This is a genomic window from Corynebacterium glyciniphilum AJ 3170 (assembly GCF_000626675.1).
GTDB classification, from domain to species: domain Bacteria; phylum Actinomycetota; class Actinomycetes; order Mycobacteriales; family Mycobacteriaceae; genus Corynebacterium; species Corynebacterium glyciniphilum.
On record NZ_CP006842.1, the window covers coordinates 285,084 to 341,604 of the forward strand.

Here is a 56,521-nt window from a genome sequence, read left to right on the forward strand (position 1 = left end):
GGACGGTGACCTGTGGGACGGTACCGTCAGCGATGAGGCGAAGAGCGCCGTTGTCGATGAATTGCTCACGATGCTCACCGGTGCTCAGGTCTGGGCCGCGCTGAATCAGGACCAAGCCGCCCCGGACCGGCTCAGAGCGCAGCTGACCTCGTTCGGTAACCGGGTCTTTACGTCCTGACCCCTGTTTTTCTCCACGCGTACAAAACAGTCACGGCACGGCAACGGTCGTGAAACACCCGGCCGGTTGCATAGGGACCATGACAACCACCGTCCCAGCACCTGCCGTCACCGCTCCGTCCAGCCCGCACCTTGACACCCTCTACCTCAGTGAACCGGACATGGTCGCCGCCGGGGTGAAGGACATGCCCGCCTGCGTCGACACCATGGAGGAGATGTTCTCTCTCCTCGGCGTCGGCGACTACCGGATGGGCGGAGCCAACAACAACTCCCACGGCTCCATGGTCCTGTTCCCTGACGAGTCCCCGCACAACCGAATGCCGAAGAATGGTCCCGATCGCCGTTTCATGGCCATGCCCGCCTACCTCGGCGGGGAGTTCCACACCGCCGGAGTGAAGTGGTACGGCTCCAACATCGAGAATCGTGCGTCCGGCCTGCCACGCTCGATCCACACCTTCATCCTCAATGACGCCGATTCCGGCGCACCGCTGGCCATCATGAACGGCAATCTGCTGTCGTCCTACCGCACCGGTGCGGTCTCCGGCGTGGGTGCCCGCCACCTCGCCAAACCCGGTGCGACGACGGCAGCCGTCGTGGGACCGGGGGTGATGGGTAAGACCGCGCTCGAGGCCTTTGCTGCCGGCGTGCCCACCCTGAACACGGTGAAGGTCAAGGGCCGCAGCCCGGCGGGAATCGACAGTTTCCTCGCGTGGATCGACGAGACGCTGCCGCAGTTCACCACAGTCGAGGTCGTCGACACCGCCGAGGAGGCCGTGCGTGACACCGAGGTCATCGCCTACACCACCACGGCACCGATCGGCTCGGGCAACTACCCGGTCCTCGACCCGTCCTGGTTGTCGCCCGGTGCGTTCGTCTCCATCCCGTCCTGCGTCAACATCTCCGACTGGTGGCTCGCGTCTGGCGCGGGACGCCTTGTCCTCGACAACCGCAGCCTCTACGAGTGCTGGCATGAGGAGTTCGGCGACGACGCCTTCGAGACCGTCGGCATCATCGGCAACAAGTTCCTCGCGTTGGAGAAGAACGGCGAGATCTCAGAGGGCACGGTCGTCGACATCGCCGACGTGATCAACGGTGCGACTGTCGGACGACGTTCGGACGATGACATCGTGGTCTATTCCGTCGGTGGCATGCCGGTCGAGGACGTCGCGTGGGCGACCACGCTGTACCGGCGTGCTCTGGAGAACGGCATCGGCACGTCCCTGCCGGTCTGGGACTCCCCGGAGCTCGCATGAGTGACCACTGCGATCACTACGATCACTACGATTACGTCGTCGTCGGCTGCGGCTCCATCGGTTCGATGGCGTTGTGGCAGCTCACCGAGCGTGCTCCCGGTGCCCGCATCCTCGGCATCGAGCGCTTCGGACGTATCCACACGAAGGGCTCATACTCCGGCGAGTCGCGCCTGTTCCGCGTCGCGCTGAAGGAGGGCGGCATCTACATCCCGATGGTGCAGGAGGCACGCCGGATGTGGCTGGAACTCAACGAACGCACCGGACGCGACGTGTTCCTGCCGATCGGTGCGGTCAGCGTCGCCCCTGCGGATTTCCCCACCATGGTGCAGACCATGGAGGTCATCCGGGAGCACGGCCTCGACCATGAGGTGCTCGACGCCGCTGAACTGGCTGAACGTTTCCCGGCGTTCACCGCATCCTCCACGACCAACCCGGACGCTGCGCCGGACATCGCCATCGTCGACCCCGCCGGCGGCGGGATCCGTCCTGAGCTCGCCGTCGCCCTGTCCCAGCAGCTCGCCCTCGACACCGGTGCTGAACTGCGCGACAACACCCGCGTGTTGTCGATCGAACCGGGGGAGGGGCCCGAGGGCAGCACCATGATCCGGTGCGTGGGACCGGACGGGGCAACGACGGTCACAGCAGACAAGGTGATCGTCGCCAACGGGTCCTGGGCATCCGACCTGTACCCCGAGCTCTCCGACCACATCAACGTGCAGGCGATTCCACTGACCTGGTATCTGCCCCTGCAGATCACCGACTTCCTGCCCGAGAGCCTCCCGATCTTCATGCGCGACATCGTCACCTCCACCGGCGAGGTCTGGCACTGCTACGGTGCGCCGAGTCTCGACGGCTACAGCGTGAAGATCTCCCACGGTGACTTTGCCGGTGGCGCGGCCACACCTGATGGCATCGAGGCACTGCGCACCGGCGTCCTGCCAGAGCTTCTCACGAGCATTTTCGCCGAACGCAGCTCGGCGTTCTTCGAGGGCATGCTGGACGACCCGGCCCGCCTGACCCTTCACCACGACGGTTTCACCACCGACCACGCTCCGATCCTCGGCCCCGCCCCGGGAAGCGACGGCGCAGTGACCGTCGCCACCGGCATGAGCGGCAACGGCATGAAGTTCGCCCCGGTATACGGGCGGATCGCCGCTGACCTGGCCGTCGACGGTTTCTCGCCGTTGCGTCCCCGCACCTTCGACTACCCCACCACACCGCGAGCGGCGAAAGACCCCAGCCACGGGGTCACCGCGCTCACCTCCTGACCAGCCCACGTCCTGAAAGGTCACCACCATGTCCCACCCGACCAGCACCCTGGCACCCGACGGCACCGACGCGCCGGGCATCGGGACGAAACTCTCGGGCGGCTCCCTGACCACGACGTCCATCGTCTTCATGGTCATCGCCGCTGCAGCCCCGTTGACCGTCATCGGCGGTGCCCTGCCGATCGGCATGGCAGCCGGCAACGGCCCCGGATTCCCGACGATGTACGCCGTCGGCGCGGTGATCCTCGTCCTGTTCTCCGTCGGGCTGACCACGATGTCGAGGTACATCGACGAGCCCGGTGCCTTCTATTCCTACGTGGAGACCGCGTTCGGACGGCGTCTCGGCATGGGTACCGCCTACCTCGCGTTGCTGACCTACACTGCCATCCAGTTCGCGGTGTACGGATTCCTTGGCCAGCAGCTCACCCTGCTCCTCGCGCCGATCGTCGATATCCCGTGGTGGGTGTTCAGCATCGCCGTCGCCGCGGTCGTCGGCTACCTGGGTTACCGCAGCATCGAACTGAGTTCCAGGGCACTCGGCATCCTGCTCATCGCCGAAATCGCCATCGTCGTGCTTATCGACGTGGTCGTCGTGGGTCGCGGCGGTGCCGAAGGCCAGGGTCTTAATGTGGATCCGTTCCTGCCGGAGAACATCTTCTCCGGGGCGATGGGAGTCGGGCTGATGATGGCTATGGCCGGGTTCATCGGCTTCGAGTCCACCACCGTATTCCGCTCCGAAGCCCGCAACCCGGACCGCACCATCCCGCGGGCGACCTACATCTCCGTCGCGGTGATCGGTATCTTCTACACCGTCTCCGGCTGGGCCGTCGTCCAGGCATGGGGTACGGACAACGTGCTGGCCGAAGCTACGGCGAACCCGGACGAGATGATCGCCACCACTGCTGTGAACTACCTCGGAAGCTGGGCCGGACCGGTCGTGCATGTCCTGCTGCTGACCAGCCTGTTCGCCTGTGTCCTGTCTTTTCACAACGTGCTCACCCGCTATCAGCACGCCATCTCCCACAAGCGTGGCCTGCCGCGGCGGCTGCGTGCGGTGCACCTGACCTATCGCTCACCACACATGTCGTCGATCGTGCAGACCGGTACGGTCTTCGTGCTCACCGTCGTCTGCGCTCTGGTGGGCCTCGACCCCGTCACCGAGATCTTCACCTGGTTCTCCGGGCTGGCGACGTTCACCATCATCATCCTGATGCTGCTGGTCTCCGTCGCGGTGCTGTCTTACTTCCGTTCGACGCCGGCGCTGCCGGTGGGGGTGTGGAAGCGGACTGTTGCGCCGGTGCTGGCGTTCCTCGGCTTGGCGACGGCGCTGTATTTCATCGCCACGAACCTGACGATGCTCGTCGGTGGCAATGAAGTGGTGGCCCTGCTGCTGGCCTTGTCTGCCCCGGTGGCGTTCGTGACCGGGGTGGTGTGTTCGACCTTCGTCCCGGAGTTCGACGATGACGTCATCATCCGGGCAATGGAGGATCGAGAGAAGAGGATGGGGCGGACGACTCGCTGACCCGGTCTGAGGGACCCGCCACGATACCGTCTCCTCCGACGCCATCTGAGCCACGAGGGCGATCATGTCCCTCCGGACTGACCCCCGTCGGCCGGACTTTTACCGCACCGTCACTGAAGCGAAACACGGGCCCACCAGACTGGCTCCCATGACCTCCTCCACGACCCAGACGCTCCCGGGGCTCCCTGCATCGCAGGGGCACCTCGCCGGGTGGACGCGTGGACAGATCGCGCATGGTGACCGCCGGGGCTGACCACCCCCGAGCACCCCACGCACGAGAAGAGGAACACCAGTCATGACCACCACCGCACCGACCGCACCGACCTTCCAGCCCGATGTCTCCCGCGTCATTGACGCACCCGCCCGCCCGTCCCACGATCACCGCACGCCCCGGAACCCGAACGCCGGGCGTCCCGCCCCGACCTCCGCCGACCTCCCGCTGCCGCGCAAGCTCACCTTCGATCCGGACGACTGGCAGATCATCGCCCGTTTCTGGCATCCGGTCGCCTACAGCTCCGAGGTCACCGAAGGCCCTCTCGGCGTCACCCTGCTGGACAAACCCCTGGTCGTCTACCGGGTGGACGGTGAGGTCACTGTCGCCGACAACCTCTGCACCCACCGCGGCATGATGCTCAGCCTCGGCGAGGACCAGCACGACGGAAAGGGCATCAAGTGCCCCTACCACGGCCTGCGCTTCGGCAAGGGTGGCCGCTGCACCGAGATCCCCGCCCACCCCTCCAGCTGCATCCCGAACCGGATGCACCTGCCGTCCTATGGTGCGGTCGAACGCTACGGCCTGGTGTGGGCGAACCTTGCGGCGAACCCCGGTGACGTCCCCGGCGTCGACACCGACTCCGACATTCCACCCGTCCCGCACTGGGACGAGGACGGCTACCAGCAGATCAACTGCCCCGGCATCGACGTCGCAGCCTTCGCAGGACGCCAGGTCGAAGGTTTCCTCGACGTCGCCCACTTCGCCTTCGTCCACGACCGGTCCTTCGCCCTCGCCGACCAGCCGGAGGTGCCGGACTACACCCCGCAGGGCACCGCCGACGGTTTCGAGACCGAGTACTGGTCGACCATGCCGAACATCCCACACGACGCCTCCGACGAGGTGAAGGCCGCGGTACCGGACGGATTCCAGTGGTTGCGGCACTTCCGGCTGCACGTCCCGTTCACCGCCACCCTTGACGTCCACTTCCCGGGTGGGAAGCACCTGGCGATGATGAACACCGCCTGCCCGGTCTCCGCCACGCAGACCCGCCTGTTCGACGCCCGCGTACGCAACTTCGACACCGACCAGCCCGTGCAGGACGTCTACGACTTCAACCTGCAGGTCTTCGAGGAGGACCGCGCGATGGTGGAGGCACAGAAGCCGGAGAATCTTCCGCTCGACCCGTCGTTGGAGGTCCACATCCCGGCCGACCGCTCGTCCATCGCCTACCGTCGAGCGCTGCGCGGGCTGGGCTTGTCGCAGTTCTTCACGGCGTAAGGGGACGGACAGATGACCCTTGCGACCGTCCACTCCATGACACGGGCAGGACGCGACGTCGTCCTCATCGAGCTGCACCCCACGCACGACGGTGCCTTCCCACCGGCGACGGCCGGAGCACACATTGACCTGCACCTCGGACCCGTGATCCGCCAGTATTCGTTGCTCGGTGACCCCCGTGACACAGCTCGCTGGCTCATCGCCGTCAAACGTGAGGAGGACGGACGCGGTGGCTCGGAGGTGATCCACACCCAGCTCCGCGTCGGGCACACCGTCGAGGTCACCGGCCCCCGCAACCACTTCGAACTGCAGCACCCCACTGGCGGAGCAGGGCGCACCATCCTGCTCGCAGGAGGGATCGGCGCCACCCCGCTGACCGCGATGGCGGAGCAGTGCACCGCCACCGGTCGGGAATTCACCCTGCACTGCTACGCCTCCGACGCCGACGGGCTGCCGTTACGCGACCATCTGGTCTCCCGTCCGTGGTCGCCGAACATCGTCGAGCACCTCAGCAACGATGGAGAATCGTTGCGGAGCACTGACACCCTGCCGCAGTCCTACGCCGACGGTGATGACCTCTACATCTGCGGGCCTGCCGGATTCATCAGCCGCGCCCTCGAGCTCGCCGAGAGCGGGCGGTGGCCTGCCGATGCCGTCCACGTCGAACGCTTCGCACCCACCGAACAACCTGACCTCACCGGTGACGCCTTCACCGTGACCGTCGCCTCGACCGGGGCGTCCTACCCGGTCGCCGAGCACGACACGATCGCTGAGGTGCTCGCCGCCCACGGCGTGGCTGTGGAGCTGTCGTGTGAACAGGGGATCTGCGGTGCCTGCCTCACCGGTGTCGTCGACGGGGTGCCCGATCACCGCGATGAGGTGCAGTCGCCGGACGAGCATGCGGCCAACACGCAGGTCACGTTGTGCTGCTCGAGGTCGAGGACCGCCAACCTCACACTCGCCCTCTGATACTCCCCGTGTCGGGCGACGGTGGCCACGGTTGGGCTACGGTTGTAGGTCCCCGTCGGCTCTCTCCGCCGCACCGACAGACAGGCCGGACCCGTGAACACACCGTCGCCGACCCCCGCCGCGCCCACCGTCCCGCCGGACGGCTTCCGCATCTTCCTCAACGTCCTGGTCAACACCGCCGTCGCGAACATCACGACCAGTTTCCTGTGGTTCGTCCTGACCTTCTGGATCTACGCCGAGACACGCAACGTCATCGCCACCGGTGTCATCGGAGCGTCCTACATGCTGTTCGTCTCCGTGTTCAGCATGCTCTTCGGTACCCTCGTCGACCGCTTCCGCAAGAAGAACGTGATGGTGTGGGCCACCCTGACCGCGCTGACGGTGATCCTCCTGGACGTCGTGTTCTTCTTCATCGTCGGGGAGAGCCGGATCGCCGATCTGGGCACGCCGTGGTTCTGGATGTTCGCCGTGGTCCTGCTCGCCGGGGCCGTCGTCGAACAGCTCCGCAACATCGCCCTGTCCACGACCGTCACCCTGCTGGTCGCCGAAGAACGACGGGCCAACGCCAACGGTCTCGTCGGCACCGTCCAGGGCATGGCGATGCTGGTCACCAGTGTTTTCAGCGGTCTCTCCGTCGGTTTCCTCGGCATGGGCTGGACGTTGGTCATCGGTGTGGCAGTCATGGCGATGACCCTGCTGCACCTGGTCACGGTGCGTATCCCCGAGAAGGAGATCGTGCAGTCGGACGACGCGACGGGGTGGGTTGACATCCGTGGCGGCTGGCTCGCCGTCATTGCCGTTCCCGGACTCCTCGCGCTGGTCCTGTTCACCACGCTCAACAACCTCTTCGGCGGAGTGGAGATGGCGCTGATGGACCCCTACGGTATCGACCTGTTCGGTGTCCAGGGGTGGGGGATCTGGTTCGCCGTGGCGTCCACCGGGTTGTTCGTGGGCGGCGGTGTCATCGCGAAGTGGGGTTTGGGACGCAACCCGATCCGTACCATGCTGCTCTTCGCCGCCGGGATCGGTGTGGTCGGTGCCGTGATGACGCTGCGTGAGTGGGGCTGGCTGTTCGTCGTCGGCATCTGGCTGATGATGGCGTTCATCCCCGCCGTCGAGGCGGCGGAACAGACGGTCATCCAGAAGGTCGTGCCGTACGCGACCCAGGGGCGGGTCTTCGGGTTCGCCATGACCTTCGAGGCGGCCACGGCCCCGGTGACCGCGCTGCTGGTCGCGCCGTTGGCGGAGTGGTGGGTGATCCCGCACTTGAACACAGAGCAGGGGGCCCGCCAGTGGGAGTGGTTGCTCGGGACGGGGGAGTCGCGTGGCATCGCGCTGATCCTCGTGGTCGCCGGGATCCTCTGCGTGCTGCTGGCGGTCGCCGCGATGTGCACTCCGCAGTACCGGAGGCTGTCGCGGAGTTACGTTGGTTCCACGGATACTGCTGGCTCCACCAGCGGGAACGTGGCTTAGGACATCTGAGTCACCGCACAGAACGAATCTGATATCACGATCGTTCTGTGCGGTGACTCAGATGTCGGGGTTCGGCAGAAGAGGAGGATCCGCGCGATCAATGGCGCGCCCCACCGCCTCGTCGACATCCTCCATCATCTGAGGTACGTCCGAAAGAAGCCGCGCGTCAATCCGCACGAACTCCCATCGCAACGCCTGCAGCCGGTGAACTTGCTCGAAGTCGATGCCTCGCCTCTCCTCAGCACGGTGGTACGCGCCGTCGTAAAACAGAGCGATCTTCAACTCCTCACAGGCCAGATCGGCCACCAGGTGTTTCCATGGTCGACCCTTCGGATCGAGCTGTACGGTGACCTGCGACGTCCAGGAGAAGCCTTCAGGGAGGACGTCACGGGTGTACAGCCGCAGGAGTGTCTCCCGTGGAGACTGTGCCCCGATGTCCGACAACGCCAACAGTTTGTCGATGGTCCTCCGATCGACGTAGTTGCGCGATCCGCGCCGGATGTTCTCAGCGGTGAGCCACGTGCACTGGTAGAAGGCGTCGATGAACTGGATGGAACGAACTTCCCTGTCCGTTAGGCCGGGGACAGGCGGGACGTCCCAGCCGTGCGATCCCTTCAGAATCGAGTGGAGGCACTGGGCTGCGGCGACATCGGCGCTGACGACCCGGAGGTCCGGGAACTCCGGGTCCGGGCGCACCACCGGAGTCCCTGTACGGTAGCGCCGGAACACCGGCACCCGCGGCGTGGTGGCGGCAACCCAGGAGCGGGCGTCGCCCCGTGGCGAGCCGTCGCGCAGCAGTACCACTGGTGCATCGTCGCACCAGAACGGCAGACCGTGGAATGCGACCGCTGCCCAGAACCCGATGACGCTGCCGACACTGAGCATCCAGTGAGCACGGGCGCGGGTGACGATGTCCATGCCGAAGCCGCCGCAATCGTCCGGTAGAACGCGGAACTCCTCCGGCATGTCTTCGGTGGCCAGATCAACCACCACTCCACGAGTGAGGTCACGGAACCGTTGCCGGACCGTGGTCTGCGTGGCGCGTCCCGACGCCAGTACCTCGGCCCGACGCTCCGGGACCGGGCGTGGCAGCACTCTGATGGAATGCTCCAGGCCTCTGCCGTCCGGAATCCGCCCCGCACGGCGTGCTGTCGCCAGCCATAGACGCCGGCGCCGTTTCTCCTCACGGAACTCGCGGCGCCGCTGCTCGGTTGTTTTTCCTGTCCCGGTCCCCGTCCCCATGACACCAGTGAAGCCGAGAGGGCACACCAGCGAAAGGGTGTGGAAGAACCTGTGGAGAACTACAGCTCGCCGACGAGTTCCACGACACGCTCGGCGGTGCCCCAGGACAGTGTAACTCCCGCGCCGCCGTGGCCGTACGCGGCGATGACCGGCAGGTCGTACCCGTCGACATGCTCGATCCGCACCGTCTCGCGTGCCGGACGTAGCCCCGCGCCGTGGCCGATGATCGGCAACTCCGTGAGCTCGGGGACCAGAGCCTCCGCACGGGCCAGGATGGCCTCGGCTGTGGCCTGATCCGGGGCCTCGTCCCACGAGCCTGGTTCAGACGTCCCGCCGACGACGATCTCATCTTCTCGGGGGAAGACGTACGTCATGTGCGCCGGGTCATCGGAGTCCACGACCCAGTCGGTCAGCAGCGGGCCGTCCTCCCCGCCGTCACCGTTGGCGAAGAGCATCAGCTGTCCACGCACCGGGGCGACCGCATCATCCCCACCGAGCAGGTCGCCGCCGCGTAAACCGCCGGCGATGACGGCCGCATCCGTCGTCCCCGTGAGCTCCTCCAGCGAGGCAACCGTGCGCCACTGGAAAGCCACGCCGTTCATCCGGCACGAGTCCATCAGCCAGGCGAGATAACGCGAGGTCATGATCATCGGCAGGGTGGCACGCACACCGCCGTCGACCGGCTGGACCGCGTCGTCGCCGAGCACCTCCACCACCGGCGCGACCCAGGAGCGGTCCGGCGGATCGAGGCGCTCATGCAGGACACCGGTCCGCATCTGTACTGGTGGTACGTCGTCGGTGAAGTCATCGGTGGCGGTGTCAGCGCTGGTGTCTCCGAGGGCGGCCAACTCCACGAACCGTCGCAGCGACCGTTCGACCACCTGTTCCGTGCCTGCTGCGTGGTACGGGAACCACAGTGCTCCTGCCAGCGCGGACACTGTGTCGCCGGGGCCATGGTCAGCGATGACGGTGACCTCGTGACCGGCTTCGGCGAGTTCATAAGCGCAGGACAGGCCGATCACGCCGGCGCCGATGACGGTGATTCGCAAGTGCTTCGATGGCATGGCGACCATTGTTTCATGTGCCTCCCACTGCGTTGAGCATCTGAGTCACCGCCCAGAACGATCCGGAGCCGTGAACCGTTTTGGGCGGTGACTCAGATGCTGCCGTTCACCCTTACAGCGCCGGGGTGAACCCGCCGGCCGCGGCGGAGCGGACCATACCCTCGTCCGCCAGGCGGTTGACCTCCGCGGCGTCGGCACCCGAGGGCGAGGAGGCGGAGGAGTCATACACCACCTCACCGCCGACGTACACCCTCCGCAGGTGCCGTAGCCCGCAGGCCAGCACGTAGGTCGCCACCGGGTCCCACACCGGTCCGGTCGCCGGGTCGCGGGGATCCACGACGAGCAGGTCGGCGAACTTGCCGACCTCCAACGAGCCCACCTTGTCACCCACGCCCATGGACCGGGCGGAGCCGAGGGTGTGCAGGTGCAGGACGTCGTCCACGGCCATGATGGAGGCGTCGGAGTGGACGGCACGCTGGGTGAACAGTCCGGTGCGCATGTTCTCGAAGGGGTCGGAGGTGTCGGTGCAGGACTGGTCGTCGACCCCCATGCCCACGGTCACGTCGCGCCCCAGCAGGGTCACGATGTCGGCGATGCCGGAGCCCAGACGTCCGTTGGACATCGCCTGCCACACCACCGAGCTGCCGGACTCGACCACGCGCTCGACCATGCGCTCGGTGGGGTGGACGAAGTGGCCGAAGGCGAAGTCGCGGCCGAGCACGCCGGCGTTGTCGTACCAGTCGAACTTGGACTGCTGGATGTCGATCTGCTCGGCGGTCTCCACGAAGTGCGCCTGGTTGGTGATGCCCCACTTCTCCATGAGTGCCTTCTCCCGCTCGGCGGTCACGGCGGCGGAGGCCCACTGCACCGCGCCGTACACGGAGCCGCCCAGGTTCAACGCCGGGTCGATCTCGTCCAGGTGTGTCATCGCCACTCCGAAGGCGTCGAAGGCGTCGGTCTCGGGCAGTTGTTCGTCGTCGACGCGCACGGAGGTGACGAAGCGGATGCCGGCATCGGCGACGCCGTCGATCTGGCGGGTCACGAAGTCCGGCTCGTGCACCTTCACGGCCTTCAGGGTGGAGGTCTCGTAGTCGAAGCGGCAGATCACCCGCGACTGGGTGAAGTTGTACACCGAGGTGATGCCGGAGGCGAGGTGGTCCAGGCCACCGGCGCGGGAGAGCCAGTACATGGTCTCCGGGTCGGCGTTGGCGAGCATCGCACTGTTCTGGGTGACCCACTTGTACAGCGGGGACGAGTGTTCCACCCCGCGCATGCCGCCGGTGTAGATGTGGCTGTGCGCGGAGATGAACCCGGGGGCGAGGAAGGCTCCGTCGAGGTCGACGACACGGGAGGACGCAGCTACTGTCGCCTCGGGCGCGGTCCCCTCGCCGATGCCGTCGATGCGTCCGTCAGCGTCGACGGACAGCCAGCCGCGGAACCAGCGTGGTTGTGCGCCGCTGACCGGGATGATGACGGCGTTGGTGAACAGGGTGGATGAGCTCATCCGGGGAGAACCTCCTGGGTCCAGTCGGGGTTGTCAGGCGAGGTGCCGGTGGTACGGGTGTACCGCACGCGGCGGGACGGTCCGGCGTCGTCGGCGGTCCAGAACAGGTACTCGCGCGGGACGACGGCGTACCCGGCCCACGTCTCGGGCGGGCCGGAGTGGGTGAGGTCCGGGTGCTCGTCGGCGAAGGACGCCCAGAGGCGGCGACGCTCCTCCGTCGTCTGCGCGGCGAGGTCGGCGTCGTTGAGCCAGGCGAGCAGCTGCAGGTAGTGGGAGCGTCGGGCGAAGGCGGTGCGTTCGCCGGACCGGGTGTCGGGGACGACGTCGCCGATCACGGTGACCTGCCGCGTCCGGTCCGGCGTCAGCACCGTCAGCGACGCCTTCGGGCACGCGGCGATGTCCCGGACCTTTTGTGACCGGGCGTCGGTGTGGAAGTACACGCGGCCGTCCTCGCCGACACCGGACACCATCACGGTGCGGGTGCGCGGGTACCCGTCGGCGCCGACGGTGGCCAGCGTCATCAGGGTCGGGGCGGTCGGCGACTCCTCGAGGTGGTCGAGGAACAGGCACGACGGTGTCATCGCCTGCCTCCCGGGGTGAAGGACGCGATCTCGGGCAGTGCGGCGACGATCTCGTCGACGCGTGCGCGGAACAGCTCCTCACCGACCTCGGCGGACGCCCCGGTGGGGTCGCCGACGACACCGGACTCCGACAGGTCGGTGGACAGCCAGCCGAAGGTCACCGGCCGACCCGGGGCACCGAAGCCGATGTGGGAGCAGTCGGCGACGGTGTCGGCGACCTGCGGCCCCAATGCCGACGCGGCGGACACATCCACGAGTTCCGGGGCGATGTGCAGCATCATCGAGGTCTCCGCCCAGCCGGCGTGCACTCCGATGCCGCGTTCGGTCTCCCCGGGGAGTGCCGGTCCGGACATCAGGAAGGTGTGCAGGTCGAAGCGTCGGCGCAATTCGCGCAGGGCGACGCCCAGCAGGGCGGAGTTCCCGCCGTGGCAGTTGACGAAGAGCAGGCGCCTGGCCGGGGTCGCGGCGATGGAACGGCCCAGATCCACCACCGTCTGGAAGAAGGTTTCAGGACGCAGCCACATCGTGCCGGGCAGCAGGGCGTGCTCGTCGGACTTGGTGTACGCCAGTGACGGCAGTAACCAGACGTCCGTGCCGGACGCGGCGGCCCGCGTCACCGCCTCAGCGGAGACCGCTTCGGCGACGGTCAGGTCGGTGGACACCGGCAGGTGCGGGCCGTGGGGTTCGATCGCCCCGGTCGGCAGCACCAGCACGCTGTCCTTCGAGAGAACAGTGGGAACCTCGGCGGTCGTCAGGTCCGCGAAGCGTCGGGACGCGCTGATCACATCCACCTCCCGGGGTTGAGGATGCCGTGGGGGTCGGAGGTGTCAGCCAGGGCCCGCACACGCTCGGGTTCCAGGTCGATGTACCACTGGTGCGGGGAGTGCACACCAACCCCCAGGGCGGTGAGTTCCGGAACACCGGCGAGGATACGGTCCTTGAGCTCGGCCACGCTCTCGTTTTCGTCGATCCGTCCGTTGAGCATGCCGAACATCATGTTGTTGCCGACCTCCAGATGGAACAGGCCGCCACCGTCCGGGGTCGTAAACACCGCCTCGACCTCCTCGAGCCGGTCGACGACCGCATTGCCCTGGCACTCCATGTGGAACCAGCGACCGGGCTGCTTCTTCTGCAGCCACCAGGTCGGATGATTGTAGGAGATCGTGGACAGTCGCACCGACTGGGTGATGCCCTCGCGGACATCCTCGACCTGCCCGCCGTAGGACGCGACGATCGCCGCGACGTCCTCTACTTCGTCAGCATCGATGATGCCGCGCAGGCTCGCCCGTCCACGCACGAGCGCAGGATCCGACGGCAGAGCATCGACGATCTCTGCGCCGTCGGCGGACATCAACCGTGGCTGCAGCCGGGCGTCCAGCACCGCCCACGCGGCGTCGAAGGCGCCTCGAGCCGATCCGAAGGACGCGTACACGCACCGCCAGTCCTGCAACGGCTCGACGCGTACGGTGGCCCGCACAATGATGCCCGCGACGCCGTAGGTGTGGACGAATGGTTGGGCGTCCTCGCCCTCCAGGTGGATGATCCGGGCGTCCTCGGTGGCGGGGACGATGTCCACGGCGGTGACGAATCCCTGGTGGTTGCGCCCGTGCACGATGGTGCCGGTGCCGGCGGAGCCGCCGCCGAGGAACCCGCCCAGGGTGGACTGCACGGTGGACGGGTACATCCACAGCTGGTGGTCGCGGTCCCAGGCGTACTGCTCGAGGGTGAGCATCGTCGTGCCGGCATCGGCGGTGATCGTGCCGGAGTCCGCATCCAGTCCGTGGATGCCGGTCAACGAGGTCATGTCGAGAACCAGACCGCCGAAGCGGGGCAGCACCTGGCCGTAGTTGCCGGTGCCCTTGCCTCGGGTGGTGACCGGTACGCCGCGGCGCACGGCGGCACGCATGATCGCGGGGACCTCCTCGACGCGCCGGGGGTAGCAGACCACGTCCGGGGTGCCGAGCTCACCCTCGGCGAGTTGGGCGGAGAGTACCGGGCTCATGCCTGAGCCGTCGCGGGACGCCCGGCCGAGTGCACGGGGCAGCTGGCTGACGCCGCGTGGGCCGAGCACGGCGATGAGGTCATCGACCAGGGCGTCGACGTCGTCGGCGGTGAAGTCGGGGCATCCGTCGTGAGTGGCGGTGGCGAAGACGTGGTCAACATCGGTCTCGACACGGACCCCGAGCTCGGGCGGTGAACCTACGGCGCTCACTGCAGCGACACCCCCTCGTCGAGGAACTCGTTGGTGGCCAGTTCTTCGGTGGCCACACCGTCCTTCACGGGGGTGTTCTGTTCCGCGAAGATCGGGGTGACGATGTCGAGCACCTCGTTGACACGGGCCTCATCAAACGAGCCGAGTACGCCGTCGGAGCCGTCGGCGACGAGTTCCTCCTCCGCCATCTGCCGGTGACCGTAGTCGGCGTTGCCGTCGCCGTAGACCCAGCCGGCGTTGAAGTCCTCGACCGCCTCGACGATCAGTTCGTTCGTGGCCGCGGGGTCCTCCATGTAGGACTTCACGCCGCGCTGCAGCACGGGGATCAGCTCGGAGAGGCAGTCGGTGGTCCCGGCGTCCTCGAGGTCCGCTGTCTTGGTGGCCAGTGCGGACTTATAGGTGGGGAACCCGGCGTCGTGGATGAGCTGGTACTCCACCGGCTTCATCCAGCCCTGGACCTCGTTCTCGTAGTTGTAGGGCTCGGAAGACGAGTAGCCCTGCTGGGCATTGGCACCGTCCGCGGCGACGAACGTGGCAGGCGAGCCGTCGTAGCTTTCGTCGATCTGGGATTCGTCGAGGATGCCGGCGCCGGTGAGGTACCTGATGTAGGACATGTTCGAGAAGGTCAGGACGGTTGCGTTCTCATCCTTGAGGTCAGCGATCTCGCGGACGTCCGGGTAGGTTTCCGGATCCCACATGATCATCTGTGGGCTCTTGGCCAGGGTGGCCATCACACCGGTGGTGGGCATGCCGTCGGAGTTCTGGATGGACTGGTCGGTGTCGACGTAGCCGAGCAGGATGTCCGGGTCCTGGTACATCTGAGAGGTCACGTTCTGGTTGCCGATCGCCGGGCCGCCGGACCGGATCTCGATGTCGACCCCGGTATAGCCGTTCTCACCGTCGAAGAGTGGGCCGCTGACGGTCTTGCCGTCGGCGTCGATGCTCACGGCATCGCGTCCGTCGCCGCCGTAGTTGAGTTGTTCATAGAGGTGACCATGCTCGGCCTCGGGGAACCAGTCGGTCTGGACGACCACAGTGGACGGGCAGACCGACGAGAGGTCAGTGGTGCCGACCTCACCGTCGTAACCGGAGGCTGTGGACGAGTCGCTGTCGTCACCGCAGGCGGTGAGGGCGAAGGTAGTGACCACGGCGACGGTGCCGGCGGTCACGGTGCGGGCGTTTTTCATGGGAGCTTCTCCGGTTCTCGGATGTTCAGGAAAGTCAGGAAGGTCGGGAAGGTTATTTGCTGTACCAGCGACCGACGACGCGGTTTCCGATCCAGCCGAAGATCAGGAACACCACCACACCCAGCAGGGAGGCGAGGATGATGGCGGCGAAGAGCTCGGGGGACTGCAGGCGGGAGCGGTAGTTGTCGAGCAGCACGCCGATACCGGGGGTACCCTGCTTGAAGAAGAAATCGCCGACGATCGCACCGACGACCGACAGTCCGGCGGAGGTCCGCAGGCCGACGAAGACCGACGGCATGGCGGCCGGAAGTTCCAGCTTGCGCAGGACGGTCAGGCGGGACGGGTGGTGCAGGGCGAAGAGGTCCCGCATGCCCGGCTCCACGGACTTCAGGCCGAAAAGGGTGTTGGACACGAGCGGGAACAGGGCGATCAGTACGCAGACGAACACACGGGCGGAGAAGCCGAAGCCGAACCAGAACCCCACCAGCGGCACCAGGGCCAGCACCGGGATGCACTGGAGGAATACGGCGTAGGGGAACAGGGCGGCCTCGGCGCGTTTGGACTGCGACATCACGATTGCCCAGGTGATGCCGATGGCGGCGGCGATGACCAGACCGGTCAGGGCGACGGTGGTGGTCTGGCCGAGCCCCTGCCACATTTCGGTGGCGGCGGGCCCGAAGAGGCCTTCGGTGATCACCTCGTGGGGCGGTGGCATGAGGAAGCGTCGGGACTCGTCGAGGAGCAGGTAGCTCACTGCGTACCAGGCGGCGATGACGACGCCGAAGACGGCGACGGGCAGGACGATGCCGGTGAAGGGGGCGGAGCGCAGCCTCCTGCGGGCAGACGGTGTCGTGGTGGGAGTCGAGTCAGCCCCGGCGGACGGGGCAGCCTGTGTCGTTTCCGGGCCGGACTGTGATTCTGCCCGGGTGTTCCGGATCTTCTTTTCGGTAGCTGGTGCGGTCATGAGTGGGCCTCCATCAGTGAGTTCGAGACACGTTCGGTGAGCGTGGTGAATTCCGGGGAGAACCGGAGTTTCGGATCACGGGGGAAGGGGAACGGGACATCGACGGTGTCGACGATCGTGCCGGGGCGCCCGGACATCACGGCCACCTTCGTGGATATGAACACCGCCTCGTTGACGGAGTGGGTGATGAACAGCCCTCCGAACCGCTTCTCGGCGAACAGTTGGGTGAGCTCCACGCCGAGCCGTTCACGGGTGATCTCGTCGAGAGCGGCGAAGGGCTCGTCGAAGAGGAAGAGCTCGGGTTCAATGGTCAGTGCACGTGCCAGGGAGACACGCATGCGCATACCGCCGGAGAGCTGGTGGGGGAGATGGTCCTCGAAGCCGTCGAGACCGACGGTGGTCAGGGACTCGGCACAGCGCCGCTCACGGTCGGACTTCGACAGTCCGTCGAGCTCGCCGAGCAGCATCACGTTCTCCCTGACGGTGCGCCAGGGCAGCAGCGTAGCGTCCTGGAAGACGTACGCGATGCGGTCGGTGAACGTGGTCATCACCCCCTCGGTGGACGTCTCGAGCCCGGAGGCGAGACGCAGCAGAGTGGACTTGCCGCAGCCGGACGGTCCGACGACGCTGATGAACTCACCGGGGACGACGTTGAATGACACGCTGTGCAGCGCGGTCGTCGTGTCAGTGCCGGAGGTGAAGGTCATGCCGGTGTCGTTGAAACTGACCAGCGGTGGTGCTGTGGGGGTGGTCGGGGTGGTCGAAGCGGTCACGGTGATTCTCCTTTGTCGCGGTGTGCGGGGCTGTCAGCCTGGTCAGGTCGACGGCCGGAGGTGGGGGTAGGTGGTCACGGATGTGGTACGGGCGACGAGTCGTCCGGATGAGATGACGACGCGGTCGGACGGTGCGGCGGCGATGAGTGAGGCGGTCGAGGGTGCTGGGCCGGCTGTGCCAGCTGACCGTGGGCCCGGGCTGCGGACGCACAGCAGATCGGCCCTGGCACCGGGGGTCGGGCCCGCCGGCGGCAGGTTCATCGCGGCGCGGGCACCGGTGGTGACCAGGCAGAGTGCCTGGTCCGGGGTCTGGTGAGCGGCGGTGATGAGCAGGGAGGCGGTCTCCAGGGCATCGGCCCGTCCGGTGGGGTTGAACGGGTCGGCCACGTTGTCGCCACCCGCTGCCACCCGGACGCCTCTCTCGCGTAGTGCGGTCACGGGGGCGATGCCCCGGGAGTCGGACGCCTGGAGGTAGAGGTTGGTCGCGGGCAGGGCGATGACGGGGATGTGTGCGGCGCGGAGTTCGACGGCGGTGGTGTCGAGCTCGGCGGCGGTCATGCCGGACAGGCGGCAGCAGTGCCCGGCCGCCCGGTCCCGGCCCTCCGGCCACCCGGTGACGCGTTCGGCGTAGCGGTGGATGGTCTGGGTGCGGGACGTACGTGCGTTGGGCGAGCCTGCCGCGCCGACCTCCGTGTACTCGTCGATGTGCAGGTCACAGCCCACGGCGTGGGCTTCGGCGGCATCGATGAGCGCGTCGGTCTGGGAGAGCGGGTCGTGGGCGAGGTGCGGGGCGCCACCCACGAGGTCGGCGCCGGTGTCCAATGCCCCGGCAACTAACTGGGCGACCCTGGAGACCGGGGTGGAGGCGGGGATGAGCGCCACGATCTGCAGTGTCATCATTTCCTCCAGTTCCCGGCGCAGCTGGTCGACGGCACGGATGCCCCGGAAGGGGTCTGTACCGGTTATGGCGTCCGGATAGACGTCGACGTGGCTGCGTACCGCGGTGGTGCCGGCGGCGAGCATGCTCAGTGCCGTGCCGCGCGCCCGCGTCAGGATGTCCTCCTGCGAGAAGCGTGCCGCAGCGGCAGACCAGGCGTCCACCGCACCGGGGAGGTCCCCGACGGGCGGGTTGACCAGGTCCCAGGAACGGGATTTGTCCAGGTGTGCGTGGGGGTCGGCTGTGGCGGGAAGCACGCTGTAACCGCGGAGGTCCAGCATGTTTTCCGAGGTGCCGGGGTCGTGGGGCCGGATGGTGTTGACCACGGAGCCGTCGAAGGTGATGTCGACGGTCCTCCCGGCGAGCTGGACCCCCGAGATGCCGGTCAGGCCGGTCAAACCGGTCATGTCGACGAGATCAGTCGTGTCGGGTGCCGTCATCCGGAGGCCTCCTCTCTGGCTCGGGTCAGGGTCGTGACTGCCGCAGAGGAGAGGTCATCGCCGGCTGCAGCAGTCGAAAACGTCGGTGTGTCTGGTTTCGACATGCAGGACAGAAGCTGACAGTGTCTGTCAGCCGGCGGTGTGCAGGAGTGCTCTGTCGTGTCCTGGTCCTGTACCGCGCCGGGCTGGGGCCGGGTAGTGGGGCAGGGACATCGGTGGTGCACCGCGTGTGGATTCGTCGTGCAGTTACGTAGACTATGGGGCGGGTGTTTCACCTCTGTTTCCCTCCAGGATCACTTCGGTGACGCTCAGTGCCGCGGAGAGCCCGGACGTCGGCGCGATGTTTCGGGGTGGTGAAACCTTGGGTTAATTCCCCGGTTTCGGGTGCGGAGACCTGCACGGAACCCCGTGTGACGGGCTAACGTGGCCCACGTACGCGCCGGGCTGGGGTACTTCAGACTTCATCAGACTTCATGGAGGTACCCCGTGACCACCGATGTGATCACCGCTACCGTGGCTGCCCGACGCACCCTCACCCCGCGCGTCGAGGAGTTCACCCTGTTACTCCCCGACGACGCCCCGCTGCAGGCGTGGTCAGCCGGCTCCCACCTCGACGTCCACCTGCCGGGCTCACCCGTCACCCGCCAGTACTCCCTGTGCTCGCCGAGTTCCCGCAACAGCTACGTCATCGCCGTCGACCGCCGTGTCGAGCAGGACGGAGGGCGCGGGGGATCGGAGGCGCTGCACCGGGCCGCTGTCCTCGGAGCATCGGTGGAGGTCGGGGAGCCGAGGAACCACTTTCCACTGACCCGCGCGCTGAACTACATCTTCGTCGCTGGTGGCGTCGGGGTCACACCGATGCTCTCCCTTGCCGCTGAGGTCGAGAGGTCCGGGCGTCCATGGCAGATGCTGTGTCTGGCGCGGACGGCGGAGGACATGCCCTACCTCGCAGAACTGCAGGGGAAGTACGGCGGGAAGATCACCTTCCACGGCTCGTCCGCAGGACGCCTTGACCTCGGTGCTGCCCTGGCTGACCTTCCCGGTGGTACGGCTGTATATGTCTGTGGTCCCGGCACACTCGCCGACGACATCGCCGGCGCTGTCGAGGACCAGCCGGCCGTGGACGTCTTCGTCGAGCAGTTCACCGCCCCCGACCTGCAGGACGGGACGGCCATGTCCTTCGATGTCACCCTCGCGACCAGTGGTGAGACGTTCACCGTTGCGCCGGACATCTCCTTGCTCGACACTCTCGAAGGCAAGGGGAAGGTGCTCGCCTCATCCTGCCGCGAGGGGGTCTGCGGCACGTGCGAGGTGGGCGTGGTCTCCGGGGAGGTCGACCACCGGGATAACGTCCTGACCCCGGAAGAGCGCAGCGAAAACGAGTCCATGATGGTCTGTGTCTCCCGCTGCCGGTCTGGACGGCTGGTACTGGACCTGTGAATACCGTGCTCTTGAAGGATCCACTGGTGGGACCGGATATCGTGGTGCGCGGCGGACTGATCGGCGAATCTGCCGTCCCGGATGCCGAGATCGTTGACGTCTCCGGCTGTTTCATCACGCCGGGCCTGGTCAATGCCCACCACCACCTGCTCCAGTCGGCTTTTCGCACGGTGCCCGGCACCCGGGGCGTCCTGATGGCGGAATGGCTGAGGGTCATGGCCGCTGCCTACCGTGAGCATGCCGTGGACCCGGAACTCGGCCGCGCTGCTGCTGCGGTCGGACTGGCCGAGTCATTGCTCTGCGGCGTCACGACCGTCGCCGACCACCACCTGACCTGGCCCTCGGAGGTTGTCCCGGTGGAGATGGCGATGGCCACCGCGGGCGCAGCACGGCGGCTCGGGGGCCGGTTGTGTTTCGTGCGTGGGACGGCCGGCAACGATCCTGACGACGCCGCAGACTCCGTCCGCGCCATACACCAGGCATTCAGCAGCGCGTTCGAGGACGCACCGGGGATGCTGCAGCTCGCCGTCGGCCCGTCCGGCGTACACGCCGACGGACCCGAGACTTTCGCCGCTCTGGCAGAGGTCGCCCGGGACCTCGGCCTGCCGCGACGCACTCAGGCCAATGAGCAGGTCGACGTCGTCGTCGCCGCCGAGCGCTATGGAAAACGACCGCTGGAACTGCTCAGTGACTGGGGATGGCTGGAACCAGGTGTGACCGTCGCACATCTCTGCGAGATCACCCCGGACGAGCTCGCTGCCGTCGTCGAATCCGGCGTCGCCGTCACCCATGCCCCCGGGTGCGACGTTCCCATGGGGTGGGGCGTCGCCCCGGTCGCCGAACTGCTGCGCCGTGGTGTGACCGTAGGGCTCGGCACCTCCGGCGGGGGCAGCAATGACGGCGGGCACCTGCTCGCCGACGCCCGGCTTGCCATGCAGGTCTCCGGACTGACAGGTGCGCCGGTCAGTGCGTCCGACGCCCTGGCCATCGCGACCTCCGGCTCGGCCGTCGGACTGGGACGCCCCGAGCTCGGCACCCTCGACCCCGGAACACCCGCCGACCTGTGTGTCTGGGACATGGGCGACGTCTCCGACGCCGGTGTTCACGACCACGCCGCCGGACTGCTGTGGGCCAGTCCCGGGCGCCGGCCCCGCGACGTCATGGTCGCCGGACGCTGGGTCGTCCGCGACGGCGTCCTGCTCACCGCCGACTCCCGTGACCTCGCGTCAGAACTGACCACCATGCTCAAGGAGAGGACAGCATGATCCACGTCCCCGTCATCGACATCTCGCCGTATATCGCCGGAGGAACGGAGGAGGAACGCGACGCGGTTGCCCGTCAGGTCGACACCGCAGCCCGGGAGGTCGGCTTCATCCAGCTCGCCGGACACGGCATCGATCCCGACACCTGGGACGGGCTGGCCGATGCCCTCGACGCCTTCTTCCTGCGCGACCTCGACCTGAAGAAACGCACCGTCGCCCCGCCCGAGGTCAACCGCGGTTACTCGCCGCCGAAGTCCGAACGGCTGTCCCTGTCGCTCGGAGTGGAGTCCGCCACCGGGATGAACGACTTCTTCGAGGCCTTTAACATCGGTGCCCAGGCCAGCAGTTTCCCGGAGCTGGCATTGCCGGCGGCCGACTACCCGGAGAACGTGTGGCCGACCGAGACCGACGGCGCCATGGCGGACTTCCGGGACAACCTGGAACGGTGGTTCGACGCAGCACAGCACGTCGCGGAGACCCTGACCGTCATCTTCGAGGATGCGCTCGACGTGCCCCGTGGCACGATCACCTCGTTGGCGGACCACTCCATCGACGTGCTGCGCACCATCAACTACGCCCTGGACCCCGGACAGGCTGTGGAACTCGACGGGGAACTGACCGGCATGGGGGAGCACACCGACTACGGCATCGTCACCGTCCTGTGGGCTGACCGGGTCGCCGGCCTGCAGGTTCTCGGCGAGGACGGCAGCTGGAACGACGTGCTCCCCGAATCCGGTGCGCTGCTGGTCAACGTCGGCGACGTCACCGCCCGACTGACCAACGACCAGTGGAAGTCGACGCTGCACCGGGTACGTCCACCGGTGGTCGACGGGACCATCAGGCGCCGCCGGTCCGCGGCCTTCTTCCACGACGGCAATGTCGACGCCGTCGTCGGACCGCTGCCCGGCATGGTCGATAATGAGCACCCCGCGCGGTATGAACCGATGACGGTGGGCGAACACGTCGCCCGCAAACTCGCCGGGTCGCGGTCGTTGGAGTCCAACGCGTCCGACACCTCCCGCGAATCGGAGCGGGTGCTGTCCTCGAAACGGTGACCGGTGCCGGCCTGTGCACTCCTGATGTCATCTGAGCCACCGCAGAGGTCAGCACACAGCTGATTCATGACCCCTGCGGTGACTCAGATGACAGGGCGGCCCGCGGTCTCAGTCGGCGCAGGCTCAGCCGGGAAGGTTCTCCGTCTCCCATCCGTCGCTGGTACGGATGTACCGCACCCGATGGGACGGCCCCTCGTCGTCACCCTCCCAGAACAGGTACTCACGGGGGACTACCGCGAAGACGGCCCAGGTCGTCGGCGGATCCTGCTCTGCCAGGTCCGGGTTCGTACGGTCGAACTCAGCCCACCGTCGTCGCCGTTCCGACCGGTCCTCCTGTGCCAGACCAGGGTCATTCAGCCAGGCGAGGAGCTGCAGGTAGCGGGGCTGGCCGGCGTAGATCCCGCGTTCCGTCTCTTCGTCAACGCGGACAGCGTCGCCGATCGCCGTGACCTGGCGTGAGGCGTCCGCAGTGAGCACAGTCAGGGAGGCTTTGCCGTCGCCGTCGATGTCGTGCACTTTCTCTGACCGGGTGTCCGTGTGGAAGAGGACCCCGCCGTCCTCCCGGACTCCGTTGACGTTGACGGTGCGGGTACGCGGGTAGCCGTCCTCGCCGACGGTGGCGAGAGTCATCAGGGTGGGGGAGTCATCGAGGTGGTCGATGAACAGCCGTACGGGATCAGTCATGGGTCCTTTCGTGGGTCACGTCGTACTTGAGCTGTACCATTCCATTGCCGAAGCTCCTGGATGAGCGCAGTGTCAGCGTCAACGCCAGCTCGGGAAGCATACGCAGTCCACCTCCGACGGCGACCGGACACACGAGCATGTGGATCTCGTCCACGAGCCCGAGTCGTAGTGCCTCGGCGGCAAGGGTCGGACCGTCCACGGTCAGGTCACCGTCGGTGTCCTTGAGCTGCTGAATGTCGGCGGCACGGAACCCGCGCTCCAGGCGGGTGTGCCGCGTCCAGACCTCCGGCAGTGTTGTGGAGTAGACGATCTTCTCTGCCGCGCACCAGATCTTCGCCCATTCGGCGGATTCGTCCGATTGCGCGGCGGCGTCCGGATCGGTCTCCCAGACGTGCATCATCTCGTACATGCGCCGCCCGTACAGGTAGGTGCCCACATCGGCGGTGTCGGCGTTGATGGCGGCGAGCACCTCCTCGTCCGGCACCGCCCAGTCGAAGTTCCCGTCCTCGTCTGCGACATAGCCGTCGGCGGAGACGAGCATTGAGTAGATCAGTCGGCCCATGGTGTGCCTCTCTGGTGTGGTGTGCCCATAGCCTACGTCCAATCCGGGATCGTGCAGGAGCGGCGTCGGGCGGGGGCCCGCCGTAGGATGGCGCCATGGACGCCGAGCACAACACCGACAGCACAGTCATCCCGTTCCGCCCCCGCAGAGAGCCCGCGACACTCTGGCGTGAGGTGCTCGGGGAGGAGATCCGGCGCCAGCGCACCGCGCGCAGCGACCGGCTCAGGGACACGGCCGAGCGAGCCGGGATTTCGCCCCAGTACCTCTCGGAACTGGAACGGGGGATGAAGGACCCGTCCTCCGAAGTGCTGGAGGCCGTTGCCGGTGCGCTGGGGAACTCGTCCTTCGACCTGGTGCGTTCGGCGGCAGCTCCTAGTGGGCCGGTGCTTCTCGCCGCGTGAGGATCCGGTCCGCCACGCCGTAGTCGACGGCAGCCTCCGGGGTGAGGACGAGCTGGCGTTCGGTGTCTTCCCTGACCTGTGCCGGGGTGCGGCCGCAGTGCTGTGCGAGTACCGACTCCTGCAACCGTCGGATCCGCTCCATTTCCTCGGCCTCGATGATCAGGTCGGGAATGGTGCCGCGTCCACCTTCGGCTGCGGGGGCGGTGAGGACGACTCTGCCGTGGTGCAGGATCGACCGGTGGCCCGGTGTGCCGCCGGCGAGTAGCAGTGCCGCTGAGGCGACAGCCTGACCGACGCAGGTGGTCTCTACCCGCGGACGGATGAACTGCATGCAGTCGTAGATCGCCATCGTCGCCGACTGCGATCCGCCGGGGGAGTTGATGTACAGGGAGACGGGTGTGTCAGGATTGTCGCTTTCCAGGTGGAGCAGCTGGGCGATGACAGTGTTGGAGACACCGTCGTCCACCGGCGTGCCGAGGTAGATGATGCGTTCGTCGAGCAGCCGGCTGTAGATGTCGACGGTCTTCTCGCCGTTCGGGGTCGCGGTGGTGACATAGGGGATCGGGTACGACGACACGTCAGCTCACCCCCAGGCCGAGCGTCGCACGACGCGTCGTCAGCCCGTCAGGGCCGGTGATCAGGTCGAGGTCGTCGATGACCCGGTCGACGAAACCGTAGTCCTTCGCCTGCTCGGCGGTGAACCACCGGTCGCGTAGCGAGTCGCGGGTGACTTTGTCGAGTGGTTGGCCGGTGTCATCGGAAATGCAGGTCAGGACGGTGTCCCGGGTGTGGCGCATGTCGGCGGCCTGAATCTCGATGTCCTGTGCAGAGCCTCCGATGCCGCCGGAACCCTGGTGCAGCAGCACCTTGGCATGCGGCAGGGCGAGGCGTTTGCCCGGGGTGCCGGCGGAGAGCAGGAACTGACCGGCGCTGTAGGCCATGCCGATGTTGACGGTGGCGACATCATTGGGGATGCCGCGCATGGTGTCGCGGATGGCGAGCATGCCGGGCACGGAGCCGCCGGGTGAGTTGATGAGCAGGACGATGTCGGCGGTGGCGTCGCGGGCGGCGAGGAGCAGCAGGGAGGTGCACAGGCGGTTGGAGGTGTCCTGCTCCAGGGCGTCGCCGAGGACGATGATGCGACGTTCGTAGAGGTCGCGGTAGATCTCCTGGTCCAGGATGCGGGTGGGGTCGGGGTTGTTCTCTGACATGGTGACCACCCTGCGCACGGCGCCGGTGCAGGGCAATGCCCTGCTGCCGACAGCGGATCCGCTGTGAGCGGATCGGTCAGCGACCGGCGAGGTAGCTCTCCCAGCCGGGCTCGAGCAGATCGAAGACCGCGTTGACGACAGCCGGGAGTTCAGCGGTCGTGGCATCGATGAGTTGTGCCTGCAGGGCGCACCGTGCGAAGGCGCGGACGGTCACGTCCGGTGTCTGCTGGCCGAGGTCGGCGGCGATGGCGTCGGCCAGGGAGTTCTCGTGCCGTAGCCACATCTTCTGCGCGTAGTCGGAGAGCGAGGGGGAGTCGTCGATGAGCTTGGTGAAGCGCTGGTGGGAACCTTCGGGGGCGTCGTCGTGCCACGCGTCCTCGCGGTAGAACTTCCGGAGGGCGTCAGGGATGCTGACACCGTCCGGGCGGTCGGAGACAGCGGAGGTGAGACGTTCGCGCATCTCATCGTCCTCGTCGACGGCGATTGCTTCTTTGCAGGGGAAGTGGGCGAAGACCGTGGTGGGGGAGACATCGGCGGCATCGGCTATTTCGCGGACGCTGACGTTGTCGAAGCCGCGCTTCAGGAAGAGTTCCAGGGCAGCGTCGGCGATCGCACGTCGGGTCGCCGCTTTCTTCCGTTCGCGTCGGGTGGGGTTACTGGTCGTGGTGTCGGCTGCCATGTCCACCACACTAGCGGCGAAGGTGTAATTGATACAACACCAGATTGACTTCGAAACTGTACCGAGTACAGTTTCGAACCATGACAAGCAATCTATCTGTGGGGACGTCGCGCTGGGCATGGCCCATGCTCGTCGCCGTCACCCTCCTCAACGTGGTCGGCATGACCATCGTCCTGCCGATCCTCCCCTTCGTCGTCCGCGACGTGATGCCCTCCTTCGGCACCCTCGCCCTCTGGGTCGGGCTGCTCGAGGCTGTCAACGCACTCTGTGCCTTCATTGCCGCCCCGATCCTCGGCGGTATATCGGACCGGTGGGGTCGCCGTCCCGTCATTGTGATCGGCGCTTTCGGCGCCGCCGTGGGTTTCCTCGTCTTCGCCCTCGGTGGCTTCCTCGCCGGCACCTTCAGTGGCGCGATCTGGCTGCTTCTGCTCGGCAGGATCATTCAGGGTGTCACCGCCGGGGATATGCCCGCGCTGTTCGCCTACGTCGCGGACATCACCCCGGCGAACCAGCGTGCGAAGCGCTACGGGATGCTCGGCGCCCTCACCGGTATCGGTTTCATGATCGGCCCGGCTCTCGGCGGTCTGCTCGCCACACACAGCATTGACCTGCCGGTGCTCGCCACCGCCGGTGTCGCCCTGACCGTCGGCGTGCTCACCCTCGTTGCGCTACCCGAGAGCCATGTACCGGAGAACCGGACCGCCCGTCTCACCGTCGAACAGATTCATCCGCTGAACGTCTTCCGGGAGGCGTTCGCGCGGCCCTCGCTGCGGATGCTGCTCAGTGGATTATTGCTGGTGGCGATCCCCTTCAGCTTCTTCGTCAACAACTACAGCGTGTTGGCGATGGACACGGTCAACTGGTCGCCGACCCAGATCGGCCTGCTGAACTCCTGCATCGGTGTGCTCGACATCGTGATCCAGGGCGTGCTGCTCGGCATCCTGCTGAAGTGGGTTGGTGAACGGGGTGTGATCCTCGGCGGACTGGTCGTGCAGGCCACCGGAGTACTGCTGCTGGCGTTGCTGGCCTCGGCGTTCAACGACCCGTGGTTGCTGATCATGGGCACCCTCATGCTCGGTGCCGGTGAAGGGCCGATGACCGCGACCCTCAATGGTGTGCTCTCCACCTCCGTCAGCGACGACGAGCAGGGATGGCTCGCCGGGGTCACCCAGGGCATGCAGAATGCTGTCGGCGTTGTCGTGCCCCTGGCCGTCGGTGTGCTCTACGGCATCGGCATCGCCGTGCCGTACTGGATCGCCCTGGTGCTGCTGTGTGCCGCGTTCGTTGTCCTGTCCCGGGCAGCCTTCGACAGCCCGTCGCGGGGGCGCCGGGCGCCTGAACGGCCCGGCGCAGCTACCGAGCCTGAACCCTCTCTCCACCGCGGATGACCAGCTCGACCTGGAGTGCGCCGTTCAGGACGACGAGGTCTGCGCGTCCTCCGACGTGCAGACCGGCGGTGGGGAAGCCGACCGCGCGCGCCGGATTCACCGAGGTCTGCCGGACGGCCTGCAGCAGGGCGGCGTCCCGGTCAGTGGCGTCGGTGCTGCCGGCGGTGCCGTGTGCGACGGCGAAACGGAACAGCTGGTCCATCGTGGCGGTGCTGCCGGCGATGGTGTCGGTGCCGGCCACACGCGCCACGCCGTCGACCACATCCACACCGAGAGTGCCGAGCCGGTAGCTCCCGTCGGGCATACCCGCGGCGGCCATGGCGTCGGTGACGAGGGTGACGCGGTCGGGGCCGACAAGCTCACAGACACCGCGGTAGAGCGAGGGGTGCAGGTGGACACCGTCGCCGATCATCTCCACGGTGACCCGCGGGTCCTCGACGAGGGCGGTCACCGGGCCCGGCTCACGGTGGTGGACCGGGCGCATGGCGTTGAACAGGTGCGTCCCGACCCGGGCGCCGGCGTCGATAGCGGTGAGGGTCTGTTCGTAGGACGCGTCGGTGTGGCCGACGGCGGCGACGACGCCGGCGTCGACGAGCTGACGGATCGCGTCCACTCCGCCGTCGAGCTCAGGGGCGACGGTGGCCATGCGTACCGTGTCGCGTGCGGCGTCGAGGACGCGGGTGATCTCGCCGGGATCAGGGTTGCGCAGCGCCGTCGGGTCGTGTGCACCCTTCTTCGACGGGGCGAGCCACGGACCCTCGAGGTGGATGCCGGCGACGAGTCCGTCGCGCACGTGGCCGGACAGGACGTCGACCTGGCGGAGCAGCTCGTCGGGGTGAGCAGAGACCAGCGACGCCATGATCGTGGTCGTTCCGTGGGCGGCGTGCATCGCGACTGCAGTGGCGGTCTCCTCGTCGGTGGCGACGGGGAAAGCACCGCCACCACCACCGTGGACGTGCATGTCGACGAAGCCGGGCACGACGGTTACGTCACCGAGGGCGAGGTCGCCGTCTGCCGTGGGGCGAGGCGGATCGCCCAGGCCGAGAGCAGTGACGCTTCCGTCGCTGATCTCCATCCATCCGGGGCGCAGCACCTCCTCGCCGGTGACCAGCACACCCGCGGTGACGAGCATGCTCACAACCCCTGCCAGACGGGCTTGGCGGCGTACGTCTGTCGGTAGTAGTTCGCCAGCTGGAGGCGTCCTGCGGCGGCCTCGTCGACCAGCACGGAGACGTGCGGGTGGTGTTGGAGTATTGTCGCAGGCCACAGGGCGCTGACGCCGCCCTCAGCCAGTTGGTGCACGGCTTCGGCCTTATTCTGTCCGGTGGCGACGAGCACGATGTGGCGGGCCTCCATGATGGTCGCAAGGCCCTGGGTGAGGCACTGTGTGGGAACCTGGTCGAGGTCGTCGTCGAAGAAGCGGGCGTTGTCGATGCGGGTCTGGCGGGTCAGTGTCTTGATGCGGGTGCGCGACGCCAGCGAGGATCCGGGTTCGTTGAAGGCGATGTGCCCGTCGGTACCGATGCCGAGGATCTGCAGGTCCACTCCGCCGGCGGCGTGGATGGCCTCCTCGTAGCTCTGGCAGGCGGCGGGGATGTCGGTCGCCAGGCCGTTGGGTCCCTGGACGGAGCCGGGTTCGAAGTCGACTCTGGAGGTGAACTCCTTGTGGATGACGTTGGCGTAGCGCTCCGGGTGGCCGGCGTCGAGGCCGACGTACTCGTCGAGAGTGAAGGCGCGGGCCTGGGCGAAGGAGACGTCGCCGGCGTCGTACCGGGCTGCGAGGTTGTCGTACACCGGCAGGGGAGATGAGCCGGTCGCGAGGCCGAGGACGGCGCCGGGCTTGCGGTCGAGCAGGGCGGTGACGGCGTCGCCGGCGAGGTCGCCGATGGCGTCGGAGTCGGGGAGGATGATGATTTCCATGCGTGCCTACTTCTTCTTGGTGACGGTGAACAGCGGGCGCATCGAGGACACCGGCGCGGGGGCGTCGGCGAGTTCGTCGACGGTGGCACCGCGGGCATCCATGACGACGACGGGAACGACAGTGGGGTATCCGGTCGCGGCGACCGCCGCGACATCGTAGGTGATGATCGGCTGGCCGGCGACCACGCGGTCGCCCTTGGCCGCGTGGGCGGTGAACCCCTCACCCTTGAGCTTCACGGTATCCAGGCCGAGGTGCACGAGGACGGCGGTCTTGTCGTCGGTCATGATGGCGTAGGCGTGCGGCAGCAGCTGCATGAGCTTACCGGAGACCGGTGCGACGGCCTCCATGACGTCGCCGGCGGGTTCGATGGCGAGGCCTGGGCCGACGGTGCCGGCGGCGAAGGTCTTGTCCGGGACCTCGGACAGTGCGACGGTGCGGCCCTGGATCGGGGCACGGACCAGGGTGGGTTCGGGGAGGGCTTCCGCCTCGGCGATCTCAGCGGCGGTCTCCTGCTCGACCGGCGCGACGACGGGCGCGGTGACCGGTGCAGGGGACTCGGCAGGGGCAGGCCCGGCGAGCGCGGCCTTGATCTCGTCCTTCAGGACGTCCGACTGGGTACCGAACACGGCTTGGACGTTGTTGCCGACCTCCATGACGCCGGCAGCGCCGAGGGACTGGAGTGCTCCCTTGTCCACGGTGTTCGTGTCGGCGACCTCCATGCGCAGGCGGGTGATGCAGGCATCGACACCGACGAGATTGTCGCGCCCGCCGAAGGCGGCGATGAGCTGCTCGGCGCGTGCGGTGCCGGTGGAGGTCCCGTCGGACGTCTGGGCGGCCTGGGATGCCTCGAACTCCTCATCCGGTGCACGGCCCGGAGTGCGCAGATTCCAGCGCACGATCGCGAACCGGAACAACACGTAGTACAGCACGGCGAACACGAGACCCTGCACGACGAGCAACGGAATGTTTTGCGCAGCCGGCGCAGTGCCATAGAGCAGCAGGTCGATCAACCCGGCAGAGAAGGAGAAGCCGAGGTGCACGTCCAGTAGGTTGGCAACCGCCAGGGAGAGCCCGGTGAGCACGGCGTGAATCACGTACAACGGGAAGGCCAGGAACATGAAGGCGAACTCGAGGGGTTCGGTCACTCCAGTGAGGAAGGCGGTGAGACCGGCAGCGGAGAAGATGCCGATGGCGACCTTCTTCTGCCGTGGCTTGGCGACATGGATCATCGCCAGGGCGGCCGCAGGCAGCCCGAACATCAGCACCGGGTAGAAACCGGAGGTCAATGTACCTGCGGAGGGGTCGCCCGCGGCGAAACGGCTGAGTTCACCGGTGACCAGACCGTTTGCGCCCTCGTAGTCACCGTAGATGAACCAGATGAACGTGTTGAGGATGTGGTGCAGGCCCAGGGGGATGAGCATGCGGTTGGCGAAGCCGTAGACGAAGGCGCCCAACGCGCCGGAACCCGCGATGAACTCGCCGACGGACGTCAGTCCGCTGTTGAACAGCGGGTACACGTAGGACATGGCGAAGCTGACGAACAGTACCGCCAATGACACGACGATAGGGACGAAACGGCGTCCACCGAAGAATCCGAGATACGGGGGCAGTTCGATGTCGTGGTACCTGTCGAACAGCCATGCGGTGATCAGGCCGACGATGATGCCACCGAAGACGCTGTAGTCGATCATCGCCTGGTCGCCGGCGGCATCGGTCACCCCCTCGAGGACGACGGGGGACATGGTGTCGAACACGGAGGTCATCACCAGGTAACCGGCGACGGCGGCGAGCGCAGTGGAGCCGTCCGCCTTTTTCGCGAAGCCGATCGCCACACCGACGGCGAAGAGAATGGCGAGGTTGCCGAAGAGACCGTCGCCGGCGGCGCTCATCGAGTCGAAGAATGGCCCGATGACAGGAATATCGGTGCCACCGAGCAGATCATCCTGACCGAGGCGGAGCAGAATACCTGCGGCGGGCAGCAGGGCGATGGGCAGCATGAGGCTCTTGCCGAGCCTCTGAAGCTGGGCGAATCCGGGAATGCGCAGTCCCTTACGCTTCTTTCCGGTGGCGGTGTCCGCCGTTCCGGGATCCTGGGTGGTGTGTGGGGTGGTCACGGGAGGCTCCTCGCGTCAGTGGGGGTCCGGGGCCGGTCGAGGATCGTGGGCAGACCGGAGGGACCAGTACCGATAATATTGGACTAGACCAATTGACTGTGTCAAGGGTCACGTTAAAGGAATGATTGTTTGGTCTACACCAATGCCGGTACGGTGTACTCATGAAGGTGCCCAAGTACTACCTGGTCAAGAACCAGATCCTCGAGCTCATCGCGGGTCTCGAGCCCGGGGCTGCGGTACCTACCGAGCGTGAGCTCGCCGGACATTTCGCCACGTCACGGACGACCGTGCGGCAGGCGATCGCCGAACTGGTCGCTGACGGACGCCTGGAGCGGACACAAGGGCGTGGCACATTTGTGGCATCCCCGAAAATGCTGTTGCTCCCTCAGGTGTCGTTCTCCAGCAATGCGGTGTCCCAGGGGTGGCGGCCGGGACGGGTGGTCGTGTCCGCACGCTGTGAGGAGGCGTCCGAGACGGTGCGGGAGAACCTGCAGCTGGAACCGGGCTCCGTGATCACCCGCTTCGAGGTGCTGCGCACGGTGGACGGTGAACCGCTGGCACATGAGACCGTGCACTTGCCCGGGGATCTCACGGAGTTGACGGAGCGCCTTGAGGCACAGGATTCGTTGTACCGGATGCTGGCCGCGGAGTATGACATGGAGATCGTCGAGGTCGAAGACGTCGTGGAGACGATCCCGTGCAATCCGGTGCGTGCTGACCTGCTGGGGGTGACAACCGGGCTACCACTGCTGCTGGTGCACCGCACCGGGTTCGGCAAGGGTGACAGGCCGGTGGAATGGACCGAGTCAGCGTTCCGCGGCGACCGCTACCGTTTCGTCTCACGACGAAGGCTGTAAGTGTTAGTCCTTCCGGGTCATCCGGTTGGCACGGAGCTTGGCGAGGATGCCGACGACCATCAGTAATAGGCCGGCAGCGAGGAACCGGTCGGGCAGAACGCCGAGAACTCCGAGAAGGACGATGATCAGTCCGACGAGTTCAGCTGTCCAGGCGATGATGTTCATGGTGCCGGGGTTCATGGGGCGTCTCCTCGGGTAGTGGGAATTGTTTCTTTCAGGCGCTGCAGCCATTCCTGGAGTAGCCGTGTCTCGGCAGTTCCGAGGATGTCCGGATGTGCGGCGGCAAGTTCCGCTGCTGTGGAGAGCGTTCGGTCGTCGGCGTCGTCACTCCCGGTCTCCGTGTCGGTGATCGCGCTGATGACGCCTTCGCGGACGGCGGCTGAGAGGGTGGGGTCCGGGGTGCCCTCGATGATCTGGCGGAGAGTGACCCCGATATTGGTCGCCAGGATATGGGCCTTGGCCTGCTCCGGTGGAACGGTTAATCGGCCCTGGTCGGAGGCCTGTGTTGTCAGACTGAGCAGAATTTCGTCGGGACGGGACTGGGCGGCCGGGGCATGGCCGGGCTGCACTTTTCCGTACATCAGGGCGTAGAAGCCCGGATTCGCCAGGCCGAAGTCGACGTGAGCGTCCCATCCGGTGCGGATGTCCTGGATCGGGTCGCCGGACCATTCCATGGCCTGTTTCTCGGAAATGTACATGTCGAAACCGTGCTCGACAACGGCGTCGGCAAGGCCTTGTTTGGAGCCGAAGAAGTGGTACGCCGTGGGAAGTTTGACGCCTACGACCTCGCACACTGCCCGCAGTGAGAAGTCCTCGCCGGGGGAGCGGGCGATCATGTCCGCGGCTGCGGCGATCAGCTTTTCCCTTGTGCCTGTCGACATGTCCTTGCCCATGCTGCTACGGTAGCGTACATATCATCGATATATGGCAATATATCGGCGATATGAGGGTTCTGTACACGACACAGGAAGGCACCATGACTGAACACACGCTCAAGGGAAAGAACGTCCTGATCGCCGGAGGCGGAAAGAATCTCGGAGGTCTGCTAGCACGGCAGTCGGCGGCCGCCGGTGCGAATGTGGTGATCCACTACAACTCTGACGGCTCGCGCGAGGAGGCCGAAGCCACCCTCGCAGCTGTCGAGGCCGAAGGTGTCCAGGGCGCGGTCCTGCAGGCCGACCTGACGTCGCCGGAGAACGTCGCCACACTGTTCGCAGACGCGGAGAAGGCCGTCGGGAGGATCGACGTCGCGGTGAACACGGCGGGAAAGGTCCTGCGTAAGCCCATCGTGGACACCACGGAGGACGAGTACGATTCGATGCTCGACATCAACGCCAAGGCCGCCTATTTCTTCCTCAAGGAGGCGGGTCGGCATCTGGCTGACGACGGCAAGATCATCACCGTGGTTACCGCGCTGTTGGCCGCCTTCACCGACGGCTACTCCACGTATGCAGGTGGAAAGTCCCCGGTGGAGCACTTCACGCGTGCGGCCTCCAAGGAGTTCGCCGACCGCGGTATCTCGGTGAATGCCGTCGCGCCGGGGCCGATGGACACGCCGTTCTTCTATGGTCAGGAAACGCCGGAACGAGTCGAGTTCCACAAATCGCAGGCCATGGGGAACCAGCTCACCCAGATCGAGGACATTGCGCCGATCATCAGGTTCTTGGCGACCGAAGGCTGGTGGATCACCGGCCAGACGATCTTCGCCAACGGTGGCTACACCACACGGTGACAGTGCCGGGATCACCAGATTTTATAGCTGCCGGTGATTCTGTAACACCGATATGGCGCTTCCGCTGCCCGCCGTAAGAATGGGAACCATGATTCACCTCAAGGTTCTCCGCCGGGCCGCCGCGCTGGCCCTCACCGGGATCATCGCATTCTCTGCGACCGCCCACGCGGCCGACTACCCGAGCTACTCTGGCGGCGGCAACTACAGCGTCGCCGAATACGGCGAATGGGCTCCCCCGCCATTCGGGCCGGGAGGAGTGCCCGTGCTCCAGTTCGGCCACCGGGACTACGTTCCCCGGTCGTCGAACCCGGACCAGAAGTTCCCGTTCGTGCTGATGACCGCCGGTGTAGGCGGAGACGGACGGTTCTTCGGTGAGACCTACGCCAAAAAGCTCGCCTCGCGGGGTTATGCCGTCCGCATCGGATACGGGGCGGCGAACCTCACCTTCGCGACCCCGGAGGCGCACCTCAGCAGTATCGGCCTGGAGATCACCCAGGGTCGCCCGGGGCCGCTCACGCAGAAGGCGGACTTCTCGCGCAGCGCACTCGTCGGCTATTCCGCCGGCGCGGGTGCATCGCTGTGGGCGTCAGCGACACAGGGTGGGGTGGGGGTTCTCGGGGCGAAGATACCCGGGTTCCGCCTGGCAGGAGCCGTCAACATGGGGTTGCCTGCGAACTATTATGCAGCGGAGCCCCTGGTCCCTGACAACCTTCCTGTTCTGATCATGTACGGGGAGAACGACCCCTACGGTCTCGGCGGTGTTTCCCACCAGGCGATGCATGCGTTGGCAGAACACAAGCACCAGACGATCGTCGGGGTGCGTGGAGCCGATCATCTCGGTCCTGTGACCACTGGACCGGTGGACTACCAGGGCCGCTATTTCACCCTCATGACGGCATGGCTCGACGGACAGCTGCGCGGCGACCAGGGAGCGCGTGAGGGTTTCCGGGTCCGTGATCGCGGCCTGGTTCGCCCTGACTACTACACCGTCTACGACCAGACTGCGCGAGCGCGGCGGTAGGGGCGGTTACTACTTCTTGACCGAGAACAGGCGTTTGTTGACGAATTCGTCCATACCCAACGGTCCCAGCTCACGGCCGTAACCGGAACGCTTCACCCCGCCGAACGGCATCTCCTCGGTCTCGGGCGGCGCCTGGTTGACACCCACCATGCCGGCCTGCAGCCCCTCGGCGAACTTCTCCGCACGACCCTTCTCAGTGGCAAAGACAGAGGACCCCAGACCGTACTGGGTGTCATTGGCCAGCTGCAGCGCCTCCTCATCGGAGGAGACCTTGTACACCTGCACCACCGGGCCGAAGAACTCCTCATAGTAGATATCCGAACCGACCTCGATGTCGGTGAGCACCGCTGGAGAGACAAAGAACCCCTCGGCATACTCACCACCGAGCCGCTGCCCACCGGTGCGCAGCGTCGCACCAGCATCCACGGCTGTCTTGATCTGCGCGACGATCTTGTCAGCCGCACCCTCCGACGACATCGGCCCGAAGGCCTCAAGCACATTGTCGACCTTCGTGGGATCCGACGGTGTCAGCGCACCGATGATGTGCACAGCCTCGTCAACGAACTCGTCGTAGATGTCCTCATGCACGATGATGCGCTTGTTGGAGTTGCACGCCTGACCGGTGTTCTCCAGACGGATCTCCAGCGCGTTACGGGCCGCGGCCCGGATATCGTCACTGGACAGGATCACATACGGATCCGAGCCACCCAGCTCCAACACGGCCTTCTTCAACGCCGAGCCGGCCTGCGCGGCGATCGCGGCACCGGCACGCTCGGAACCGGTGAGTGAAACGCCCTGGACCCGGGGATCCTCGATAATCGTGGCGATCTGGTCATGGGTGGCGAAGATATTGGTGTACACGCCCTCAGGCACACCGGCTTGCTCCATGATCTTCGCGATGGCCAAGGCCGACTCCGGCACGCTTTCGGCGTGCTTGAGCAGGATGGTGTTACCCAGCATCAGATTCGGCGCGGCGAACCGGGCGACCTGGTAGTACGGGTAGTTCCAGGGCATGATGCCCAGCAGCGTGCCGACGGGGCGGCGCTGTACGACGCTGCGGGATTCGGCGGTGTCCTCGAGCACGAGGTCTTCGGTGAACTTCGCGGCGTGGTCGGCGTAGTAGCGGAAGATGTCGCCGCTGAACTCTGCTTCGCCGGGGGCCTCGGCGACGGGTTTGCCCATCTCGCGGGTGATGATCGCGCCGAGTTCGTCCTGTCGTTCGGCGAACAGGTCGGCGACACGGCGGACGATTTCTGCGCGTTCCTCGATGCTGGTGGCACCCCAGGAGGCTGCGGCGTTGTGCGCGTTGTCCAGGGCGGTGCTGATGTCGGCGTCGGTGGCGTGGTCGTGCTCGGACAGGACGGTGCCGGTGGCGACGTCGATGCTGCGGTAGGCGTTGCTCATGGTGTTCTCCTTGGTCGGTTCGTGTCAGTTCTTGTCGGTGGTGGAGGTGTGCGTGCGCTCACCGAGGACATATGTGGCGACGACCTCGGCCTCGAGAATCTCCCGGGGGTCGACCTCGAGGGGGTTGACGTCCAGCTCGATGAAGTTTGCCTGGAACCCTGGTCGGATCTGACCGGTGCTGTCCATATGTCCAGCGTAGGCACCTCCGGCGGTGAGTGCAGTAAGCGCCTCAGCGGGGGTGAATGCGCGCTCCGGATGGTACGGCGGCAGGGAAGGGGACAGAGAGGAACCGCCGGTCAGGGCGATGTAGAGGTTTGGTAGAGCTTCGTGGGGCGCGGTCGGGGCATCAGTCCCCAGGGTCATCGGGATGCCTGCATCCCGGAACTTGTGCCACGGGAAGCCACGCTCTTGGCGTTCGTCACCGAGGACGGCCTTCCAGTTCTCCATGATCGCCGGATCGCTGTGGACAGGCTGCATGGAAGCGACTGTACCGAGTTCCGCCATACGGCGGATCGTGTCATCTGTGACGGTCTCGAGGTGTTCCACCCGGTGGCGGCGGGACCTGATGTCACTCCGGTTCTCTGCGGCGCAGTGCTCCAGGACCTCGATCGCGATCTCGCTGGTACGGTCGCCGATCGCGTGCATGGCGATCTGCAGACCTGCGGCATCCGCAGTGGCTGCGACGGGCTTCATTCGCTCGGCGTCCCAGATGGGATCGGCATTGGTACCGTCGGCGTAGGGGCAGCACATCGTCGCGGTCTTCGCGTCGATGACCCCGTCCATGATGAACTTCACCCCCGCAATCCGGAACCAACGGTCCTCGCCACTGGTGGAGAGCTCGTCACGGAGATCCACGGTCCGCGACACCTGGGCCTCGTTCTCGTCAAGGTCGGGCTGGGCGACCATCAGCACATGCCCGGTGATGGGGAACGGTAGCCGGCCGTCCCTGGCGAGAATCGTGCGCAGGGCGGTGATCTCGGCTTCGGTCAGCGCCATGTCGGTCACGCTGGTCACCCCGGACCTGAGGTAGGCGTCGAAGGCGAGTTCCAGTGCCTGGACGTGATCCTGCGGAGTGCTGATCCGCTCGAGGAAATCACGGGCGTACTTGCGCCCGGCGGTCTCGTAGAGCAGACCGGTGGCTTCGCCCGCGGCATTCCGGGCGATTTCACCGCCTACGGGGTTGGGGGTGTCACGGTCGATGCCTGCTTCACGCAGTGCCGCCGAGTTCACCCAGGTGGAGTGCAGGTCATTGGCGTCGAGGTAGACGGGGATGTCGGGGAGAACCTCATCCAGCATCGCCGCAGTGGGGTGGGTGTCGCCGACGGAATCGAAGAGCCAACCGCCGCCGAGCACACGCGGTGCCCCGGGATTCTGGTCGAGCCATTGCAGGAGACGGTCCTGGATCTCCCCGAGCGTCTGGCAGTCGCGGAGTTGTGCTTTTCCGAGAGCGGTGCCGAACGAGGCCAGGTGGGTGTGTGAGTCGATGATGCCTGGGGCGATGAAGCGGCCCCGGAGGTCGACTTCGGTGACGGTCTTTCCGACCACCTCCCGGACACGCTCGACTGAGCCCACAGCACTGAATTTCCCGTCGGTGACTGCGAAGGCTCCGGTGGTGGTGCCGTCGGTGTCTGCAGTGAAAACGGTGGCGTTGGTGTAGATAGTCGTGGTCAAGGTGATCTCCTATCGGGTGGCGGTGTCGGGAAGCGGCTCATTGACGGTTGCGGAGTCCTTGCGGACGCGATTACCTGCCATGACGACATACGAAGCGGCAGCGACGATCATGCCTGCTGGAATGGACAGGTCCATTCCCGTCAGAGCGGACAGGGGACCGACGAAGACATCCGTGTTGATAAACAGAGCGGAGGCGACACCACCGAGGACCAGGCTGAACAGGCCGGGCCAGTTCCAGCCGTTTCGGTACCAGTAACGACTTGTCGGTGTCTCGTCGAACAGGTTCGGGTCGTTGTACCGGTTTCTCCGCAGGATGACATCCGTGACGTAGACGGCGATCAAGGGTGCTGAAGCGATGATCACGAGCTGAAGGAGCAGGGAGACGGAGGTGGTGAAGTCGTAGATGGCGACCGACACGATGGTCAGGACGGTGCCGATGACGGCGATGATCAGAGTGGAAGGGATCCTGCGGATGGGGATCCCCAGAGCCTGGAGCGACAGGCTGGCGCTGTAAGTCGTCATCCCGTTCAACCCGATAGCAGCGACAATGACAGCGATCGTGAAAATCGGGAAGAACCAGGAAGGAAGCCCGCTGTCGAAGGCTCCCATCGGGTCCCCGACCATGTCGAAACCTGCGCCGGTCGCAATCAGGGCACCAATCATCGTGAAGAGGATGCCGGGCAACGCCCCACCGAAGGCTGTGGCTCCGGCGGTCTTCCATACTGGAGTCGACCGGGGCAGGTAACGCGCCATGTCGGGACTGTTGATGAATGACAGCGGAGTGGAGCCCAGGATGGTGACCCCAATGGTCATCGTGGCGACCAGTGATGTTCCACTGAGTTTTTCGGTGGGCTCGTAGCTGAAGTCGAAATGCGGGAACATGAATATTGTCGCCGCGAGAAAGACAACCACCAGGCCGTTGGCTACGTAGGGGTAGAGCCTGGTGATCAGTCCGTGTCCGTAGATTGCGACGAGCACGGTTATCAGTGCGATGACGATGACGACGATGATGCCGACCAGTTGAGTCGAAGGAACTCCGACCCGACTCAGAAGTCCGAGTCCGTTGACCGAGGCCGATGACCATGTCAGCGACAGGTACACCGCAGCTAGAAGCCAGCCGTAGAGGCCGACGATGACCTTGTTTCCACGTAGACCGTAGAACGCGCGGCTGACTACTGAGCCGGATGTACCGGACGCCGGACCACTGATGGCGATGACGCCGACAAACACCCAGCACAGGGATACAATGAGCGAGACCGCTACAGTCTGCACCAGGCTGAGTCCGAGTCCGGCGACCATCAGCGCTCCCATGGTGATGGTGAGGAAGCTGATGTTGGGGGTGGCCCACACCCAGAAGAGTGAGCTCGGCTTGCCGCCTCGTTCTTCATCAGAAATGTACTCGATGCCACGGGATTCGGGCCCGGACAGCGAACCCGTCTCGTCTACCCCGGTATCCGTAGGCCCGGTCTCGTGTGGATCCACGGGAGTAGTGGTGGGTTTCGTGGTGCTCATGGTGTCACCTCTCTGAGGGTGTGCTGGGGGTGGTGCGTTCTGGTGGTGTTCGACGGGTCCGGACCGGTGCTGTTGCCTCGATCTCGGCGCCGAACCTGAGCAGTCGGTTGTCGTCCCAGGCCCGCCCGGCGATGGTGAGTCCGACCGGCATTCCTTTGTCCGCGGTGATTCCCATCGGCACCGTGACCGTGGGGATGCCGAGGTGGCGGGGGACGAGATTTCCGGTGGCGACCCAGACCCCGTTACGCCAGGCGGCGTCTGCGGAGGACGGGGCGGTGTCGGCGTCAGCCGGACCGATATCCGCCATCGCGGGGAATATCACCGCGTCGAGTCCCAGGTCATCCATCCAGTTCTCGAGATCGACGCGCCTGGTCTCCTCGAGCCCACGGACACCGTCGGGCAGTAACCTGAAGCTGGAGTTGTCCGTGAGGTCGGAGGGACCGGTGTAACCCAGCCTCGCGATGAGCGACGGGTAGGTGGCGATATCGTCGTCGAATCCGTCGTAGCGGTCGGGGAGGGCCCCTTCAGGATGGGGGAAGATCCGTGTTCCGTCGACGTCGGCGAGGGAGTGGAAGGAGGGGGCTCCGTTGGCCTGCAGGAAATCCTCCCACGACCAGGCTGCGAGCGCGCTGACCTCCATATCGAGGTAATCCGCGCTGACCAGCCCGCGGGTGGAGATCGTGGGAGCTCCGGGACGATCACCCTCGTAGTTTGTGACAACCGGGAAATCCACCTCGATGACGGTGGCGCCGGCGGTCTCGAGGTCCGCCCGCACCGCCTGCCAGAGGGCGATGACAGCCGGAGATGTGGTGATCCGCTGCCCCATAGGGCCTCCGACACCGACGTCGCCGGTGCGGTCACCACCGGTTCCCGCTGCTTCGTCTGCGTTGACGTACATCGTCGGGATTCCGAAACGGACCCCGGTCAGTCCGTGAGAGCCGTCAGCGACATCCCGGTAGGACGAGGGCCGGATCTCGGAGGACGCCGGAATGTCGATCCACGGCTGCATACGCCAGAAGTCGCCGCGGGTGGTGTGGTCGTCGGCGACGACGACGTCCAGCACCTCAGCCATGTCGGCCATGGACCGGGTGTGGGGTACGACGACGTCCATGGTCGGTACCAGCGGCCAGTTGCCGCGGGTGGAGATCACTCCACGTGACGGCGTGTAGGCGCACAACGCGTTGCAGGACGCCGGGGCCCGTCCGGACGACCATGTCTCTTCACCCAGGCCGAAGGCGGCGAACTCCGCCGCGGTCGCACTTCCGGATCCGTTCGATGACCCGGAGGCGAACGCGCTGGTCAGGTAGTCGGGGTTGTAGGGGCTTTCCGCGCGGCCGTGGAGGCCGCGCTGCATGCCGCCGTTCGCCATCGGCGGCATGGTGGTCAGCCCTATCAGGACCGCACCACCGTTGCGTAACCGCTCGATGGTGAACGCGTCTTTCTGGGCAACGAGGTCGGCGAAGGCGGGGGACCCCGCCGATGCGGTCAGCCCACGGGCGAGATAGGACTCTTTCGCGGTGTAGGGAATACCGTCCAGCGGTCCGAGGGTGGTGCCGGAGCGGCGGCGCTCATCGGAGGAGCGTGCCTCGTCCAGTGCACCGGGGTTGTCGACGATGACCGCGTTGAGCGGGACGCCGCCGTCGCGGGCACATCCGTCCTCGCGGGACGGATCGGGGCGGTCGAACCGTTCGATCCGCTCACGGTACGCTTCCACGAGTTCGACGGACGTTGTGGCACCGCTTTCGAGATCGGCGCGGAGTTCGGCGATGGACTTCCCCGTCACATCGTAGACATCAGACATTCCGCACCGCCGGCTGTTGCTGAGTGATGCAGTGGATCCCACCGCCGAACGCGAAGATGTCGCGGGCGTCGACGAGTTCCACCGTGCGACCGGGGTAGGCCTCGGCAAGAATGCTCCGTGCTCGCTCGTCGGCCTGTTTCTCACCGAAGGCGCACAGGATGACTGCGTTGTTGCAGACCAGATGGTTGATATAGGAGTAGTCGACCCAGCCCTCCTCGTCCCGGAGGACATCGGGTGCCGGGAGGTCGACGATCGTCAGGGGGTTCCCGTTCACGTCAACGGCGGATTCCAGGACGGTGCGGAGTTCCCGGGTGACGTCATAGTCCGGGTGGTCAGGGTTGTCCTGGCGGTGCAGCAGGACATGGCCAGCCTCGGTGAACGAGGCGACGATGTCGACGTGGCCCCTCGTCCCGAATCCGTCATAGTCCCGGGTAAGACCACGGGGCAGCCAGATCGCGTGCCTGGTTCCCAGGCGGGCGTGGACCTCCTCCTCGACCTGCCCCTTGGTCCACCCGGGGTTCCGGTCCGGGTCGAGCTGGACGGAATCGGTGAGCAGCACGGTGCCACGACCGTCGACATGCAGTCCGCCGCCTTCGCCGACCAACGGTGAGTCGTCGACGGGGATGTCGGCGGTGGCAGCGACGGTGGCGGCGAGCCGCGCGTCGTTCTCCCAGGCGGCCCAGGACTGTGCGCCCCACCCGTTGAAGATCCAATTCACGGCGCGCAGTGAGCCGTCGACGTCGTGGACGAACGTGGGCCCGGAATCGCGGATCCAGGCATCATCGAGTGGTGCGGTGACCAGGCTGATGCCGGTGGCGCCGGTGAGCATGTCGCGGGCGGTCTGTTCATCGTCAGGGTCAGCGACCAGGGTGACCGGCTCATAGAGTGCGACGGTGCGGGCGACCCGGGCCCAGGCGTCACGGGCACGGGCGAGGGTGTCGGATCCGTCGGGGCCGAATGTGTCGTTGGCGGTGGGGAACGACATCCAGGTCCGCTCGTGCGGTGTCCATTCTGCGGGCATGGTGGTCGTCATGAGATCGGCTCCTCGGCGACGTCATCGAGGACATCGGCATTGTCGCTGGTGGATTCGGTGACGGGAAGGGTTTCGCCGCGGAAGAACGCAGGGTGCAGCACACGCGTCCAGATCATCAGGACGACACCGATGAGCAGCACTCCGACACCGAGAATGAAGACCATGCCGACACCGGCGATCGAGTTCCCTGACCCGTAGTCGGGGTCGAGTGAGTCCACCGCGGTCTGCACGAACATGACCAGCAGGATGACCCCGCCGATCAGCGGAAAGAGGAAACGGAAGATGATGCTGCGTGCCGAAACGAAGAGTTCCTTTCGGAAGTACCAGACACAGGCCAGAGCGGTGATGCCGTAGTAGAAGCAGATCATCAGGCCCAGAGCGGTGATCGTGTCCCAGAGAGCATTCTCACTGATCAGGCGGGTGATCGTGTAGAAAGCGCCGGCGGCTACCGCCGAGGTGATCGTTGCGACGGACGGGGTTCGGAACCGTGGGCTGATCTTCGAGAACACCGGGGGCAGGGCCTTGTAGTAGCCCATCGCCAGGAGCGTTCGCGACGGGGAGATCATCGTGGAATTCAAGGAGGAGAAGGACGAGGTCAGCACCGTGATCGACATGAGGATCGCGAACGGTCCCATGATGGGACTCGCAAGCGCGGCGAACAACGATTCCTGGTTCTCCGGGTTACCTGCGCCAAGTCCCTCTGTGCCGGTACCAGCCCATGCAACAACGCCGACGGCACACAGGGTGTAGATCGCGATGATGATCAGGACAGTGATGGTGGACGCCCGGCTGGCGGTGGTTTTCGGGTCCTTGGTTTCCTCGTTCATGGTCAGGGTTGTGTCCCATCCCCAGAACATGAAGATGGACAGGGAGATCCCTGCCGCGATCACGGAGAAGTTCTCAATGCCAGCTGGGTTGAACCAGTCGAGGCTGACCGGGGTGGGATCGAAGGAGCTGCCGTTGTTCGCCTGGACGATCGCGGAAACCGCGAAGGCGGTGAGCACCACGAGTTGGATGGCGACGAGGACGTACTGCAGCATTTTGGTCGAGCCCAGACCCCGGTAGGAAATCCAGGCGGCGATAGCGATGAAAACAAGGGTGGTGGGAATGTTCACCCAGAGATTCCGGGTGAGGTTGGCAATGTCGTCGTTGCTGAAGATCTGGCCGAGCAGGATATAGAGGAAATCCACGGCGACGGCGGCCAGGTTCGACAGAACGATCACCGTGGCGGCGATTAACCCCCACCCGCCCATCCAACCGACCCACGGAGAGAATGCCTTAGTCGCCCACGTGAATGATGTTCCAGAATCAGGGAAACGGGAATTGAGCTCCCGGTAGCCGAACGCCACGAGCAGCATCGGCAGAAAACCGAGAATGAGGATGGCGGGTACGTGGGCACCGACCTCGGCGATCGTGGGACCCAGTCCCGAGGTCAGCGTGTAAGCAGGGGCGATGCAGCCCACGCCGATGACGACAGTGCCGAGGACACCGATCTGCCCCTTGGCGAGACCTTTGTCGTGGGGAGCCGCGCTGGCCGTGACGCCACCTCCGGTGGTGTCTGTGGTGTGTGTGGTCATGGTGTCAGCCCTCCGTGACGGGTTCGGTGGGGTCGGGGGCAGGGGCGTGGAACGAATAGCCGGACGGGATGACGATCACCGGTACTGGTGCCACGCGCAGCATCTTCGTGGCTGTCGAGCCCAGAAACATACGTCCGCGGGACGCCAGGCGGGAGGAGGCGACGAGAACGATCTCGTCATCGTGCCAGGTGAGTTCAGCCATTGCACCGGGGACGTCACGGCCGGTGGCGATATGCGTTGTGGCGCGACCTGATTCCACGAGTTCGGTTGCATCCTCCGCCAGACGCTTCGTGGCGTAAGTCTCGAGGTCGTCGAGGACGTCGGTGGTTATCTCGGACTGGTCATCCGGCACCGCTTTGTCGGCGACGTCCAGTGTCACCAGGGACACGAGTCGGAGAGGGATGCCGCGGTTGCGGGCGGTGACGATCGCCTCGCCGATAAGGTCGGTGACGCCGCGCCGGGGGCCGAACATGGCAGTGACGTGCCCGAGCGGGCCGGGGTGGTCGTAGCCTGCCGGAGCCAATGCCACCGGGACGTGGGAGGCGTGCAGCAGGTGGGAGGCCATTGTTCCCAGTCGGTGCCGGCGAAGAAGCCCACCGGGGCGGGAACCGGTGACGATGAGTCCAGCTCCAAGACGTCGGGTGGCGGCTAGAAGTCCTTCGGGGGCAGATTGAGCGGGGACAAGCAGGGTAGAGCACCGGACATCGTCGGGGACGGTCATCGCCGCTTCGTCGAGCCACGTCTGCAGCTGACGGTCGCGGATGCGTCCGTAGCTCTGGTCGAAAGGTTGGGCGGCGGTGAAGGCGTCGTCCTCGGGGGCGACCATCACGAGGTACAGGTGGGCGTCACGTTCCCGGGCAATCGCTATGCCGAGACGCAGGGCGTCCTGTCCGGTGGACGTCGCGCTGTAGCCGACGATGATGTGCGCGGTGGTCATGGCTCAGAGTCCTTCGATGATGCTCTTCGCCACGGATTCGCCGATGCGCACCGCACCGTCGACGTGCTGGTATCCCTCGGCGGCGATGTCGGAGCAGGCGTAGTGGATCGGACCGGTCGGCTGGTTCTGCAGGTGGCCCCAGCGGTGGAGTCCGCCCAGGTCGTAGCTGGTGGCGTAGGCGCCCCGGGTCCACTCCTCGGCGGCCATGTCGGACAGGTAGAAGGCGATGGGGTTCATGGCCTCCGGGCCGAGGTAGTCGGCCATGGCGGAGAGGATGGCCTCCTTGCGCTCTGCCTCGGGCAGCGCCCACATCTTCTCGGCGTAGACGTCGGAGATGAACCCGACGAGTGTGCCGTTGGTGTCCTCCACCGGAGTTCCGTCCGGGCCGGCCTGGACGTTGGTGTTGTCGTAGACCTCCTGCACCAGACGTCCGCCGCCGAAGGACGTGCCGGACAGTCCTTTGTCGCGCCAGAACGGCGTCTCGTAGACGGCATGGACCTTGATGACCAGACCCATGGAGATGTGCTGGTGCGCGATGTGCTGCTCGCGAGGCATCGGAGGGACGAACTGGATACGGTTGTACAGGTTCGGTGGAACAGCCAGCACCACGTTCTTGGCGTGGACCGTCGCGCCGTCGGCAACCACGGTGACGTCGCCGGCGGCGCCGTTGTCGCGGACGCCGTTGCGTACGTCGGCGCGGATGTTGTTGGCATCGTCGGCGGTCGACGGGTCAACTTCGTGCCAGGTGACCTCGCGGACCGGGGAGGATAGGACGATGTCACCACCGAGCTCACGGATCTTTTCGGCGAGGGTGAGTGACACCGACTGCATGCCACCGACCACACGCTTGTCGAGGATGAAGTCCTCGTCAACGAGATTGGAGAAAGAGCCGGCGGATGCGGCCATGAGTACGGCCTGCAGCGTGGAGAAGGCGTACGACGGCTTGGTGAGCATGCCCGAGGCGACATAGATCGAGACGTTGTCGATGGCCTCCTGGTCGTCGCTGTGCTGGCTGAGCCAGTCGCGGAACGGGACGGTGTCGAGCTCCTGCGCACGCGCGGCGGCCCAGGGGGCTTCAGCGCCGACCTCGAGGACGAGGTCGTCCATGAGTTTGATCAGCTTGTCCATCTCCGCCTCGGTTTCGGAGGAGCAGGGGAGGCGGTCACCCTCGTAGGTGTGGCGGGAGCCGTCGGGGGAGACGTACACGGACTTGCCCTCGCGGTAGCGCTGGTAGGTCTCCAGCCCGAGTTCGTCAACGAGGTCGCTCAGCCGCGTCTGGTCGGGGGAGATCCACTGGCCACCGATCTCGATGAAGTGGGGGTTGTCGTTCTCGTCGAGGACGTGGCCGTTCCAGGTGCGGCCGCCGACGCGGTCGCGGGCCTCCAGGACGGTAACGGACTTGCCGGCTTTGACCAGGGTGTAGGCAGCGGTGAGACCAGCGGGGCCTGCGCCGATGACGACGACGTCACGGTCAACAACCGCTTCAGGGGTGGTGTGGCTCATGAATGTGTCCTCCTTGTTAAATGAATCACGTTCGTTTACCGTGACCGTACATCCCCCACTGTCGGAGCGCCAGACCTGTCGCCGGAAAAACAGTGCATCTGTCATCTCCCGGAGGAGGGTGTCATTTCGCTTCGGCACCCGTCACCTGGGACAATGCTGAGCGTGGTGGTGTCGTAAATTATTCGGTGATATTTCCGGTCCGGGACACACTGGATGGCGTACAGATCGGCAGAGAGGGCTGAAGTAGTTGTGACGGAGGAACAGTCGATGCCAGGCTCAGGTCGGACAGGGCGGGCACGGCGGGCCGGTCGGCCGTCTGCGCCGGTACTCGACCGTGGGCGCATTGCCGATGCTGCACTGGCCATTGTCACGGACGAAGGGCAGTCGAGGCTCACGATGAAACGGCTGGCGGATCGTCTGGGGGTGTCGGTCTCCGCCCTCTACAATCACATCGCCAACAAGGCGGACCTGTTGCTGCTGGTGGAGGACGCGGTGATGTCCCGGGTGGATGCGTCCGCACTTGGGGAGCTCGTCGACGCGCAGAGCCCTGCCACGACGTTGCCGGATGCATTGCGGTCCTGGGGGCGATCGTACCGGGACGTTTTCGCGGCATACCCGGAGCTTGTGCCCCTTATCGCCACGATGCCGGTCTCCGGTGCCCCCGCGACGCGGCGAATGTACGAGACGGTGGCGGCGGGGCTGGTGGCGGCGGGAGTCCCCAGGGCGCAGGTGGTGACTGTGATCGTCTCCTTCGAATCCTTCCTGTATGGCTCGGCGATGGATGCCAACGCTCCGACGGAGATCTTCTCCTCAGCGCCGGAGGAGTCGGACGCGCCGACGTTCCAGGCGGCGGTGGGGGCATTCACTGCGCGGGTCACGGACGCCCCGTCCTGCGCAGTGAACCCCTATGCCGACGATCCCTTCGAATGGGGACTGCAGGCACTCGTGGACCGCACGGTGGCGATCGCCCATTGATTCGCGATGCGCAACAGGCTGCATTGAAGTTGTGATCATTTCCTTCCGGCACAAAGGACTCCGGCGGTTCTATGAGTCTGGGAGTGTCGAGGGCATTCAGCCACGACATGCTAAACGGTTGAGGTTGCAGTTGTCTGCACTCGAATCCGCGGCTCTCATACAGGATCTCGACCTTCCCGGTTGGCGTCTGCATCCACTTCTCGGAAACCGAAGAGGACGTTGGTCAATCCGGGTAAGCGGTAGCTGGAGAGTTACATTCGAGTTCGATGAAGGGAACGTACATGTGCTCGACTACGAGGACTACCACTGAACCTTTAGTCAGGGACGAAAGGATGAGGAGAATGACGATGCATGCCCCGGCCCATCCGGGTGAGTTCATCACCGAGACGTATCTCGAAGAGCTCGGTCTCAGCGGGCGTCAACTCGCGGCAGCCTTGGGTGTCGCACCGTCCACGGTGTCGCGGCTTCTGCGCGGCGACAGCGGTGTCACCGGTGAGATGGCGGTGAGGCTTTCCGCTGCCCTCGGCACCTCCCCGGAGCTGTGGATGAATATGCAGAAGAACTATGACCTCTGGGAAGCGTCACAGCGTGTCGATGTCACGCAGGTTCATGCACTGTGGCGGGCACCGGGCGCTGAAGGTTCGCCGGATTCTCCGGACAGCCGCATCACGGGCGGTGCCTCATAAGTCGGACCGCTCACCGTCGCGTCACCGACACCAGCAGCAGCTCGGCACGGACGACCGGATCGTTCAGGTCCACTTCGCAGATCGTCGCGATACGGTCCAGGCGCGACCGCACCGTATGCCGGTGGACCCCCAGAATCTCTGCGGTTGTCGCCACCCGGCACCCGCTACGCAGCCAGGTCGCCAGCGTGGCCTGCAACCCGTCCTCGGCCGAGGCCAGACGGTCGATGGTCTCCGAGGCCCGCTGGTCCAGTGCGGCCCGAACATCCGGTTGCTCCAGCCAGTCCGTCCCTGCTTCGTATGGACCGACATGAGTGCCTGGCGCCAATGTCCGCGCCGCGGTTTCGAGTCGCTGCACTCGTTCCAGGGTCACATTGTTCCAGGACATGGGTTCCCCGACCGCGATGCGTACCCGGGACGCGCTGTCGCCGAACCCTGCTGCGATGGCGTCCACCGCCCGCGTCCCCCGGAACAGGAACAGCGCGCTCGCGGTATCCAGGGCCGTGCCCGGCAGGTCAGTGACGAAGAGGTGGCTGCCGGTGTGGGACGCCGCCTGGTCCGCTGCGGTGACGGCCCGGTCCAGGTCGGCGCGGCGGTCCGCCGCCACGACCGTCGGGCGGACCAGCCCTTCGCCGTCCGATGCTTCATCAAGCACCCGTCCCATCGACTGCTCTCCGCCGTCCAGGCCCAGTAACAGTTGCAGTGCCAGGGCGTTCAGCTCGGTGCGGCTGCGGCGCAGGTACGCGGGGCGCTGGAGGAGGATGTCCGCGAGGCCGGCAGCATGCTTGATCACCGACCTGTCGTGTGGACTGAACGGATGGCCGGCGACCATGGTAATCAGATGGAACCTGTCTCCTTGTGGGGTCATACGCTGGGTGATTCGCCACCGTCCGTCTGAATCGTCGACACCACTGGCGCGTTGTTCACGGGCGACGGTTACCGCCGACTGTCCCGTACGGTTATGGTGCCCGTGCAGGCGGCCGTCACTGTCTGTGACGGCTACGGCGGCGTCCAACTGGCGGGCGGTGACCGTCAGGAGTTCGTCGAGACCGCCACGCACGGCAGCGGCGCTGAGCTTCTCCTGGGTGACAACCAGCCCTTCCTGTTCGCGGCGGCTGCGTCGGGCACGCTCCTCCGTCACGGTGTTGAGTATCGAGATGAACGCCGTGTGACGCGGAACCTCAAAGACGGCGATGCCGTACCGTCGCGCCGCCTGAATCAGCGAACCCGGAACAGTAGGGAAGAAGAGGCCTGTGCCGAATCCGATCGCCGTGACGTCAGCTTCGGCGAGACGATCGACGTAGGCAGGGAAGGGGTCGTCGTCCGTCGTGGGGTGCGACGTTTCCCGGGCGAGTGCTACCCCGACGGTGAGGACGACCGCCCGGGGCTGCAGGAACTCCCGGGGATCGGTGAGCTCGGTGGGCTGGATGACCGAGAAAGCGGCGTCTGGGTCGTCTGTACTAGACGTCGGACGCAGGTCGAGTGCTCGCTGGGCGCGGAGCCACCGCAGGGGGATGTCGTCGTCCATGGCCTAACTGTACATACTGGAAGAGAAAGTTCGCCGTATTGTCCATGTCGCTCAGATCACGTTCCGGCGCATAATGGCATCCACGAACACCGGAAGACCGATCCCGAACAGAATGACAAGGAGACTCCCGATGAAGGACCTCAGCTACCGCCTCCCGCAGGAACGTACACTCGTCACCTCCGGCCCCGGCCCCGAGAGCACGGCCCTGGCCGCGCGCCGGGATGCCGTCGTCCCCCGGGCGGTGACCCCGAACCTGCCCAACTACATTGTTGACGCCGACGGCGGAGTCCTCGTCGACGCTGACGGGAATTCCTTCGTCGACTTCGCCTCCGGCATCGCCGTTACTACCGTTGGTGCTTCCAACCAGGCAGTGGTCGACGCCGTCAGCGACGCGGCCTCACACTTCACCCACACCTGTTTCATGATCTCGCCCTACGAGTCGTACATTCGTATCGCCGAGAAGCTGGCGGAGATCACCCCGGGTGACCACGACAAGCGAGCCGTGCTGTTCAACTCCGGTTCCGAGGCAGTGGAGAACGCCGTGAAGATCGCCCGTAGCTACACCGGGCGCAACGGTGTGGCCGTCTTCGACCGCGCCTACCACGGCCGTACCAACCTGACCATGGCCATGACCGCGAAGAACATGCCCTACAAGTCTGGCTTCGGCCCCTTCGCTTCCGAGGTCTACCGCGCGCCGGTGTCCTACCCGTTGCGTGACGGACTGACCGGACAGGAAGCCGCCGAACGGGCGATCACCGCCCTCGAGCAGCAGGTCGGCGCGTCCAACCTGGCGTGTGTCGTCATCGAGCCGATCCAGGGTGAGGGCGGATTCATTGACCCTGCCGAAGGTTTCCTGCCGGCACTCGCGGACTGGTGCCGCGACAATGACGTCGTTTTCGTCGCCGACGAGATTCAAGCCGGCATGTGCCGCACCGGCGACTGGTTCGCCTCCGACCACGAGAACGTCGTCCCCGACCTCGTCACCATCGCCAAGGGCGTTGCCGGCGGTATGCCGCTCTCGGCGGTCGTCGGCCGCGCCGAGATCATGGACGCACCGCATCCCGGCGGACTTGGCGGTACCTACGGCGGTAACCCTGTCGCCTGCGCCGCAGCGCTCGCGGCCGTCGACCAGATGGAGACCCTCGATCTCAACGGTCGGGCGCGGGAGATCGAGTCGATCGTCCGCGACGTCCTCGAGCCACTGGTCGGGGCCGAGACCGGCCTCGCCGAGGTCCGGGGCCGCGGTGCGATGATCGCCCTTGAGTTCACCGATGCCGACGGGCGTCCCGACGCCGCCACCACCAAGGCCGTGGCCGACGCCTGCAAGAAGCAGGGTGTGCTCATCCTGACCTGCGGAATGGACGGCAATGTCGTCCGGCTGCTCCCGCCGCTGGTGATCACTGAAGACCTGCTCAGGGATGGTCTCGGCGTGCTCGCCGACGCGATCCGCGATAACGGTGTAGGCAAGTAGACGAGAGAAACAGGAGGAAGAACTGTCATGACCAACCGCACGCTCCCATCCGATCTGACTGACCTGCTTGCCGCGCAGGTGGGTGAGGTCGACAGCACCTTCGATGTCGAGGATCCCGCCACCGGTGAGGTGCTCGTCACTGTCCCTGACCGTTCCGCCGCCGACGCTCTTGACGCCCTCGGCCGGGCCGTGGACGCCCAGAAGATCTGGGAGAAAGTCCCCCCGCAGCGTCGGGCGGACGTCATCACCCGCGTCTTCGAGATCATCAATGAACGCTCCGAGGACTTCGCCACCGCCATGACCCTGGAGATGGGTAAGCCCCTCGCCGAGGCCCGCGGCGAGGTCACCTACGGCAACAGCTACTTCCGGTGGTTCGCCGGGGAAGCCGTCCGTATCCCGGGACGGTTCACACAGGCTCCTGCCGGGAACGGACACATCCTCGTCTCCAAGCACCCCGTGGGCCCCGTCCTTGCGATCACTCCGTGGAATTTCCCGCTGGCGATGGCTACCCGCAAGATCGCCCCGGCACTGGCCGCCGGCTGTCCCGTGGTGGTCAAGCCGGCGAAGGAGACCCCGCTGACGATGATCCTCGTGGGTGAGGTCATCCGGCAGGCTCTCGACGAGATCAGCGACGAGTTCGGGGACCTTTCCGGCCTGGTCACCATCGTTCCGTCGACCCACTCCGGCGCGATTTCCGAGACCCTCATGGCTGACGACCGGTTGCGTAAGGTCACCTTCACCGGGTCCACGCCGGTCGGGGCAACTCTGGTCCGCCAGTCCGCAGACCAGCTGCTGCGTACCTCGATGGAACTCGGCGGTAACGCGCCCTTCGTTATCGCCGCCGATGCTGACCTTGACCTCGCTCTCTCCGGAGCGATGGCGGCGAAGATGCGCAACGGTGGTGAGGCATGCATCGCCGCGAACCGGTTCCTCGTCGATGCGTCCGTCGCTGAGGAATTCACCGAGCGGCTCACCGAATCGATGTCGCAGGTCACCATGGGTCACGGCATGGACGAGGGCACGACCCTCGGCCCGATGATCACGGCGAAGCAGCGCGACGGTATCGCCGACCTCGTCTCCGAGGCCGTCGATGCCGGAGCGACGGTCACCACCGGTGGCGAGGTGCCGGACGGTCCAGGGCACTTCTACCCGGCGACCGTCCTGAAGGACGTCCCGAAGGATGCCCGGATCCTTCGTGAGGAGATCTTCGGCCCCGTTGCCACGGTCACTACCTTCGGCACCCTGGAGGAGGGTGTGGCCATGGCGAACGACACTGAGTTCGGCCTGGCTGCCTACGGTTTCGCCAGTTCCCTGGAGAATGCCCAGTATTTGGCCGCGAACCTCGAAGCCGGCATGGTCGGCATCAACCGGGGCGCGATCTCTGATGCTGCGGCGCCTTTCGGCGGCGTGAAGCAGTCCGGCTTCGGACGGGAAGGCGGCAGTGAGGGCATCGAGGAGTACCTGGAGGCGCGGTACATCGCGTTGAACTGAGGTCGGCGCCGCGTTTTCCGGCATATGACACCGGGCCTGGTGGCCGTGAGTTGACCTGACTCACGGCCACCAGGCTCGGTGTCATATCTGGTGTGAGGGCACGTCTCTTCGGTTAGTGATGAGGAACTATTGCTGACTAAGCGTTTATTCGCTAAGATACTTTGCGACCACCATTCGACGGAGAGAGTAGCCATGTCTGACGCGTCCACCGACCACCCGTACAGCCCCGCGAAACGGGCGGGCGATCACATCTACGTGTCCGGGGCATTGTCAGTCGATGCTGACTACCGTCCGGTTTCAGGCCGCAGAGAGCCGCTGGACGCTGCGCTGCAGCGCATGACCGAGCGGTTGGCCACTGCCGGTGGGCGCCCTGATGATGTCGTGAAACTGACCTATTACGTCACTGACCTGTCGCTCCGGGAAGAGGCCAACCAGCAGTTCCGCGAGAACTTTGCTGCCACTGGAGCTGCCAGGACCTTCCTCGAGGTCTCCAGGCTTCCTTACGGTGCTTCCGTCGAGATTGATGCTATTGCCGTGACTTCGGAAGGCGGCGAATGAAGTCTGAGGGGGTGGTGGACTATGTCGATCACATTGTCGACCAGTGGGGTGTTGTCGACCCCGACCTCGACGTCAGTCCTCTCGAAGTATTCGGCCGTCTGCACCGGACCTACCTGCTTTACAGCCACATCATCAGTGAGACGTTCGAGGAGTACGGCATCAACCAGGCTGGCTTTGATGTTCTGGCGTCACTGAAGAGGGCGGGGAAGGGGGCTTCTCTCACGCCTTCACAACTGTCGGAACAGGCGTTGGTTACTTCTGGTGGGGTTTCCCTGCGGCTCAATCGGCTCGAGGACGCGGGGCTCGTGGAGAGGATACGCGGGCGTAAGGACCGTCGAGCTGTGAGTGTGCGACTCACGGAGTCGGGCGAGGAACTGATTGCGCGGGTGTCACGCCGGCATTTCGCCAGGGAGGCGGAACTGCTTGAGGGGCTGGACGGCGTAGACCGCCAGCAACTGGCCGAACTGCTCCGCAAGCTTTTCGTGTCGCTTGACGGGGACGGGGACGAGCAGACGGGCTGAACTTTCACCCGTAGCCTATCCGGTCGTCCGATGACCGTCTGGGCGCTTCATCGTGAACTTGTGCTCAGCATCGAGACCGAAGTAGTCACCCGGTCCGCCCGCACGTAGGACGGGTTTCGCCAGTGCAGTCTGGTAGATCCCGTCGACGAGTAGCTCCCGGGCGATGTGGACGCCGACAACTTCGCCGAAGACTACGCGGGTCTCCGTGACTGTGCCGGTCAGAGTCTGGAGGGGGACGACCTGTGTGGTCCGGCATTCGAAGACGACAGGGGACTCGACGACGTGGGGTGCACGCACGATTCGTGAGGTGCCGGGCGTCAGCCCGGACAGTGTGAATTCATCGACGTCCGGAGGAACTGCTGCCGAGGTGGTGTTCATCGCCGAGGCAAGACCGTCCGTCACGAGGTTCCAGCAGAACTCCCCCGTGGTTTCCGCATTGGCGAGGGTGTCTTTAGGGCCGTTGCTCGCGAAGCCGATGATCGGCGGTTCGTAGTTGAAAGCGTTGAAGAAGCTGAATGGCGCGAGGTTGAGGACGCCGTCGGTTGACTGGCTGGAAATCCAGCCGATCGGCCGCGGCGCGATGATCGCGTTGAAAGGTGAGTGGGGGAGCCCGGTGCAGGATCCTGGTTCATAAAAATGGGTGTCACGGACCGCGTCGGACGAGCTGTCTGTCATCGCCTGTGCTTTCGTTATCGACCCTGGACGCCTGGTACCTGCACTGAGCAACGGCGCCAGCGGAGTTTACGTCTACCGACAGTCGCATTCTACAGTCCGGTGTCTGCGGACACGGACGGCCGTTGTTGTGCCCGGTGAGCTGGTGTATTTCCAGATCGGCGGGTACGGACCCGGCGTTGCCCAGATGGATGACGTCGAATCGGGGGTGGAAGAAGGGGGTGATTCCCGACGGCGGGGCAAATATTTCTTTCCGGTTAACATCTTAGCGCTGAACAGTACTTCTTAGGGGGAGCTGACCCTAAGAAGGTGATTCTGTCGGGGGAATATCTCGCCGCGGCTATTGAGTGCTGTCAGTTACACCAATAACATTGCGCAAAATAGTAAAGCGGTAAGTAATCAAGCTGATCTAAGAGGAGCTGACCACGTGACCACCACGACCGAGAGGACGAGCCAGGGGACGGCCCAAGGCGCACAACCCCTCACAGCTCCGCTCGTCACTGATGCGCTCCGGCTGGGCGGTGATTGGGTCACCGGCGACGGCGGTTCGTTCACGGTCACTGACCCGGCTACGGGGCAGGCCGTACAGACGATTCACCAGATCTCCGCGGACCAGGCCACGCAGGCCATTGATGCGGCTTCCGAGGCCTTCCTGTACTCCGGGTGGAAGGAACTGTTGCCGCATGAGCGCGGTGGTTATCTCCGCACGATCGCGGACCTCATGGTGGATAACCTGGATCGGTTGGCCACTATCCAGACACTGAATACCGGCAAGACCCTGTCGGAAACCCGCAAGCTCGTCGCCAGTGCTGCCGGTACGTTCCGCTACTACGCGTCGGCTGTGGAATCCCGCGAGGAGCCCGTCACCCCACGACGTGGCCCGTGGCAGACGGTGAGCGTTCTTGAACCGCTCGGGGTCGTCGCGGCGATCACCCCCTGGAACTCCCCGGTCGCCTCGGACGCACAGAAGATCGCGCCTGCACTTGCGGCAGGAAACGCTGTCGTCCTCAAACCAGCGGAGTGGACACCGCTCGTTGCGATGGCGCTGATGGAACTCGTGGTGGAGTCCGGTTTACCGGAAGGCCTGGTCACGGTGCTACCAGGGAAGAGCTCAGTGATCGGTGACGCCATCACCGGCCACCCTGCGGTTGCCAAGATCTCCTTCACCGGTGGCACCTCCGCAGGCAAGTTGATCGCGCACCAGGCGGCTGAGCGCCTTATCCCGACGACACTGGAGCTCGGTGGAAAATCCCCGACAATCGTCTGCGAGGACGCGGACATCGAACAGGCTCTCCAAGGTGTCCTGTTCGGTATCTTCTCGTCGAGCGGGCAGAGCTGTATCGCGGGATCACGACTCTTTGTCCACCAGTCCATCTACCGGGACTTTGTCGACGAACTCGTCCGTCGCACTCGTGCCCTGCACATTGGCCCGGGAGTCGACCCGGACACGGATGTCGGCCCGCTCGTGCACCGTAGACATCGGGAGTCCGTGGCCTGGTACGTGGACAGGGCACGCAGCGAGGGCGGCGCCATCCTGTGCGGCGGGAAAGCCCCTGACGATCCGGCACTTGCCGCCGGTACGTACTACGAACCCACCGTCATCGAGGGACTCGGCAATTCCAGCGCCACCTGCCAGGAGGAAATCTTCGGTCCGGTCCTCGTCTGCCTTCCCTACGAGAATGACGACGATCTCATCGCTCAAGCCAACGACACTGTCTACGGCCTCGCGGTCGGCATCTGGACGCCCGACTTCCTCCGCGCGCACCGGCTCGCCGGCGCGATCGACGCCGGCACCGTCT

53 protein-coding genes (2 of these 53 only partly in view) are annotated in these 56,521 nt (G+C 65.7%); 23 read left to right on the plus strand and 30 right to left on the minus strand.

The genetic code is table 11. The features are described from left to right. The 7 genes from CGLY_RS01335 to CGLY_RS01365 all read left to right on the plus strand — a co-directional run. Positions 1 to 178 carry the final stretch of a TetR/AcrR family transcriptional regulator gene (locus CGLY_RS01335; protein ID WP_038545445.1) on the plus strand. The gene continues 425 nt to the left of window position 1, outside the view, so the window shows 178 of its 603 coding nt (coding positions 426-603); the start codon falls outside the window, past its left edge; it ends in the stop codon at positions 176 to 178. A gap of 79 nt (positions 179 to 257) precedes the next feature. Beyond that, positions 258 to 1,430 (plus strand): tyramine oxidase subunit B, encoded by a 1,173-nt coding sequence (locus CGLY_RS01340; protein ID WP_038545448.1) that lies wholly within the window; start codon positions 258 to 260, stop codon positions 1,428 to 1,430. Next, positions 1,427 to 2,698 (plus strand): FAD-dependent oxidoreductase, encoded by a 1,272-nt coding sequence (locus tag CGLY_RS01345; protein ID WP_038545451.1) that lies wholly within the window; start codon positions 1,427 to 1,429, stop codon positions 2,696 to 2,698. Before CGLY_RS01340 ends, CGLY_RS01345 begins: the two co-directional genes overlap by 4 nt. Before the next feature lie 28 nt (positions 2,699 to 2,726). Further along, on the plus strand, positions 2,727 to 4,220 hold the full coding sequence (locus CGLY_RS01350) for an APC family permease (protein ID WP_052539438.1): 1,494 nt from the start codon (positions 2,727 to 2,729) through the stop codon (positions 4,218 to 4,220). 295 nt (positions 4,221 to 4,515) lie between these two features. After that, on the plus strand, positions 4,516 to 5,712 hold the full coding sequence (locus tag CGLY_RS01355) for an aromatic ring-hydroxylating oxygenase subunit alpha (protein ID WP_081803723.1): 1,197 nt from the start codon (positions 4,516 to 4,518) through the stop codon (positions 5,710 to 5,712). Between the two features lie 12 nt (positions 5,713 to 5,724). Next, the gene (locus tag CGLY_RS01360) at positions 5,725 to 6,681 is read left to right on the plus strand and encodes a PDR/VanB family oxidoreductase (RefSeq protein WP_038545454.1); all 957 of its coding nucleotides are present in this window, start codon (positions 5,725 to 5,727) and stop codon (positions 6,679 to 6,681) included. Positions 6,682 to 6,774: 93 nt separating this feature from the next. Continuing rightward, complete coding sequence (locus tag CGLY_RS01365; RefSeq protein ID WP_038545458.1) at positions 6,775 to 8,154, plus strand: MFS transporter; 1,380 nt, start codon at positions 6,775 to 6,777, stop codon at positions 8,152 to 8,154. A gap of 57 nt (positions 8,155 to 8,211) precedes the next feature. Here CGLY_RS01365 and CGLY_RS01370 read toward each other — a convergent pair whose 3' ends face one another. The 10 genes from CGLY_RS01370 to CGLY_RS01415 form a co-directional block, all read right to left on the minus strand. Continuing rightward, positions 8,212 to 9,396, minus strand: a complete 1,185-nt coding sequence (locus CGLY_RS01370; protein ID WP_227590331.1) for a hypothetical protein — start codon at positions 9,394 to 9,396, stop codon at positions 8,212 to 8,214. A 59-nt stretch (positions 9,397 to 9,455) separates the two neighbouring features. Beyond that, entirely contained in the window at positions 9,456 to 10,460 is a 1,005-nt protein-coding gene (locus CGLY_RS01375) for an FAD-dependent oxidoreductase (protein ID WP_038550827.1), read from the minus strand. A gap of 112 nt (positions 10,461 to 10,572) precedes the next feature. Then, the gene (locus CGLY_RS01380; protein ID WP_038545461.1) at positions 10,573 to 11,964 is read right to left on the minus strand and encodes an amidohydrolase family protein; all 1,392 of its coding nucleotides are present in this window, start codon (positions 11,962 to 11,964) and stop codon (positions 10,573 to 10,575) included. Beyond that, positions 11,961 to 12,545, minus strand: coding sequence for a pyridoxamine 5'-phosphate oxidase family protein (locus CGLY_RS01385; protein WP_081803724.1), 585 nt, complete (start codon positions 12,543 to 12,545; stop codon positions 11,961 to 11,963). Before CGLY_RS01385 ends, CGLY_RS01380 begins: the two co-directional genes overlap by 4 nt. Then, positions 12,542 to 13,330, minus strand: coding sequence for a creatininase family protein (locus CGLY_RS01390; protein WP_038545465.1), 789 nt, complete (start codon positions 13,328 to 13,330; stop codon positions 12,542 to 12,544). Before CGLY_RS01390 ends, CGLY_RS01385 begins: the two co-directional genes overlap by 4 nt. Further along, positions 13,327 to 14,757, minus strand: coding sequence for an FAD-binding oxidoreductase (locus CGLY_RS01395; protein WP_038545467.1), 1,431 nt, complete (start codon positions 14,755 to 14,757; stop codon positions 13,327 to 13,329). The genes CGLY_RS01390 and CGLY_RS01395 overlap by 4 nt, the downstream gene beginning before the upstream one ends. Then, positions 14,754 to 15,944 (minus strand): nitrate ABC transporter substrate-binding protein, encoded by a 1,191-nt coding sequence (locus tag CGLY_RS01400; protein ID WP_038545469.1) that lies wholly within the window; start codon positions 15,942 to 15,944, stop codon positions 14,754 to 14,756. The genes CGLY_RS01395 and CGLY_RS01400 overlap by 4 nt, the downstream gene beginning before the upstream one ends. 52 nt (positions 15,945 to 15,996) lie before the next feature. Beyond that, complete coding sequence (locus tag CGLY_RS01405; RefSeq protein ID WP_038545472.1) at positions 15,997 to 16,908, minus strand: ABC transporter permease; 912 nt, start codon at positions 16,906 to 16,908, stop codon at positions 15,997 to 15,999. Continuing rightward, positions 16,905 to 17,615, minus strand: coding sequence for an ABC transporter ATP-binding protein (locus CGLY_RS01410; protein ID WP_144313719.1), 711 nt, complete (start codon positions 17,613 to 17,615; stop codon positions 16,905 to 16,907). The genes CGLY_RS01405 and CGLY_RS01410 overlap by 4 nt, the downstream gene beginning before the upstream one ends. 108 nt (positions 17,616 to 17,723) lie before the next feature. Then, positions 17,724 to 19,058 carry an amidohydrolase family protein gene (locus tag CGLY_RS01415; RefSeq protein ID WP_227590332.1) on the minus strand — a complete coding sequence of 445 codons (1,335 nt, stop codon included), beginning with the start codon at positions 19,056 to 19,058 and terminating at the stop codon, positions 17,724 to 17,726. Between the two features lie 486 nt (positions 19,059 to 19,544). Here CGLY_RS01415 and CGLY_RS01420 point away from each other — a divergent pair, with 486 nt between their 5' ends. From CGLY_RS01420 to CGLY_RS01430, 3 genes are read left to right on the plus strand one after another with little or no spacing between them, the layout of a single operon-like run. Continuing rightward, on the plus strand, positions 19,545 to 20,498 hold the full coding sequence (locus CGLY_RS01420) for a PDR/VanB family oxidoreductase (protein ID WP_038545479.1): 954 nt from the start codon (positions 19,545 to 19,547) through the stop codon (positions 20,496 to 20,498). A 26-nt stretch (positions 20,499 to 20,524) separates the two neighbouring features. Beyond that, a complete protein-coding gene (locus CGLY_RS01425; RefSeq protein WP_227590333.1) occupies positions 20,525 to 21,763 on the plus strand; it encodes an amidohydrolase family protein in 1,239 nt (412 codons plus the stop codon). Further along, positions 21,760 to 22,815, plus strand: coding sequence for an isopenicillin N synthase family dioxygenase (locus CGLY_RS01430; RefSeq protein ID WP_038545482.1), 1,056 nt, complete (start codon positions 21,760 to 21,762; stop codon positions 22,813 to 22,815). The genes CGLY_RS01425 and CGLY_RS01430 overlap by 4 nt, the downstream gene beginning before the upstream one ends. A 123-nt stretch (positions 22,816 to 22,938) precedes the next feature. Here the strand turns inward: CGLY_RS01430 and CGLY_RS01435 are convergent, their stop codons facing one another. Together CGLY_RS01435 and CGLY_RS01440 are read right to left on the minus strand one after the other, a co-directional pair. Beyond that, on the minus strand, positions 22,939 to 23,499 hold the full coding sequence (locus CGLY_RS01435; RefSeq protein ID WP_052539439.1) for a pyridoxamine 5'-phosphate oxidase family protein: 561 nt from the start codon (positions 23,497 to 23,499) through the stop codon (positions 22,939 to 22,941). Then, complete coding sequence (locus CGLY_RS01440; protein WP_038545485.1) at positions 23,492 to 24,061, minus strand: dihydrofolate reductase family protein; 570 nt, start codon at positions 24,059 to 24,061, stop codon at positions 23,492 to 23,494. Before CGLY_RS01440 ends, CGLY_RS01435 begins: the two co-directional genes overlap by 8 nt. Positions 24,062 to 24,156: 95 nt before the next feature. Here CGLY_RS01440 and CGLY_RS01445 point away from each other — a divergent pair, with 95 nt between their 5' ends. After that, positions 24,157 to 24,462, plus strand: coding sequence for a helix-turn-helix domain-containing protein (locus CGLY_RS01445; protein WP_052539440.1), 306 nt, complete (start codon positions 24,157 to 24,159; stop codon positions 24,460 to 24,462). Here CGLY_RS01445 and CGLY_RS01450 read toward each other — a convergent pair. The 3 genes from CGLY_RS01450 to CGLY_RS01460 all read right to left on the minus strand — a co-directional run bounded on the left by CGLY_RS01450 (position 24,434) and on the right by CGLY_RS01460 (position 26,352). After that, entirely contained in the window at positions 24,434 to 25,039 is a 606-nt protein-coding gene (locus CGLY_RS01450) for a ClpP family protease (RefSeq protein ID WP_038545488.1), read from the minus strand. The genes CGLY_RS01445 and CGLY_RS01450 overlap by 29 nt on opposite strands. 1 nt (position 25,040) lies before the next feature. Then, entirely contained in the window at positions 25,041 to 25,673 is a 633-nt protein-coding gene (locus tag CGLY_RS01455; protein ID WP_038545491.1) for a ClpP family protease, read from the minus strand. Positions 25,674 to 25,749: 76 nt separating this feature from the next. Beyond that, positions 25,750 to 26,352: a TetR/AcrR family transcriptional regulator gene (locus tag CGLY_RS01460; RefSeq protein ID WP_038545494.1), complete on the minus strand. Its 603-nt coding sequence runs from the start codon at positions 26,350 to 26,352 to the stop codon at positions 25,750 to 25,752. Between the two features lie 80 nt (positions 26,353 to 26,432). Here CGLY_RS01460 and CGLY_RS01465 point away from each other — a divergent pair, with 80 nt between their 5' ends. Beyond that, complete coding sequence (locus tag CGLY_RS01465; RefSeq protein ID WP_052539441.1) at positions 26,433 to 27,740, plus strand: MFS transporter; 1,308 nt, start codon at positions 26,433 to 26,435, stop codon at positions 27,738 to 27,740. Here the strand turns inward: CGLY_RS01465 and nagA are convergent. The 3 genes from nagA to CGLY_RS18070 are packed head-to-tail and all read right to left on the minus strand — an operon-like array spanning position 27,706 to position 31,775. Then, on the minus strand, positions 27,706 to 28,872 hold the full coding sequence (nagA, locus tag CGLY_RS01470; RefSeq protein WP_038545497.1) for an N-acetylglucosamine-6-phosphate deacetylase: 1,167 nt from the start codon (positions 28,870 to 28,872) through the stop codon (positions 27,706 to 27,708). The two genes, CGLY_RS01465 and nagA, sit on opposite strands and share 35 nt — an antisense overlap. Before the next feature lie 2 nt (positions 28,873 to 28,874). After that, the gene (gene nagB / locus CGLY_RS01475) at positions 28,875 to 29,660 is read right to left on the minus strand and encodes a glucosamine-6-phosphate deaminase (RefSeq protein WP_038545499.1); all 786 of its coding nucleotides are present in this window, start codon (positions 29,658 to 29,660) and stop codon (positions 28,875 to 28,877) included. Between the two features lie 6 nt (positions 29,661 to 29,666). After that, a complete protein-coding gene (locus CGLY_RS18070) occupies positions 29,667 to 31,775 on the minus strand; it encodes a glucose PTS transporter subunit IIA (protein WP_227590334.1) in 2,109 nt (702 codons plus the stop codon). 161 nt (positions 31,776 to 31,936) lie between these two features. Here CGLY_RS18070 and CGLY_RS01485 point away from each other — a divergent pair, with 161 nt between their 5' ends. Next, positions 31,937 to 32,632, plus strand: a complete 696-nt coding sequence (locus tag CGLY_RS01485; protein WP_038545502.1) for a GntR family transcriptional regulator — start codon at positions 31,937 to 31,939, stop codon at positions 32,630 to 32,632. 3 nt (positions 32,633 to 32,635) lie between these two features. Here CGLY_RS01485 and CGLY_RS17505 read toward each other — a convergent pair whose 3' ends face one another. Then, positions 32,636 to 32,812 (minus strand): hypothetical protein, encoded by a 177-nt coding sequence (locus CGLY_RS17505; protein ID WP_158407359.1) that lies wholly within the window; start codon positions 32,810 to 32,812, stop codon positions 32,636 to 32,638. Further along, the gene (locus CGLY_RS01490) at positions 32,809 to 33,525 is read right to left on the minus strand and encodes a TetR/AcrR family transcriptional regulator (RefSeq protein ID WP_038545505.1); all 717 of its coding nucleotides are present in this window, start codon (positions 33,523 to 33,525) and stop codon (positions 32,809 to 32,811) included. Before CGLY_RS01490 ends, CGLY_RS17505 begins: the two co-directional genes overlap by 4 nt. An 83-nt stretch (positions 33,526 to 33,608) precedes the next feature. Here CGLY_RS01490 and CGLY_RS01495 point away from each other — a divergent pair, with 83 nt between their 5' ends. Both CGLY_RS01495 and CGLY_RS01500 read left to right on the plus strand, forming a co-directional pair. Further along, positions 33,609 to 34,364 (plus strand): SDR family oxidoreductase, encoded by a 756-nt coding sequence (locus CGLY_RS01495; RefSeq protein WP_038545508.1) that lies wholly within the window; start codon positions 33,609 to 33,611, stop codon positions 34,362 to 34,364. A gap of 88 nt (positions 34,365 to 34,452) precedes the next feature. After that, on the plus strand, positions 34,453 to 35,385 hold the full coding sequence (locus tag CGLY_RS01500) for an alpha/beta hydrolase (protein ID WP_038545511.1): 933 nt from the start codon (positions 34,453 to 34,455) through the stop codon (positions 35,383 to 35,385). Between the two features lie 9 nt (positions 35,386 to 35,394). On the opposite strand, the gene CGLY_RS01505 is transcribed toward CGLY_RS01500, so the two are convergent. From CGLY_RS01505 to CGLY_RS01540, 8 genes are read right to left on the minus strand one after another with little or no spacing between them, the layout of a single operon-like run. Then, the gene (locus CGLY_RS01505) at positions 35,395 to 36,789 is read right to left on the minus strand and encodes an NAD-dependent succinate-semialdehyde dehydrogenase (protein ID WP_038545514.1); all 1,395 of its coding nucleotides are present in this window, start codon (positions 36,787 to 36,789) and stop codon (positions 35,395 to 35,397) included. Positions 36,790 to 36,813: 24 nt separating this feature from the next. Beyond that, complete coding sequence (locus CGLY_RS01510) at positions 36,814 to 38,460, minus strand: amidohydrolase (RefSeq protein WP_038545517.1); 1,647 nt, start codon at positions 38,458 to 38,460, stop codon at positions 36,814 to 36,816. Positions 38,461 to 38,469: 9 nt separating this feature from the next. Beyond that, a complete protein-coding gene (locus CGLY_RS01515; protein WP_081803726.1) occupies positions 38,470 to 39,972 on the minus strand; it encodes a purine-cytosine permease family protein in 1,503 nt (500 codons plus the stop codon). 4 nt (positions 39,973 to 39,976) lie between these two features. After that, positions 39,977 to 41,773 (minus strand): amidase, encoded by a 1,797-nt coding sequence (locus tag CGLY_RS01520; RefSeq protein WP_038545520.1) that lies wholly within the window; start codon positions 41,771 to 41,773, stop codon positions 39,977 to 39,979. After that, positions 41,766 to 42,806, minus strand: a complete 1,041-nt coding sequence (locus tag CGLY_RS01525) for an agmatine deiminase family protein (protein ID WP_038545523.1) — start codon at positions 42,804 to 42,806, stop codon at positions 41,766 to 41,768. Before CGLY_RS01525 ends, CGLY_RS01520 begins: the two co-directional genes overlap by 8 nt. Beyond that, positions 42,803 to 44,383: an APC family permease gene (locus tag CGLY_RS01530; protein WP_052539442.1), complete on the minus strand. Its 1,581-nt coding sequence runs from the start codon at positions 44,381 to 44,383 to the stop codon at positions 42,803 to 42,805. Before CGLY_RS01530 ends, CGLY_RS01525 begins: the two co-directional genes overlap by 4 nt. 4 nt (positions 44,384 to 44,387) lie before the next feature. After that, positions 44,388 to 45,320 carry a universal stress protein gene (locus tag CGLY_RS01535; RefSeq protein WP_038545526.1) on the minus strand — a complete coding sequence of 311 codons (933 nt, stop codon included), beginning with the start codon at positions 45,318 to 45,320 and terminating at the stop codon, positions 44,388 to 44,390. 3 nt (positions 45,321 to 45,323) lie between these two features. Next, positions 45,324 to 46,823: a flavin monoamine oxidase family protein gene (locus tag CGLY_RS01540; RefSeq protein ID WP_038550848.1), complete on the minus strand. Its 1,500-nt coding sequence runs from the start codon at positions 46,821 to 46,823 to the stop codon at positions 45,324 to 45,326. A 267-nt stretch (positions 46,824 to 47,090) separates the two neighbouring features. On the opposite strand from CGLY_RS01540, the gene CGLY_RS01545 reads away from it, so the two are divergent. Genes CGLY_RS01545 through CGLY_RS01550 form a run of 3 tightly spaced genes read left to right on the plus strand, consistent with a single transcriptional unit; the run spans position 47,091 to position 48,484 of the window. Continuing rightward, a complete protein-coding gene (locus tag CGLY_RS01545) occupies positions 47,091 to 47,798 on the plus strand; it encodes a TetR/AcrR family transcriptional regulator (protein WP_038550849.1) in 708 nt (235 codons plus the stop codon). Then, positions 47,731 to 48,108, plus strand: a complete 378-nt coding sequence (locus CGLY_RS17035; protein ID WP_227590335.1) for a type II toxin-antitoxin system RelE/ParE family toxin — start codon at positions 47,731 to 47,733, stop codon at positions 48,106 to 48,108. The genes CGLY_RS01545 and CGLY_RS17035 overlap by 68 nt, the downstream gene beginning before the upstream one ends. Before the next feature lie 31 nt (positions 48,109 to 48,139). After that, on the plus strand, positions 48,140 to 48,484 hold the full coding sequence (locus CGLY_RS01550; protein WP_052539443.1) for a HigA family addiction module antitoxin: 345 nt from the start codon (positions 48,140 to 48,142) through the stop codon (positions 48,482 to 48,484). 10 nt (positions 48,485 to 48,494) lie between these two features. On the opposite strand, the gene CGLY_RS01555 is transcribed toward CGLY_RS01550, so the two are convergent. Next, the gene (locus CGLY_RS01555; RefSeq protein WP_038545529.1) at positions 48,495 to 50,009 is read right to left on the minus strand and encodes a helix-turn-helix domain-containing protein; all 1,515 of its coding nucleotides are present in this window, start codon (positions 50,007 to 50,009) and stop codon (positions 48,495 to 48,497) included. Between the two features lie 130 nt (positions 50,010 to 50,139). Between CGLY_RS01555 and gabT the strand changes: the two genes are divergently transcribed. The 4 genes from gabT (at position 50,140) to CGLY_RS01575 (ending at position 54,050) form a co-directional block, all read left to right on the plus strand. Further along, the gene (gabT, locus tag CGLY_RS01560; RefSeq protein WP_038545531.1) at positions 50,140 to 51,480 is read left to right on the plus strand and encodes a 4-aminobutyrate--2-oxoglutarate transaminase; all 1,341 of its coding nucleotides are present in this window, start codon (positions 50,140 to 50,142) and stop codon (positions 51,478 to 51,480) included. Positions 51,481 to 51,507: 27 nt separating this feature from the next. Beyond that, positions 51,508 to 52,971: an NAD-dependent succinate-semialdehyde dehydrogenase gene (locus CGLY_RS01565; RefSeq protein ID WP_038545534.1), complete on the plus strand. Its 1,464-nt coding sequence runs from the start codon at positions 51,508 to 51,510 to the stop codon at positions 52,969 to 52,971. 192 nt (positions 52,972 to 53,163) lie between these two features. Continuing rightward, on the plus strand, positions 53,164 to 53,529 hold the full coding sequence (locus tag CGLY_RS01570) for a RidA family protein (RefSeq protein ID WP_038545537.1): 366 nt from the start codon (positions 53,164 to 53,166) through the stop codon (positions 53,527 to 53,529). Beyond that, positions 53,526 to 54,050 (plus strand): MarR family winged helix-turn-helix transcriptional regulator, encoded by a 525-nt coding sequence (locus CGLY_RS01575; RefSeq protein ID WP_038545540.1) that lies wholly within the window; start codon positions 53,526 to 53,528, stop codon positions 54,048 to 54,050. Before CGLY_RS01570 ends, CGLY_RS01575 begins: the two co-directional genes overlap by 4 nt. A gap of 15 nt (positions 54,051 to 54,065) precedes the next feature. Here the strand turns inward: CGLY_RS01575 and CGLY_RS01580 are convergent, their stop codons facing one another. Beyond that, a complete protein-coding gene (locus tag CGLY_RS01580; RefSeq protein ID WP_038545542.1) occupies positions 54,066 to 54,725 on the minus strand; it encodes a flavin reductase family protein in 660 nt (219 codons plus the stop codon). Between the two features lie 424 nt (positions 54,726 to 55,149). Here CGLY_RS01580 and CGLY_RS01585 point away from each other — a divergent pair, with 424 nt between their 5' ends. Continuing rightward, positions 55,150 to 56,521: the 5' portion of an aldehyde dehydrogenase gene (locus CGLY_RS01585; protein ID WP_081803729.1), read on the plus strand. 164 nt of this gene lie beyond the right edge of the window; the window shows 1,372 of its 1,536 coding nt (coding positions 1-1,372); its start codon is at positions 55,150 to 55,152; the stop codon falls past the right edge of the window.

Excerpts from the sequence above, each read along its gene's own strand:
- CGLY_RS01385 (WP_081803724.1), bottom strand. The coding sequence starts at position 12,545 with ATGACACCGTCGTGCCTGTTCCTCGACCACCTCGAGGAGTCGCCGACC.
- CGLY_RS01570 (WP_038545537.1), top strand. The coding sequence starts at position 53,164 with ATGTCTGACGCGTCCACCGACCACCCGTACAGCCCCGCGAAACGGGCG.
- CGLY_RS01520 (WP_038545520.1), bottom strand. The coding sequence starts at position 41,773 with ATGTCTGATGTCTACGATGTGACGGGGAAGTCCATCGCCGAACTCCGC.
- CGLY_RS01550 (WP_052539443.1), top strand. The coding sequence starts at position 48,140 with ATGACGATGCATGCCCCGGCCCATCCGGGTGAGTTCATCACCGAGACG.
- nagB (WP_038545499.1), bottom strand. The coding sequence starts at position 29,660 with ATGGAAATCATCATCCTCCCCGACTCCGACGCCATCGGCGACCTCGCC.
- CGLY_RS01340 (WP_038545448.1), top strand. The coding sequence starts at position 258 with ATGACAACCACCGTCCCAGCACCTGCCGTCACCGCTCCGTCCAGCCCG.
- CGLY_RS01575 (WP_038545540.1), top strand. The coding sequence starts at position 53,526 with ATGAAGTCTGAGGGGGTGGTGGACTATGTCGATCACATTGTCGACCAG.
- CGLY_RS01355 (WP_081803723.1), top strand. The coding sequence starts at position 4,516 with ATGACCACCACCGCACCGACCGCACCGACCTTCCAGCCCGATGTCTCC.
- CGLY_RS01405 (WP_038545472.1), bottom strand. The coding sequence starts at position 16,908 with ATGACCGCACCAGCTACCGAAAAGAAGATCCGGAACACCCGGGCAGAA.
- CGLY_RS01440 (WP_038545485.1), bottom strand. The coding sequence starts at position 24,061 with ATGGGCCGACTGATCTACTCAATGCTCGTCTCCGCCGACGGCTATGTC.
- CGLY_RS01555 (WP_038545529.1), bottom strand. The coding sequence starts at position 50,009 with ATGGACGACGACATCCCCCTGCGGTGGCTCCGCGCCCAGCGAGCACTC.
- CGLY_RS01525 (WP_038545523.1), bottom strand. The coding sequence starts at position 42,806 with ATGACGACCACCATGCCCGCAGAATGGACACCGCACGAGCGGACCTGG.
- CGLY_RS01345 (WP_038545451.1), top strand. The coding sequence starts at position 1,427 with ATGAGTGACCACTGCGATCACTACGATCACTACGATTACGTCGTCGTC.
- CGLY_RS01410 (WP_144313719.1), bottom strand. The coding sequence starts at position 17,615 with ATGACCTTCACCTCCGGCACTGACACGACGACCGCGCTGCACAGCGTG.
- CGLY_RS01490 (WP_038545505.1), bottom strand. The coding sequence starts at position 33,525 with ATGGGCAAGGACATGTCGACAGGCACAAGGGAAAAGCTGATCGCCGCA.
- CGLY_RS01535 (WP_038545526.1), bottom strand. The coding sequence starts at position 45,320 with ATGACCACCGCGCACATCATCGTCGGCTACAGCGCGACGTCCACCGGA.
- CGLY_RS01505 (WP_038545514.1), bottom strand. The coding sequence starts at position 36,789 with ATGAGCAACGCCTACCGCAGCATCGACGTCGCCACCGGCACCGTCCTG.
- CGLY_RS01360 (WP_038545454.1), top strand. The coding sequence starts at position 5,725 with ATGACCCTTGCGACCGTCCACTCCATGACACGGGCAGGACGCGACGTC.
- CGLY_RS01500 (WP_038545511.1), top strand. The coding sequence starts at position 34,453 with ATGATTCACCTCAAGGTTCTCCGCCGGGCCGCCGCGCTGGCCCTCACC.
- CGLY_RS01565 (WP_038545534.1), top strand. The coding sequence starts at position 51,508 with ATGACCAACCGCACGCTCCCATCCGATCTGACTGACCTGCTTGCCGCG.
- CGLY_RS01455 (WP_038545491.1), bottom strand. The coding sequence starts at position 25,673 with ATGTCAGAGAACAACCCCGACCCCACCCGCATCCTGGACCAGGAGATC.
- CGLY_RS01370 (WP_227590331.1), bottom strand. The coding sequence starts at position 9,396 with ATGGGGACGGGGACCGGGACAGGAAAAACAACCGAGCAGCGGCGCCGC.
- CGLY_RS01540 (WP_038550848.1), bottom strand. The coding sequence starts at position 46,823 with ATGAGCCACACCACCCCTGAAGCGGTTGTTGACCGTGACGTCGTCGTC.
- CGLY_RS01445 (WP_052539440.1), top strand. The coding sequence starts at position 24,157 with ATGGACGCCGAGCACAACACCGACAGCACAGTCATCCCGTTCCGCCCC.
- gabT (WP_038545531.1), top strand. The coding sequence starts at position 50,140 with ATGAAGGACCTCAGCTACCGCCTCCCGCAGGAACGTACACTCGTCACC.
- CGLY_RS01580 (WP_038545542.1), bottom strand. The coding sequence starts at position 54,725 with ATGACAGACAGCTCGTCCGACGCGGTCCGTGACACCCATTTTTATGAA.
- CGLY_RS01435 (WP_052539439.1), bottom strand. The coding sequence starts at position 23,499 with ATGACTGATCCCGTACGGCTGTTCATCGACCACCTCGATGACTCCCCC.
- CGLY_RS01485 (WP_038545502.1), top strand. The coding sequence starts at position 31,937 with ATGAAGGTGCCCAAGTACTACCTGGTCAAGAACCAGATCCTCGAGCTC.
- CGLY_RS01415 (WP_227590332.1), bottom strand. The coding sequence starts at position 19,058 with ATGACGGCACCCGACACGACTGATCTCGTCGACATGACCGGTTTGACC.
- CGLY_RS01350 (WP_052539438.1), top strand. The coding sequence starts at position 2,727 with ATGTCCCACCCGACCAGCACCCTGGCACCCGACGGCACCGACGCGCCG.
- CGLY_RS01460 (WP_038545494.1), bottom strand. The coding sequence starts at position 26,352 with ATGGCAGCCGACACCACGACCAGTAACCCCACCCGACGCGAACGGAAG.
- nagA (WP_038545497.1), bottom strand. The coding sequence starts at position 28,872 with ATGCTCGTCACCGCGGGTGTGCTGGTCACCGGCGAGGAGGTGCTGCGC.
- CGLY_RS01380 (WP_038545461.1), bottom strand. The coding sequence starts at position 11,964 with ATGAGCTCATCCACCCTGTTCACCAACGCCGTCATCATCCCGGTCAGC.
- CGLY_RS01375 (WP_038550827.1), bottom strand. The coding sequence starts at position 10,460 with ATGCCATCGAAGCACTTGCGAATCACCGTCATCGGCGCCGGCGTGATC.
- CGLY_RS01515 (WP_081803726.1), bottom strand. The coding sequence starts at position 39,972 with ATGAGCACCACGAAACCCACCACTACTCCCGTGGATCCACACGAGACC.
- CGLY_RS01430 (WP_038545482.1), top strand. The coding sequence starts at position 21,760 with ATGATCCACGTCCCCGTCATCGACATCTCGCCGTATATCGCCGGAGGA.
- CGLY_RS01465 (WP_052539441.1), top strand. The coding sequence starts at position 26,433 with ATGACAAGCAATCTATCTGTGGGGACGTCGCGCTGGGCATGGCCCATG.
- CGLY_RS01530 (WP_052539442.1), bottom strand. The coding sequence starts at position 44,383 with ATGACCACACACACCACAGACACCACCGGAGGTGGCGTCACGGCCAGC.
- CGLY_RS17505 (WP_158407359.1), bottom strand. The coding sequence starts at position 32,812 with ATGAACCCCGGCACCATGAACATCATCGCCTGGACAGCTGAACTCGTC.
- CGLY_RS01495 (WP_038545508.1), top strand. The coding sequence starts at position 33,609 with ATGACTGAACACACGCTCAAGGGAAAGAACGTCCTGATCGCCGGAGGC.
- CGLY_RS01545 (WP_038550849.1), top strand. The coding sequence starts at position 47,091 with ATGCCAGGCTCAGGTCGGACAGGGCGGGCACGGCGGGCCGGTCGGCCG.
- CGLY_RS17035 (WP_227590335.1), top strand. The coding sequence starts at position 47,731 with ATGCCGACGATCCCTTCGAATGGGGACTGCAGGCACTCGTGGACCGCA.
- CGLY_RS01400 (WP_038545469.1), bottom strand. The coding sequence starts at position 15,944 with ATGAAAAACGCCCGCACCGTGACCGCCGGCACCGTCGCCGTGGTCACT.